Genomic DNA, 57,671 nt, shown 5'->3' with positions numbered 1-57,671 from the left:
CCCCGTCTGTAAGTGGGAGAGTCTGAAGCGAACGTGGGGGATGGGCGACGGCGAGGTCGTCGCGAACGGCACCTTCGCCGACCAGCCCTACACCGTGTTCACCCGACCGGAAACCGCGATCGAGTCGCCGGCCGATCTGGCCGGGGTCGAGGTCGCCGTCAACCGCCGGACCGGACAGGAATACACGGCGATGCGGGCCCTCGAGGAGCACGTCGCCCCCGAGGACGTCTCGCTCGTCCACTACGGGATGCCGACCGATCGACTACGAGCGCTACGGGACGGCGAGGTCGACGCCGTCACGCTGCTGGATCCCCAGTCCACGCTGGCCGAGCAGCTGGGGTTCGAGCCCGTCCTCGAGTTCGAGAACCACATGGGGATCGTCGGCGGCGACGGCGTCGACTCCGACCTGCTCGAGGCGTACGTCACCGCCTATGGCCGGGCCGTCCGCGACATCAACGAGAATCCGGAAGCGTTCCGCGAGGAGTACCTCGAGATGCTCGAAAAGGACGCCCGCGTCGCGCCCGACCTCTTCGAGGACGTCGACATGGACGCCCTTCGAAAGCGGGTGACGGTGCCGCGCTACGAGGTGCCGGAGCTTGCCGACCGGGACGATCTCGGCGCCCAGCTCGAGTGGATGAAAGAGCGCGAGCTGATCGACGACGAGGCCGAGATCGACGCCATCGTCGCCTCGCTAGGGTGATCGGGATGGCGGAATCAACTACCGTCGACATCGAGAGCCAGCAGGCCGAGCTCGACGCTTACCACGACGAGCCGGGCGATCGACCCGTCCTGCGGGCTCGCTTCGAGCACAACGGGAGCCCGCGGTACATGCTGTACACGATCAAGCGGCTCGGGCTCGATCACGAGCACGGCTTTCACCTCGACGTACAGCTCGTTTCGGATTCCCTCGAGGGCGGCGTCGAGACCGTCGAGGCGAAACTGCAAGAGGGCGACGCCGATCTCATCGACATCGACTACATCTCGACGGCCCGCGAGCGCGCCGGCGGGGCGCCGATCGTGGCGATCCACCCGTACGGACGGACCGTCGGCGGGCTCGTCACCCCCGAGGACTCCACGATCGAAGATCTGACCGACCTCCGGGGCCGTCGAATCGGCGTCGTTCGCCGCCTCGACAAGAACTGGATCCTCGTGCGGGCCGCCTGTCGGGAGCGCCACGGGTTCGACCCCGACGAGGAAGCGACCCCCGTCGAGGCAGGCTCGAAGGTCGAGCTCACGCGGATGCTCCGCGACGGCGAGGTCGAGGGTATCCTCCAGTTCTGGCCGATCGTCCCCGAGATCACCGAGACCGGGCCGTATCGTGAGGTGCTCCCCATGTCCGAGCTTGTTCAGGACCTCTCCGAGACTGATCGGAAGCTGCCGATCTCGACGTTCCTGACCAGCGAACAGTACCTCTCGGAGAACCCCGACGCGGTGCGGGGGTTCAAAGGTGCCTACCGGGACGCCGTCGACCGACTGACGACCGACGACGAACTCTGGGCGGACATCGGCCAGCGCCTGATGTACGAGGACGACCCCGAAATCGTCCGGGCCGTCCGGGACGGCTGGCGGGACATGGTCGTCGCCGACTGGGACGAGGAGACGATCGACGGGATGGATCGGCTGTTCGACCACTTACTCGAGGTCGCGGGCGACGACGCGCTCGGCGTCGATCACGTACCCGACGATATGTTCCGCCTGGAGGAGTGAGAATGGAGTCACTCACCTTCCAGCTCAACTGGGAACCGAACGGGTTCCAGGCGCCGTACTTCCTCGCCCGCGAGCGCGGGTTCTACGAGGAGGAGGGCGTCGACGTCGCCTTCCTCGAGGGCCACGGCTCGCCGTTCGCCGCCGAGCAGGCGGCCGAGGGACAGGCAGATATCGCCCTCGCCGGTGCCAGCGCCGTCCTCTCGATTCAGAGCCAGGGCTACGACCCTCTGGCCGTCGCGGCGGTGACCGCGAAAACGCCGGCGGCGATCTACACGCTCCGGGACGTCTTCGGCGAACCGCTCGAGGAGCCCGAACAGCTGGCCGGACGCACCGTCGCTCCGTCCGCGACGAAAACAAGGATTCTGACCGCTCAGCTCCTCGAGGACGTCGGTATCCGCGAGGAGGTCGACCTGCTCGAGGTCGATCCCCACACCCACCACCGCGTCCAGCACCAGGTGCTCGACGGCAGCGTCGACGCGGCCGTCGGCGTCGTCACTAACGGGTACGAACTCGAGGACGAACACGACCGGGTCGCCGACGAACTGCCGATCGGGAACCACCTGCCCGTCTACGGGATGATGCTGGTTACGAACCCCGCATTCGCCGCCGAGGAGTCCGAGACCGTGAGCGCGTTCCTCCGGGCGACCGCCCGCGGCTGGGCCGAGGCGACGGCCGATCCCGAGGCCGCGATCGACGCCCTGGTCGCCCGGAACGCGACCCTCGAGCGACGCCGGCGGATCGAACGCGAGAAGTTCGAGACGGCCGCGCGGGACCTCCAGTTCAGTCCGCACGTCGAGGAGGCCGGGTGGGGGGACCACGACGGGGAGCGCTGGCGACGCCTCGCGAGCGCGCTCGCCGAGACCGATCTGCTCGAGGGCGATATCGATCCCGACGCCGCGTGGACGAACGACTACCTCGATACCGAGACTCCGGTCGTCCGGGAGTACGCCGAACGGGTGGGGCGGTAACGATGCGGGCCATCGATCACATCAACGTCGACGTCGACGACCTCGAGACGACGTACCCCTTCTACCGGGACGAACTTGGGCTGTCGGTTCGACGGCCACCCGAAGACTTCGACGGCGAGCACGCCATGTTCGAAGTCGGCGATACCGTCGTCACGCTCGCCGAGACCGGACGAGCCGACGGCTGGAACCGGTCGGATCTCGAACACCCGCTGGACAAGGCCCACCTCGCGTTCGAGACCGATCGGGCGAGCTACGACGAGTACGTCGACGATCTGGACGGTCAGTTCCCCAATCAGGGTCCCTACGACTGGGGCGAGTTCGAGGGGTTCTACTTCCTGGATCCGGACGGGAACCTGCTCGAGGTGATCACGTACGACTCCCCGGCGGACGGACGCGGTCGGGAGCTGCTCACACACGACGACGTGACGTGAGTACTCGCTTCGGGACGGGATCACCAAGGTGGCGCGGGCACCGACCGCGACTGGGCCTCCAAGGTGACGCGAATACCGACTGCGACCGGGACCTCCAAGAAGGTCCGTTTCGACTGGATCCGTATGACCGACGACCGCAGTCGCTGGAACGAGAAGTACGGCGATCCCGAGTTCGAACTGCCCGAGGATCCGATCCCCGAACTCGAGCGCTGGATCGAGACGCTGCCGAACGGTCGCGCCCTCGACGTCGCGACCGGCACCGGTCGAAACGCGCTCTATCTCGCCGAGCAGGGGTACGAGGTCGACGCGGTCGACGTCTCCGACGAAGCCCTCGAGCTGGCACGGAAGCGAGCCGTGGAGCGGGGCATCGACGTCGACTGGATCCGGGCTGATCTCGAGGAGTTCGATCCCGAACGCGACACCTACGACGTGATCACTGTGAGTTTCTTCGCCGCCCTGGAGTACCTCCCCGATCTGAAGGAGGCGCTCGCGCCGGGCGGAGTCCTGGTCTACGAACATCACCTGCGCTCGACCGACGACGTCGAGATCGGCCCCTCGAGCAAGCGCCACCGGTACCGTTCGAACGACCTGCTCCGCGCGTGTCTCGATCTGACGATCCTTCACTACGAGGAGCGCGTGCGGACCGTCACCGACGGAACCGCGGCGGTCGTAACGCTGATTGCGCGAAACTCGAGCGGCGGAACCCAGTCGTATCCGAATCTCGCCGAAGCGAACGAGACGTCGTAGCGGACCATCACCCCGGACCGCCGATAGCGCCGCAGGAGATCCCGCCGGGAAACTACCTACGAAGACGTGCTTTCCGTAGTTCGCTATCGAAGATGTATCTTAGATCCATAGAAGATGTTCATAGACGAGTGTCTTAGAAAACTATCTTAGGCTCTTGTCTTAGAGTTCCATCACAGGTGAGCTACGGAGGCAAGATCGAAATCGAAGCGACGTTCGACAACGTTGATCCGTGGATATCGTCGCAATCAAAGACGTATAGCGATATCTAACCCGTTTCCCTACTTCCGGGGTGGTTTCTAAATATCTTAGATTATAGTCTTAGATTAGTCCCATAGATAGGCTCGAAAGGTATGTGACTTACCTGTCAGTCGTAGATTAGTTGTCTGACGTACTTTCATATCTGAGTAGTGAGTTTCAGAAAGTATGCTCTCGTATACGGTTTACTCCGAGGCGGGGGGTGTCGGGAAATCGTCGCTGGCGGCGAACCTCGCCGTCGCGCACGCTCGAGCGGGACTCGACGTGCTCGTCGTCCCGCTCGACCCACAGGACGGCGACCTCAGTCGACTGCTCGGCGTCGACGAGGAGCGCGCGGATCAGGACGTCGACAACCTCGTTCGTCACCTCGTCGACAGCGGAAAAGGGTCGTTCGACGGACTGATCCGATCGGCGGAGGGCGTCGACATCGTCCCCGAGCATAACATGCTCTCGGATCTATCGAACCACCTCGCGCGCGAGAAACGGAAAGCCGAGGAGCTCGGCGACGCGTACAACATCTACGCACAGCTCCAGCGAGTGCTTCGAGAGGGCGGCGTCGCCGAGGAGTACGACGTATTGATCTGTGATCCACCGGCAACCGAGTCCGACCACCTCTACAACGCGATCTACGCGACCCGAAACCTCGTGCTCCCGGTCGAGCCGAGCGCGAAGGGACGAGCCTCCGTCGACGGCCTCGAGGAACTCGCGAGCAATTTCGCCGACCAGATGGGAATCGAGGTCGGCGTCCTGGCGGCTGTTCCGAACGGATTCAAGCGGACGAACGACCAGACAGCGCTGATCGAGGAGATCGAGTTCCCTACTCCGGAGGTGCTCCCCGACCGAACCTCCCTGATGGAGGGCTGTTGGAAGGAGCAGTGCTCCGCGTTCGAGTTCGTTCGCGAACACCGCGACCGTCGTCGCGACTACGAACTCGAGACGCTGGCGCAGTTCGATCGCCTCGCCCGCTACCTCGAGGACCAGGCCGGGATCGACGCACCGAACCCGCCGGAGCCGGGCGTGCTCGAGGAGGTGCCGACGGCATGAGCGGATTCAAAAGCGGCGCGAGCAGCGACGATCCGTTCGGCAGCGAGGACGAGAGCGACGACGAAGAGAGCGAGTCAGGCAGTACCGGATCCGGCGCCGAACGATCATCCGCCCAGTCGGTAGGTGGGTCGGACACCGATCTTCAGAACCCAGACTCAACAGAAGGCGACTCGAGCGTCGGTGAGTCGGCTGGTGGCTCGTCGGTCGGGGGATTGCCGTGGATCTACAGACGCGATAGCATTTCCGACGACCGACCGAAGACGGTCCAGCTCCACCTTCAGGAGTCGACGCTCGACCGCCAGCGCGAGACCCGCCGAACTCTCGAGGGCGAACTCGGCGAGTCCGTCAAGAAGGCCGACCTCCGAGAGGCCGCCCTTCTCGTCGGAATGACTCGCGTCGACGAGGTCGCCGACGTACTACGCGACTGGGGCTACGACTTCGAGTAACCGCTCTCGGACAGAGACCGGCTCGGAGTTCGATGGAGTAGCAGTCAGAGCAGTGATCCGAGCCGAGAACCAGTATATCGTATATCGCATATCGCGATATGCATATTGAACCCGTTCGGGGAATCGTCTCGCTCTCGCTACGGACCGTCACCGAAAGGGTTGCACTACTGAGAAGCAGTCAATCCAAGAACACTAGTCAGACACACCTCGTTTCCGGTGAAATGGACCTGCGCGAAGGCCAGTTATCGAAGGTACCAGAAACCCCCGGTTGGGCGGGCTTTCACCGGAACCCCGGTGTGCCGACGGGCGGATGCTGTCGTCGGCGGAGACACCATCTTTCCGGTGGAAAGCTGAACAGGGTGGTTAAATTGGAAACAAGTGCGCTGTAGCCGGGGATTTCAGAACCGAGAATCAACAGAAGTGCGGTCGGTCGAATCGGACTTGTACGGCGGGCGAAGTCACACCGAATTTCCGGTGGAAGAGCACACCATGTTTCCGGTGAATCAGGCCGTTTTCTTTCCACAAACGGATGGTTCCATCACGATCGATCGAAACGGTCGTTCGGGAACTACTCAACGGTGTCCTCGAGGACGTTTTTGACCACTTTGGGATCCTCGAGGAGCGTGTGTTCGGTGTAACTGCCTTCCGCACTCCCCCCGCTGTGGCGGGTCTGCTCGAGGATGTCGAGGAAGGCGTGTTCCTTCAGGAGGTCGCGGACGCGGCGAAGCGAGAGCGCCTCGGTTCCCTCCTGTCGGCAGATCTGTTCGTAGACGTCGTAGATGCGCGTGGTTCTGAACCCGCTGTTCTCGACGCCTTCGTCCTCCCGCTGTTGGTCGAGCGAGAGCACCGTCAACGCCTGCAGGACGTACCGGGAGTGAGGGGTCGAGCCGCGGATGAGTTCGCGGAATCGGTCGACCTCCGCGCGTTCCCGTGCCTGAACGACGAACTCCTCGCGAACGGTCTCCGTACCCCGAGTCTGGGCGATCTCGCCAGCATACCGGAGGATGTCAATCGCCTTGCGCGCGTCGCCGTGCTCGCGGGCCGCCAGCGCGGCGGCCCGTGGAATTACCGCGTCCTCCAGCACCCCCTTTCGGAACGCATCGCTTCTGGCGGTCATGATCTTGTTGAGCTGACTCGCGTTGTACGGTGGGAAGACGAACTCCCGTTCGCAGAGGCTCGATTTGACCCGCTCGTCCATCCGATCCTTGTACTTGATCTTGTTACTGATCCCCATGACACCGATCTTGCAGTCTCTGACCTTTCCCGCCTCGCCCGCTCGGGAGAGCTGCATCAGGATCGCATCGTCCTCGAGTTTGTCGATCTCGTCGAGGATGATGAGCGCAACGTCGTACTCCTCGTTGAGCAGACGCCAGAGTCGCTTGTAGTACGTCGCCGTGCTGATCCCCTTATCCGGAATGTAGATATCCGTCTCCTCGGTGTTGACCGAGCTCGCGATCGTCTGGACGGCCTGGGTCTCGGTGGTATCCTGCGCACAGTCGACGTACGCGAAGACTGCGTTGATGTCTTCTTCCTTCGCGGTTTCGACGAGTCGCCTGGAGATATACTTCGCACAGAGGGATTTTCCGGTTCCCGTCTTTCCATAGATGAGGACGTTACTCGGACTCTGGCCGAAGATCGCCGGATTGACCGCGTTAGCGAGATGGCTGATCTCCTCGTCCCGACCGACGATACGACCCTCGTCCGGGAGGTGACTGATCTCGAGGAGTTCCTTGTTGACGAAGATCGGATCCTCCCGGACGAACAGGTCATCGGACTCGGGCATTGATTCAGACACCGTGTTTCCGGTGAATCAACTTGAGGGTTTCGACGAGTGGGATCCGCCGGCCGCACACACACACCACGTTTCCGGTGAAATCGGCTCCGAGGGTGGGTGGGGTGGAGGGGAAACGGGGGTTTTCCAGGAATCGATACCCAGTTATCCCGGCAGATAACTCGAGACGCGGTTAGTTCCGAGCTGTTGATTCGAACGCAAGAGATAGTGGACTCGGCTCGAGAGGGCGATCTGTTTGGTGACTATAGTCACCTCTATTAAAATGTGATCTAGTCAATGGGCTCTACGCACTAATAGTTAATAAAACCACTAGAAGTACAGTCTAGGAACTGTAGGGAAGCGAACTAGAAATGTCTGACAACCGTCGTCAAATTCGTCCGTACCCTCTACCCTCTCGAGCCGTTTCACCGGAAACGTGGTGTGTGTGTGCGATCGACTTCTCGGCATTCAGCCGTCTCCGTCTGGGCCTCTCTACCCGATCCGTGGTTTGCAACAGCTCTTCCGACTCTTTCTCCTACTAATCATCCACTCTCTCAGCACTCTTCTGTCGAAAACACTCTCTCGGCACCCCTTTGTTGGAAAACCGTCTTCGTACTCGCTATAATGCTAAACCCGCCCTCGAAAAGGCCGTCCCTGCCAGGACGGCTCCTGCTAAGACCGTCCAAACCAGAGCTGGAATCTTTCCGATATCTCGCCTTTCGATGCTGCAAGTTTATCGCAAGTTACGACAGACCGAACCCGATCAGCGGTAGACCGATCAGTTCAGTCACGGGTTCGCTTCGACGAGTTCCGCCTCGCCGTAGGTCTCGTCAACGCTCGTGACCCGGACCGTCGCCTCGATCGCCGCGATATCCGCCTCGAGAAAGAGCACGAACCCGTCCTCGGTCTTACAGACGAGAGTCCCGTCGGCTTTCTCGTCGACAATGTCGACGGTCACCTCGTCGCCAGGTTCGGGCTTTCCGCCGAGGGGCTCCCCGCATCGCCAACATTCGGCGTCGTACTCCGCGGATCCTTCCGGGGCGTTGCTCGCTCCGCATCGAGGTGCGTCACACTTGATGAACGAATCGTGTCGTCCCGGCTGATATCGTCCCACATCGCCATCGTCGCTGCCGTCTCTCAAAAGCGTGCCGCTCGTCCGTTTTCGAATCCCGACCGAAGTCGGACTCGAAGCGACGAAGTCGGCCGCGTTCGGATCTCCTGTCGCCGACCTGGTTGCCTATTACTCGTTATCGTAGACGCGTCACAGCTTGGCCTGTCGTTCCCAGATCGGCTGCATGTCGTGGCGCGTTCGACGGTAGTGTTCGTACAGTTCGTCGTACGTTTCCGCGATGTCCTCGTCGGGCTCGTAACGCCGTTCCGTTTCTCCGAGTCGGGAACCGGCCTGCTCGAGAGACGGTTCGACCCCGAGTCCGACCGCCAGCAGCGTCGCCGCACCCTTCGCCGCGGGGTACTCCGCCTCCGGAACGAGTAACTCGATCCCGAGACAGTCCGCGAGAAGGTCACACCAGAACGCCGATCGGGTCCCCCCACCCGTGACATATACTCGAGTCGGCGTTGCGGGTAGGTGTTCGATACAATCCCGGACCGCGAGGCTGAGCCCCTCGTAGACGCTGCGAACGACGTGCGCCTGAGTGTGCTCCGGCGTCAGTCCGAGGAATCCGGCTCGAGCGTTCGGATCGGTGAACGGTCCTCGCTCCCCGGTCGTGCTGAGGTAGGGGAGAAACAGTACTCCTTCCGACCCTGCCGCCGCCGCCGCGGCGATCGGTTCGAGGGCCTCGATCCCCTCCTTCTCGAGCAGTTCCTCGCACACCCACTCGAGGCTCGGCGTCCCCGCGTTCGATCCGATCGCCGTCGTCCAGCGATCGTCGATTCCGAACGCCATCCCGATCCCACGATCGTCGGCTCCCGGACCCTCGGTAATCGTCTGGGCAAACAGTGACGTTCCGAGCGAAACCGCCCCGTCGCCCGGCGCGACCGCACCGGCGCCGACTGCCGAAGCGACGACGTCGATCGTTCCGGCCACCACCGGCGTTCCTTCGGGGAGTCCTGTCTCCGAGGCGGCGTCGCTCGTTACCGTCCCGATTACGTCAGTCCCAGTACGAACGTCTGGGATGAGGTCACTTTGCTCCGGAATACCAGCGCGCTCGAACACCGCCGGCTCGAACTCACCCGTTTCGCGATCGAGAAACGGCACCGTCGCCTCAGTATAATCGGTCACTCGAGTTCCGGTCAGGTTGTAGCTGAGCCAGTCCTTACACGAGAACGCGGTCGCCGCTCGGTCGAGCGTTTTCGGCTCGTGCTCGGCGAGCCACGTCAAAATCGGCAGGCACATTCCCGGATACACGGGTGAGCCACACGTTTCGACCAGCGCGTCCATCGTTCCGTCCGCCGTCCAGTTCTCGAGGATCGGTGCCGCCCGACTGTCCGACCACAGGACGGCGTTCCGAACGGGCTTTCCGCTCGTATCGATCAGCCAGCAGCCGTCACCCTGGCCCGCAATGCCGACGCCAGCGATCTCGACGTGTTCGTCTAGCCTCGCGACCACTCGCGCGATTGCTTCCCTGGTGCGGTCCCAGACTGTCCCCATACCCAGTTCGGCCTGACCGGTGTCCGGACGGTCGACGGACTGCGTTTCCGTCGCGGTCGCGAGAGCTGATCCGCTTGTATCGTACGCGACAGCCGTGATAGCGGTCGTCCCGGCGTCTATCCCGACGAGTGCTTTCATGCAAACGGCGACGGACGCATGTCTTATCAAGAGGTACGATGAGCAAAACCGGTTAATTTTTCGGACTTCTTTTCAGATCGTTTCGCTCCGATCACTCCCAGCGTTTAACCTTCTCGGGTCACTCTCTCTACTCGACTGATGAAACGCCCGACCCGTCAGAAACAACGTGACGAGCAGACGAAGAACAACACGACTGAGCAGGAGGGCGTTCGGGCGTGTCCGGAGTGCGATTCGACGGCACTCGTCCGAAGTTCGGACGGAAGCGAGGTCAGCTGTGAGGACTGCGGGCTCATTCTCGAGGAGGGCGGCATCGATCACGGACCCGAGTGGCGGGCGTTCAACCAGTCGGAACGGGACAGCAAGTCCCGGGTCGGGGCGCCGACGACCCAGACGATGCACGACAAGGGGTTGACCACGACGATCGACTGGAAGAACAAGGACGCCTACGGTCGGTCGCTGTCCTCGGAGAAGCGAAACCAGATGAGCCGGCTCCGGAAGTGGCAGGAGCGCATCCGAACGAAGGACGCCGGCGAACGGAACCTGCAGTTCGCCCTCTCCGAAACCGACCGAATGGCATCCGCGCTGGGCGTCCCCCGTTCGGTTCGGGAGGTAGCCAGCGTCCTCTACCGGCGCGCGCTCGACGAGGACCTCATCCGGGGCCGATCGATCGAGGGCGTCGCCACGAGTACCCTGTACGCTGCCTGTCGAATGGAGGGCATTCCGCGCTCGCTGGACGAGGTCGCAGCCGTCTCACGGGTCGATCGTATGGAGATCGGCCGGACGTACCGCTACATCTCCCAGGAGCTCGGCCTCGAGATGGAGCCCGTCGATCCGAAAAAGTACGTCCCACGGTTTTGCTCGGAGCTCGACCTTCCCGAGGAGGTCCAGCTCAAGGCCAACGAGATCATCAACACGACGGCCGAACAGGGGATGCTGTCGGGTAAATCGCCGACCGGGTACGCTGCAGCCGCGATCTACGCGAGCGCGCTCCTCTGTAACGAGAAGAAGACCCAACGGGAGGTCGCCGACGTCGCCCAGGTGACCGAGGTCACGATCCGGAACCGGTATCAGGAACAGATCAGCGCGATGGGCATTCACGACTAGGGACGACGACCATCACGTCGCCGAATGACTCGGCGCCCTCAGCTCTCTCTGTCAATATTTGAGCAAACTCGAGAGCCCAGCATCTCGTTATTCGTCGAGTCCCTCGAACCCCTCGAGTCTCGAATCTTCCTCAATCCCCCCTCGAGACCGCTTCGATACTTCGTTTGTCGACCGACTTGTCTTTCCCGCGCACGCGGGAGACTTTGGCCTCGCCCTGCAGAACGATCTCTCTGCAGAGCGATCGACGACGGCGGGAATTCCCGGAACATCGGGGTAGCAGGGGACTCAAACCGCGATGAGCGTGACGCCGATAACTGCCAGTACGGCCGCGACGAGTCGAATCCGGAAGTAGCGCTCTCCGAGGAGGATCCCGCCGAGAACGACGGCGATAATCGCCTGCGTGTTGATCACGGGAGAAGCGATGCTCGCCGGCAATAGGGCGAACGCCAGCGTCGTGAGGTGCTCTCCAAGCGCGACCATTGCTCCTCCGATAGCTAATTTGGGGAGATCCGCTCGGATCTCGGTCGGTGGGTTTCGGATCGCACTCGGAAGGAGAACGACAGCAACTCCGGATAGCAACAGCGGGACCCAGAGCGTCTCCGGGATAGCGAGTTCCTGCAACGAAACGCGCTTCCCGAGATCACTGACCGCGTAACACATCGCGCTCACCAGCGCGAGCTGTGCGGGCCGCGATCGCGCAGCCTTGACGAACGGCCGGAAGAACCCGCCGGGATCGTAGTTCGCCACGTACACTGCGAGCGTCGCGACGACGACTCCGGTGACCTGCAACGGTGTCAGCAGCTGCCCGAGAAACAGGATCTCGAGCGGAAGGACGAACATCGGGACGATCTTGTTGATCGGTGTCACGTACGAGACGTCCCCCTGTGCGATCGCTCGCAGAAAGAGGACGAACGCGGCGGCGGTCGACACGATCGTCAGGACGACCACGCTGACCTCGAGAAGGCCGAACCCGCCGAACGCCACTGCGGAGCGATCAGTTCGCGTGAGCGAGACCGGAAGATACCACGCGATAGCGAAGGTGTTGATGAGGACCGTCAGCGCGGCGGGCGGATATCCCGAGAACGAACGTTTCAACACGCAAATGTAAAATCCCCAGACGAAAGCGGCGACGATCGCAAACCCGAGTCCGGCGTCCATCGTCCAGACGGAGGAATGCCCGTGGTATCAGTCGTTCGATTGGTCATCGACAGTTTCGATTCTGTCCCTCTATCAGTGCCTGGTCCCTCTGTCGGTGCGTGGTTTACTAGCCACCGTCTGATGATATCCTCACTAACAAGTTCTATTTTATGACTGTAATATTTTTATTACTATATCTCCTATAGACTACCGATGACGGAAGACAACAACACGCGTCGACGGTTTCTCGCACTGTCGGGGTCGGCGACGCTCGTGGGGCTTGCCGGGTGTACGGACCGATTCAGTTCGGAAACGTCCGAGGAAAACGGTAGCGGATCGTCGAACGAATCGACGTCCGATACGACCGGTCAGGGAGAGACGAACAGCTACGAACCGCCGGCACTGACGGTCGAGACGGAGTATAATAGCCGCGAGGAGTTCGGCCAACCCGGGGAGGCGTTTGACGACTTCGAAGAGCTCGACGTTTGAGAGACGGTTCAGGGATCCGCGGAGGCCGACGAGGACGTCGCCTTCGAGGGCTCCCAGAGCCTCAAACTCACCGCCGAGGACGGCGAGAACGTCATCGTCGAACGGAGCATCGAGACGACCGACCTGACCGACCGGGAGTTCTCACTCGCCGTGCGAACGTCCACCCCCGGAAACGTAGCGGTCGACATTCGTCTCATCGACATCTATGGAGGGTACGCCCACCACCAGCTTCGGAGCGTCACCTACCGAACGCCGGATATCGGCTGGTTTCGGACGAATCCCGGTGTCTTCGAGGAGAGTACGACCCCACTCGAGCGCGACGTCGTCGACGAGATCCAGATTATCGTCTACAACACCGACGAGGCGGAGGTGTGGGTCGACGATCTTCGCATCCACGACAAGCCCGAGAAGGGGTACGTCGTGCTCTGCTGGGACGACGGCTTCGACGACTACTACGACGTGGCGAGTCCGCTCCATGACGAGTACGGTGTCAACGCGGTGCAGGCCGCGGTTCGCCAGTGGACGAGGGGGCAGCGCGACGGGATCATGACGGCCGAACAGCTCCGCGAGTGCCAGGAGGCCGGCGACCAGATCGTCGCTTACGGGACTCACACCCACCTCGCGCAGATGGACGAGGAGTCGCTTCGGGACAGCCTTCGACGAGACAAGAACTGGGCGGTCCAGAACGAGTTCCAGGGCGGACACTATCTCGTCTACCCGCACAACAGCTTCGATCAGACGGTTCTGGACGTCGTCTCGGAGTACTACTACGCCGGCGGGTTCAACCAGGCCGGCGACGCTAACCTCACCGGCGTTCACGGCTTCGATCCGCTCGTTCTCCCGCGAACGATCGGTCACGACCTCGGCGTCGCAACGCGGTGTATCGACCTCGCCGCACGGAACCGTCAGTGTACGATCTTGAACTTCCACGCGTTCGACCTGGACAACACGATCGACGTTGACGAGTACGAAACGCTGCTCGAACACATCGATAGCAAAGGCGACGCGCTCGAGGTTATCGACTTCGACGACCTCTGGACGATGCGACGCAACGGTCACTGATCGAAGACCCTTCGGACGAATTTCACTAGTGGTACGTTTTAACATGACTCGAGACGTACCGACGTTTGGAATGAGCCCCGACCAAGATTCCCCACTCGCCGACAGCGAACTTCGGAACAAAGAGGAGACGGAGATTCCGATCGGCGAACCGCGAGAGCCCGAGAACCGAGGTCACAACATGTGGCGGTGTCGGGAGTGTGGCGAGATGGGACGATTTAGCGAGAGTCTTCCGGAGGCGTGTCCCGAGTGCGAAAGCCCGAAAGAAGAACTGTACTACTGGGAGGAGGATTAGAACGCAACCGCCGGATCTCGTCCCTTGTCGGGCGAGTCTCATGACACCGAGGATTGACCCTACGTTGTAGCCCGTCGTGGGAGAACCGAACCCGTTGCTCCTTCCGACGGTAACCTCCCGTCGTATCCGTGTCAGATTCATGACCAGGGGCCTGTACGGGACCCTCGTTTCCTCGACACTCACACCGGTCCGAAGCGTACGAATTCACACCACATGGAGCGCCGTTAAATCGGGAGATTTTGGGATGCATGGCTACCGGGGTGATCAACTACTGCCGCAGTAACCGACTACTGCGCTCTCGTGTAGTGAGTTACAGGGATATCTTTCTCGTTACACCCTGTCTCCAGCACCGAGACGGGTGTACTTCTACACCGAAACGGGGAGCCTTTGCCAGCAGAACGTCCGAAAATCTGTCTTAGTACGAGGGATGTGTCGTAATTCGGACGACGGCAACACACTTACGCGGTGAACAGCGAGGTTTCGCACCTTTTGTACACGCAACCGTCACGGCTCGCGCCGTGCTCAAGCACGTTTCCCGTGCGTATGTGGAACGATCCGAAATATCAGTTTGATTTCCTCACATGTTCGATTACAGTACTCAAGGATGACAAAAACGACATCATCTATGAAATCACACATTAGATACTGGTTACTTTCTCGTGGTATCCGTGCCCGATATCGGAGCTTTGCTGCGGGGGGAGGGGACGTGGTTTGGTACCTTCCAATCACCGTCAAGAAGCACTGTGGTGTCGACCTCGGTTTTCTTTCGTCGGTCTATAGAGCGGATTGCTACTCGTTCGATTCTACTCGAGCTATGTACTCCGCGACCAGATTCTCGCGGGTTGGCTGTAGCACCAGTTAACGTGTCCGGTTTCAAGTCGCAATTCGGTTTCGACGGCTGTGACATAGCTCGGACCCGGCCGAAACCGGACTATATATAGATTACGTTAGGCTGTAGATGTTCGCGATCGTTCGACTACAAGTATATAAAATATGAGTAGTACTCAAAAGAGACACTTCCTGAAGTAGAACTGAATGCTGAACCGAACCACCGCTCTTAGCGTGCTTCTCGCTCGGTAACGAATTGTTCGAGTACAGTTACGGTGGCAGGCCTGCCCGCCTGGTGATCGACGTAGGCCTGTGTACTTGTTCAGGGTGTATGGGCTTGCTACAAGTACGTCTGGTCGCGAAGCTCGCTTGCTGTCTATTGTTCCTCTATCCGGCAGCTAGAACATACCAGCCGCTCGTTCCAGCAAACTCGAATCCTCGAGAGTTGCTTTCAAAATGATATGGCACTATGCAGTTTATATCTGTACAGAGCCAATCGTTATCCGTATTGTGTATCTTGGTTGTCTGACCGACGACAACCAAATACACGATAGTTTTTAGTGAGTGTCACGAGTAGCGAACCGTACGAAAATGACACTCTCAAAAACACCTCAATCCGGAGGTAACGGGTTACTCGGGGGGATCTCGCGTGAGTAGCGAGCAGATCCAGTGGTCGCACAAGTCCCTCGAGGAACTCCGCGAGTTCTGGAATACCGAAATCGAACTCGAGCTGCGACGTGCTGGCCACGATCTCGAGGACAAGCCTTCCTACCAGGACCTACTCGACGTCAGTTACGGTGGACTCACCTACACGCTCCGAGAACACCACGGAATGACTCTCTCGGAGTTTCTCGAGTCTGTAGGCTATGTCGAGGAGTCTGTGGAGGGGTATCCGTGGGGTATCGACGACGAAACTACTATCGAGGAACTTGAGTCGTTCATACGGACGCTCGAGCGCCGGCAAGGCCTCGCGGACACCACGGTCGCTACGAAGCGGTCTCGGCTTGCGACTTATGCGCAACTGTACGATGAACTCCACGGCCAGGCCAATCTCGTGGACCGTGTCGTTGATACTTCCGAACGGGCTACTGAGATTCGACGCGTCCTGGCGGTGTTTGACGAACTCGACGCCGATCTCAGGACTGACGCCTCGAAGCAACGGTATCTGAGCGACGTCAACCAGTTCTATAGTCATCTCGAGCGGCGGGCGATCGCCGCGTTCAACCCGGCCTCGAGAATCAGTGAGGAGTACAACTGGAACCGTGGGGAGAAAGATAACCAACCCCTATCGACCGAAGATGTCCAGCGGCTGTATAAGGCTGCCAAGAGTCCCGAGGAAGAACTTCTCGTGCTCGCTCTGTGTGCATGGGGGCTGCGACGGAACGAGGTCGCGTCATTGCACGTCTCCCAAGTAGTACTTGGAAGCGAAGATCCCCACGTCTACTTTGAGGAACGAAAGAACGGTCCAGGAACGGTTGCGCTGGTTTATGGCCGCGAGCAACTATCGGATCGTATCGGGGCACTCGGTGCTCGAGATGACGAGTGGAACGGGTATCTGTTTCCTTCGACGGCATCCTCGAGTGGCCATATCGTTGGTGAAACTGTCCAATCGCGTTTTCAGCGACTCTCGAACCGTGCCGGTGTCACCGTTCGTGGCAAAACGCCGACCTCGAAGATGGGGCGACGGTTCTGGTATACGACGTACATGGATGCCCAGAAACAACTGCTCGAGAATCTTGATATGATCGCAGATGATCAGGGTAGTTCCGATGCGGGCGTTGTACTGGAAAACTACCTCTCGGAAGCGGAGCGCCGGGAGTACCGACGTGAATTCATGCGTGAGCGATTAGCAGACATATTTGATGTGCTCTGTTGAATAGGGGCACAGCGTCGGGGTGGGTGTGCTACAGCTACGAACGAGTGGTCGAAAGACAACATCTCAGAAATTAATCTTCGTTCTTGCCACCAAGCCGGATAAGTATGCGGTCCATGACTGCTAAACGAACTGGCCTACGCTACAGTTTTCTTCCCTTGAGATGTTGTAGAAAAGCTATTCGACAGGGTACTTTAATCTCGTCTCGTCTACGGGTGATTGGTCGCGTTCCCCTTCCGATGCCCGTGTAATCCGTGCTTGCTCGAGAGCACTCTCGAAGAGAACTCGAGCCCTGATTCCGGCGGCACGTCCGCCGAGCGCCCGCCGATCGAATACCGCGGTTTGAACGATCGTCAGCGGCCGACGACGCTCGCGAGATCCTGTTCGAGGTCGTCAAGATCGATCGTTCGACTGTCGACCTCGGCATCGTATCGCTCTTTGTACCCCGATCCGGTCAGGATCGCAGCCACGTCGTCGTCCGCTCCGACGTCGCCCGAACGCGACAGACGGCGTACGCCGGCCACTGCCACGGCGCTCGAGGGTTCGACGTCAGTTCCCACACTCGTCGCGACGCGTGCCATCGCGTCGCGGATCTCGTTGTCGGGCACAGAGATGACCGTGCCACCGGTGTCGCGCGCTGCTACGAGCGCTCGGGTACCACTCGGCGGATCGCTGTTGGCGATCGAGATCGCGATGGTTTCGTCCGCGACCACCGGCGTTACCACTGACTCACCGTTCCGATAGGCCGTTGCGATCGGATCACACGCTGCTGCTTGGACGAAGTAGAGTCGAGGGACGTCGTCGATCAGACCGGCAGACTCGAGTTCACGAACCGCTTTCCAGACAGCGCTCGCCTGCCCACCGCTGCTGATCGGGAGGACGAGGGCGTCGGGTTCGGCGGGGTGTAGCTGCTCAAAGATCTCGTAGGCAACCGTTTTCTGCCCAGCGACTCGAAGTGGCGTATCCGAGTTGATGAACCAGACACCGGTCTCGAGCGCGAGTGTCTCTGCGTACAGCCGGCCGTAGTCTCCCTCAACGCGAAAAATGTGCGGATCGTGGCGGTCGATGAGTTCGAGTCGCTCTACGGGTGTATCTGCCGGTACGAAGACCGCACACTCGAGTCCGGCGCTCGCAGCATATGCACTCGTGCTGAGCGCCATATTGCCGTGGGAGACCGTCCCGATCCAATCGCGATCGGTCTGTACAGCGTAGCCGACGCCGACCGCTGTCCCACGATCCTTGAAACTGCCCGTCGGGTTCTGGGCTTCATTCTTCACATGAAGCCGACAGCCGGCGTACTCGTCAATCCTAGCCGCGCGGACGAGCGGCGTCGTTCCGGGGGGAACACCGACAGGGTCAGTTACCGGAAGGACGTCGGCGTATCGCCACATTCCGGTGGTCCACTCTTCGTCGGGCCACTCGAAACTGCTCGAATCGGTCTCGAACCAGAGCGGTTCCCCACACGTACAGCGTTTACGGTCGTCGATCCCGTACGTTTCTGCGCAGTCGTAACATCGAACCTGCCGGGTCATTCGTCACAGTCGTCTCGCCGAGCCGATAAAACGCTTTGTTCGGCTCGGTCGTGCTACCGGCACGACGCTTAAGTGACTCTTCCGAGATGCGCAGATATGTACTACGTATTGCTTCCCGTCAATTCTGAGAACCGGTGGATCGAACGAGCGACGGCAGCGATCAATTCCTTTCTCGCCAGCCCCGACGAACATCGAGGTCGTTGCGCTGAACGTGTTGCGGGAATACGACGTTATCGACGAGAGGGGCAAGTCAGGTTTGCAGGTCTCTACGACGAAATAAATTTTCCAGAGAGTGCGTTGTCGGCCCTTGAGACGCTCGAAGAGAGCGGCGTTACGGTCGTCGCCCGAAGAGAACACAGCGACCGGCGGACACTTTCTTCGAAGTGGCCGCACGTCGATGCCGATAACATCGTTATATGCGGCCACGAGCGCATACTCGTTGGGAAGACGCTGTTTGGGAGCGTGACCCAGTTGGTGTTGCTCTCGGCGGATCGGCCCGTCACCATCACGGTTGAGTAGGTCCGTCACCGCCGATCGAAGGGCCGTTAACAGCGTGTTACCGAAGGTACAGAACGTAATGGGTTATCATGAGGCCGAACGCGACGCTACCAACGACAGCGAATAGCAGTGCGATCGATTGGTCTCGCTGCAGGAGGAATACCACTGTGAGGGCGAACATTGCGTAAAGAAACTCGAGGAGAGGCTGAACCGAAACCACTCGACCCGTACCGGAACGCTGTCAACGAACGACGGGAGCGTTGACGGCACCGATCATCTCGACCCTCGCACAAACATAGTCGCCCGGCTCGATCGGCTCCGCGCCGGGCGTCCCTGTGCTGAAGAGGTCGCCGGGCTGTAGCGTCATCACGTCGGAGTGGAACGAGACGATCTCTTCCGGCGGGAACAGCATGTTTCTAATCTCGTTTTCCGCCGTGACTTCGTCGTCGACGATCGTCTGGACTGTTAGCTCCTCGAGCGCCAGCGGTTCTTCGGGAACCGAGACCGTCGGGCCAACTACGAGGAACGAATCGAAACTCTTCGCGCGCGTCAGAAATCGCGGATTCCGCTGGAGGATGTCTTCCGCGGTCATATCAATGACTGGGAGGTAGCCAGCCACCACATCGTTGACCGCTTCCTCGGCGACGCCGCGACACTCGCGACCGATCAGGACCGCGAGTTCGGCTTCGGCTGTCACGCCGTCGCTCTGCTCGGCCGGCGGGAGCGTGATTGGCCCGCCGGGACCAGTAACAGCGCTCGCCGGCTTCATGAAACTCGCCGGCTCGTCGGGTCGCTGTTCGTCTAGGTCGCCGGCGTGCTCTTCGTAGTTCAGGCCGATACCCCACAGCTTGCCGAATTCCGGGAGCGGCGGCCCGAACTGGACGTGCTCCGGATCGATGCGTTCGGCGGGTGCCGCCGCCACGTCGGGCAGCGTGCCGGCTGCGGCGCGAGGAAGTGCGTCGTCAATACGCTCTAGGTCGGGTGCAGCCGACGCGAGCGGGACGAATCCGTCGTCGTCACCGAGGAGCGGGCGCCCGTCAGTTGTACGTGCGAGGTACTTCATTCCTCTCGATCCGTCCAAAAGTCGAATGATCGACCGGGCGCGAACACGTCTAGCCCGACCGCCCGCTCGTCGCCGGTGTTCTCGACTTTGTGGCTCTCCCAGGCGTCGAGCCACACGGAGTCGTATTGCTCGAGCATGACCTCATTGTCCTCAGTCGCAACCGTGAGTTCGCCCTCAAGGCAGAGACAGACCTGCTCGTTCTCGTGGTCGTGCATCGGTGAGCTGTGGCCCGGCGGCTTCTCGAACCACTCAAACGAAAACTCGTCGCTGCCGGCCATCGAGACGCGTCGCCACCCCTCGTCCGGTTCGTAGGTCTCGGCCTCGTCGAACTCGACCGGCTTCATAGGTTTGCCCCGGTCGAGCCGCCGTCGATCAGAACGCTTTCGCCGTTGATATACCCCGAGCGCGGCGAGGAGAGGAATGCGACGGTATCGCCCAGTTCCATCGGATCGCCGACGCGCTCGAGGGGGTTGCTCGCCCAGTCGTCGAGACCCTCCTCGTAGGAGTCGTAGTCGCCGCGGTCAACGGCCTGATTGACGAGGTCTTCAATGCGTTCGGTTTCGTGCGGGCCAGGCAACACCGCGTTCGCTCGCACCTCGGGAGCGAACTCTTGGGAGAGCGTCTTCTCGAGCCCGATGACGCTCATCCGGACGGAATTCGAGAGGACAAGGCTGTCAATTGCTTCTTTGACGCTTCGAGAGGTGATATTGACGATCGTCCCCTCGTCGCTCTCGCGTAGGTGCGGTTCGGCCGCGCGCGCGAGACGAACGACGCTCATCACGAGGAGGTCGTAGGCCTGGTACCAGTCATCGTCGTCGGTCTCGAGAAACGGCCCCGATGGCGGGCCGCCGGCGCTCGTGACGAGATGGTCGACGCTGCCGAACTCGTCAACGGTCGTCTCGACAAGCGTCTCGATGTCGTCCTGATTCGTGAGGTCGCCCTGCTGGGCGACGACTTCGCCCGTCGCGACCGATTCGAGTTCCGCCGTTGCTTCGGCGAGACGATCCTCGTCCCGGCCGTTGACAACGACATTCGCTCCTTCTCGTGCGAGAGCCTTCGCAGACGCCTTGCCCAGCCCGCTTGAGGAGGCGGTTACGAGCGCGGCGTTGCCATCAATCTGTAGATCCATGTCATTCGTATTCGCAGACGAGAAGATAAAAAAGATTAGCTTTCCGGTAAGTGATGGCGAGCACGACGATAGTTTGTCTAACCACGGGGCAGACAGACGATGAACGCGAACAGCGGGGACGACGGGACGCAGGGTACGAGAGCACGACCCACCGACATCGCCGGACGCTCCAGGATCTTATGTACATCTCCCGTCACGGCGAACGTTCCCAGATTAGACTTCGATTCTCTCGACTGAGACGGGCCGCCCAGACGAGAGATTTGGCGTGCGAAATAACCAAGCCGCATGTCCAGACCCTCGCCGAAGAGACGGGCGAGCGCACACAGTCCGTCGTTGAGGATCTCGTCCACAGCATTTATTTTCACGCCGAAACCAGCGAGCGGGGCGTTCTCCTCGGGTTCGGTGCCGGCCGGCAGATCCGCCTGCACGGCTCCTCCGTCGGAAAGGCGATTCTCGAGAACTATCCGCGGAAGTACGTCGACGACATCATCGATCGGTGGGGTTTGATAACTCTCACCAAAAACACGATCATCGATCTGGATAAACTCGAGACTGCCCGTGAGCGCGGCATCGTGTTCAACCGTAAGGAGCACGTCAGCGGCGTCAACGGGACTGCGGTGCCGGTCAAACGTGATGGGGACATTCTCGGTACGCTCGTCGTTGCGGGCCCGTCCACTCGGCCGATCAGCGAGTTGTTCGAGGAAGAACTACCGGACATGATGCTTGCAACCGTGAACGGACTTGAGTCAAATCTCACCTACTCGCCGTCGGGCAGTGCCGACGATCACATCGTCGAGTGACCTATCTCGGCTCGAACGACGCCGTTCCGTCCTCGAAGACGAGACGTTCCCGCTCGATTACGGAGACAACGTTAGAGATGTCCTCGAGAAGTGCCTCCGAGACACGGAACTCGGCGAGGTGGGTCGTGTCTTCGATCCAGGCGATCCGGACGGTTTTAGGATCGTACCCGCCGAGCGCATTAAGCGCGACCCGCAGCGCGAGTTCGTCGGTCGGCGCGACGGGCGGGATCTTCGCCTTGGCGAGCGAGCCGCTCGTCAGCGCGTTCGCGTACGTCTTCCGGAGATCAAGTTGTTCGACCGCCGCTCGACGAGTTACGTCGGCCAGCCCGATCCCATTCCCGTTCCCCTTCGTCTCGTCGGTGAGTCCGCGCGCGTAGATGAGGTCGACTGAGGGATTCTTCGGGTCGGGAGCGTTGAGTACCCGATACCGTCCGATCACATTCGTGTCCATCCCAGCGCCGGAGATCTCCTTGCCGAGTTCGTCGACGACGAGCAGATCGAGGTCGTCCGTCGGGAGCGTCGGCATCTCCGCTCGTGCTCGCTCGAGGAGTGCCGGTTCGCGTTCCTCGAACGAGCCCGCCGGGATTGCCTCGACGCGGCCGATCTCTTCGTGAAAGTTCTCGACGAGTGCGAGGCCGCCAAGCAGTGGGACGGCCTCTCTGACAACCTCGACGATCGATTCGATCGTCGGAACGTATCCTCGTTTCAGCGCCGTCGAGTGAAACGCCTGTGCGCCCCGTTGTTTCCCGAGGCCGACCGTGAGCATCTTGCAGAGCCCGCTCTCGATCCGGCCCGTAAAGTTCGTGTGCGGTTTGATCCGGTTGATCACCAAGATGGCGTCCGCCTCGAGCGCCGCGGCGGAGAAGTACACCGGCGTCGCGGTGCCGTCAACGTCAGTTTCGCTGAGCTTCTCAACGTCCATGCGTGCGTCGATTGGCGCCCCGATGCCTTCCTCCGTAATTCCGAGGGCCTCGAGAGTCTGGCGTTGGCCGGTAGGGGTCGCGCCGCCGTGGCTGCCCATCGCCGGCACGACGATCGGCTCGAACCCTCGCTCGTCGACGTACGAAACCGCCTCGGCGGTGATCTCGTCAATTCTGTGAATGCCCCTGCTGCCAACACCGATTACGACGGTCGCACCGTCCTCGAGGTCAGTGAAGGGGAGGCGCTCTAACTCTGTCCGCGTCGCTGCGAGTAGATCGGTCAGCGTCTTCGCCCCCGGTTCATAGCGGACGCGTGCGAACGACGGGGACGGCTGCGGTTCGATGAGCGGATCGATGTCGCTCCGCGCGGGGAACTCCATATGCGGTTGTATCCGCGGCTGACGTATATACTGTTGGACGTGTTCGTCCCGTCGCTCGTACGGGCCCTCGGGAGCTACTTGCCAGAGCTTGAAAGCTTTTTGGTGGCGTTTCACATAAGCTCGCTGTGGAAGTCACATACGTTAAGAGCGTCTCGGTAGCGGTTCCGCTGGCGGAGCCAGTTTCGTTCTCGAACAGGACGCTCATGTATCGCGACTATGCGATCATGTACGTCCAAACCGAGAGCAGACACGAGGGTGTCGACTACTCGCTCGGCTATGAAGGTGCGGAGCTGATCGCCGAGGCGGTGAAGTCGCTGCTCGCAGTTACCACGACCCAAGAGAATATAAGGTAGACGCTACCTGCATATAATATGACGCCGACTACATGGGAACTTCTTCTCCCAGCAGAGATCAACCCTTCAGGTCCAGAACGCATTTCAAATTTTACGACTATCACAAGTATCGACAAATACAAAGACCGAGACGCACTTCTTGAAGATATTGATCGATTTAATGCAATTATCACGCGAACCGATCGCATTGATCGGGAATTGATCAAGCGTGCCTCAAACCTCGAGATTATCTCGAAACATGGCGTCGGTGTCGACAACATCGACATCAATGCAGCGACCGAGCACAATGTAGTCGTCAGCAACACGCCAGGAGTTAATTCCCGCGCTGTCGCAGAACATGCAATCACGCTGTTGCTCACGGTCAGGCGACGGATCCGCGAGGCCGACGCCGCCGTCCGTTCAGAACGCTGGGACGACCACGACGTAGCCACTGACCAGGTCCTGAACGACACCCTCGGCCTGTTCGGTTGTGGTGACATCGGCATCAAGGTCGCGAACCTCGTGACGGGGCTGGGGATGGACTGTATAACGTACGATCCGTACATCAATGAAGGTGACCTTCCTGCAGGCGTCTCGACGGTCGAAACACCCGAAGACCTGTTCGACCAGGCCGACGCTGTCTCCATCCATACGCCGTTGACACCCGAAACCCGCGGCGCGGTCGGCGCGGATGAACTGGCACGACTCGCTCCCGAAGGTATCCTGATCAACACAGCCCGTGCCGAGGTCGTCAATCAGGACGCGCTCGCTGTAGCCCTTGAGGATAACACGCTTATGGGCGCCGGTATTGACGTTTTTTCGCCCGAACCTCCCGCGACAGATCACCCGCTGATGGAGTTCGATAACGTCGTCATGACTCCGCATGTCGGTGCTCAGACGACCGAGGCTCTGCGGGATGCCAGCCTCGAAGCGGCTGAGAACGTTCGTACTGTCTATGAGGGTGGCATCCCGGAGACGGCAATCAATGGGGATACGTTCTGACTAACTTAAATATTGATATATTGACACGAGTACCGAACCAGCTACGTATTATTTTAACCGCTATTCGATCCTGTTTCGAGTAATACGAGTGGGTGGGTCGTCTCACGGCCGAGGTCCGAGAGCTGTTGACTGCACGACGATCCCGTCGTCACCACGGCATCCGGATCAAGCGCGTCGATCTTCGCGTCAAGGTCCTCGCCAAGTGACCGCGAGAGGTTGTAATGTTCGGTCTCATAACCGAACGCACCCGCCATCCCGCAGCAGGTTGCATCGACGACATCGACCTGGTAGCCTGCAGATTCAAGCAATTCTACCGACGCGTGGTCGAATCCCTTTGCCGTAGCGTGACAGTGTGTATGCGCTGCGACGCGTCCGGTTCCGTTCACAGGTCCAAAATCTTCGAGTTGTTCTCGGACCTCGTTCAGCAGGAACGTCGATACGCTTTCGGCGGCGTCCGGCACACTTGCTGTCTCCTCAATCAGGTCATCGTATTCTTGCAATGCGCTGACGCAAGAGGGCTCGCCGGCAAGAATAGGGACGTCCGAATTGGTATACTCGGCAAGTGCTTCGGCGTTGTGAGCGGCGTCCGTACGGGCGTGTTCGACCATTCCCTGTGAGAGCGCGGGGCGACCACAGCAAGAGACGTTGGGTACCTCGACGGCGTAACCGCATCGCTCGAGCAGTTTCACCGCGGCCTGCCCGACTTCCGGATGATTGTACGCCATGTAACAATCCGGAAAGAGCACGACATGGCCGTGGTTGCCGGCAGACGGATGAGCATCATGTCTCTCGAACCAGTCCTGGAAGGACTCCGATGCGAACACAGGTAACTCGCGCCGCCGATCGATACCGACGACTCGTTCGAGAACTGCCCGCCCTGGCAGGAAAGAGCTGAGGCGGTTCGCAATCGGAGCGAACGTGCTTCCGAGTCGGTTGAGTGTCCGGACGTTCGCGAATAGGCGGGAGCGAAGCGGAACTCCGTTCTTCTGGTGTTTCTGATGTTTTAGCTCGGTCTTTAGCTTCGCCATATCGACACCGGTTGGGCACTCGGTTTCGCAAGCTTTGCAGGCGAGACAGAGATCGAGAACTTCCGATTCGAACCAGTCGCTCGTGAGCGCATCCTCGTCGAGTTTTCCGTCAATGGCGGCCCGAAGCGCGTTCGCTCGGCCGCGGGTGCTCATCACTTCCTCTTCTTCAGCACGATAGGACGGACACATAACACCACCGTCGGTGGTTCGGCATTTCGAACACCCGTTGCACTGCTCAATTAGCGAGTCGAACCCGCCCTCGGCATCAAAGTTGAGCGCCGTCTCGACTGTTCCGGGATCATAGCCGTCAAACCGGAGGTTCTCGTCCATCTCGACCAGTTGTCCCTCTGAGTCAGGGACAACTTTCGCCGGGTTGAACACATCGTTCGGATCCGCAGCGCGTTTCACCTTCTGAAATGCCTCGTAGAGCGTTTCACCGTACATCTTCTCGAGGTACTCCGAGCGGAGACGACCATCACCGTGTTCGCCACTGACGCAGCCGCCGACCTCGAGGACGACCTCATGAATTTCTTCGCTAACTGCATCTAGCCGCTCTCGATCCTGTTCTGTTTTCAGATCAAGAAACGGTTTGACGTGTAACACGCCCTGTCCTGCATGTCCGAAAACGCTCGCATTCAGTTCGTACTCGAGAAGTATCTCTCGGATACGCTCGAGATAGTCGGGCAACTGTTCCGGCGGAATGGCTGCATCCTCGATAAACGAAAGTGCCTGTTTGTCTCCGGGCCGGCGGTTGAGGAGAGGATTCGACGCTTTTCGAATCGTCCAGAGCGTTTCGTGTTCTTCTGCGGTCGATGCCCGCTCAACATCGACGGTAGCATCGGTCTTGGCGGCGTGAATGGCTTCATCAATTCGATCGTTGATATCTGCCGCATCACCTTCGACCTCCACGAGTAACGCGGCTCCTGCATCGGACGGAACGCGATCGAATCCCCATGCGTCGCGAGCATAGCCCAGAACGTCGGCATCGACGAGTTCAACCGCGCTTGGATCCGCGTGAAGCGTCGATTCGACGGCAGCAGCCGCCGCAATTACGTCCTCGTAGAAAACCAGTGCCCCGGCCTGTGTTTCAGGAAGTTCACTCAAATTGAGTGTGACCTCGGTGATGATTCCGAGAGTCCCCTCACTTCCAACGATAAGTTTGGAGAGATCAAGCCATGAGCCGTCTGCTGCGACGCTTTCTTCGAGATCGTATCCGCTCGAATTGCGCTCAACATCCGGATACTGCTTATCGATCTCGATGGCATGCTCCTGTCCAATTGAGCGAACGGTACGAGCAAGTTTGCCAAAACGGTCCTCTCGCGAACAGACCTGTTCTAGTTGATTTCCTTCCAGCCGATCGAAAGTAGCGACGGTTCCATCGGCAAGAACACATTTAACTGATCGAACGTTGTCACGGGTCGTACCATGGCGAACGGAGTGGGCACCGGCTGCATCGTTGGCGACCATTCCCCCGATCGTACAACTACTCGATGTGCTCGGATCCGGCGGAAAGTACAATCCCTTTTCAGCGAGACGGTCGTTCAACTGGTCGAGGACTACTCCCGGTTCCACTGTTACGGTTTCCTCTTCAGGATCGACTGAAAGAACACTGTCCATGTACCGTTCACAGTCGAGGATAATTCCCTCGCCAATAGCGTTTCCTGTAAGACTACTGCCTGCTCCTCGTGGCGTAATACTAACAGAGTGTTCACGGGCATACTCAACGACTGTACGAGCATCCTTCAGACCCGATGGAAAGATGATTCCAGCGGGCTTCACCTCGTAGATACTGGCATCGGTTGAATACAATGTTCGCGTCGGCTCACCGAAATCGACATCGCCTTCGAGTATTTGCTCGAAATATTCTGAATGCTGTAAGTGATCCGCTGTTGCTGCCATTGGTCCTTGTTTGAATTGCACGAACATTAATCCCCGCGATATAGACACCAGTTCCAAATATATCAACTAGAACTAGATATACTTAGTAGAAACGCACCCCGATATATAATTCCGCCAGGCGAAACTATGAACCTTACAAACCTCACATATGAGCTTTTATTTTATTAGATACTATCAGATAGAATTAATTAACTGATACACTACCATTTTCGAATGTAGTGGACTCCTAAGAGATATACTCGTTATAAGCCGTATAGGTTTTACATTTGTACTATTGTATACTAGGGCCTGGAAATGGGGCCAACTATAGCTACAATCATAACCAGTGGCAATCTCTAAGACATTATCTACAAATTGTATTTTATATTTAGCTCGAGTTCATTCGCTACTCCAAGAAGAAAATTTTCCAATTCGGTCTCTAGTCGTTCGTCATTTAACCGATGAGCAGGTCCAGAAATACTTAGTCCGCCGATTACTTGCTCGCTTGGACTGGTAATCGCTGTCCCAATTGCGTTTAACCCTTCTGTGGATTCTTCGAAATTGTAGGCGATTTCTGTTTCTCGAATCGTTTCGAGTTCTTCCATAAGCTCTTCCCAGTCTGTAATGGTATTCGGAGTAATTGCAGATAGTTCCTTATCAGGAAAGATCTCTTCAACGTACGCTTCTGGAAGCTGTGAAAGAATAGACTTTCCTGCAGCACTACAATGAAGAGGTCCTCGCTTTCCGATCTGACTGTCTGTTTCTACCGCTTGTTTGCCTGTTTCTGTGTGGACGTAAATTCGATAGCCATGCTCTTCGACGAGGAACTGTGCGCGCTCGCCTGTTTGTTCGGCTAATTCCTTAACTTTTGTTCTCGCCATCCGAAAGGCGGGATCGCGATTCTGGACGGTACCGCCAACTGTCAGAAAGCGCATCCCTAAGTGGTAGATGTCGCCCTTCTTTGTGACGTAGTCGTTTCGTAGGAGTGTGCTTAGATGCCGATGAACAGTACTAGGTGATTTGTCCAGATATTCGGCTACTTCGTTTACTCTACCCCCGTCAAGTGCCTGAAGTGCTTCAACGACGGCGAATGTCGTTTCGGATGCTTGCACCGTTGATGTGGATTGTTTGTTCCCCATGGTGGAGGAGTAGTTGATCCTGGTATATAAAATCCCGTAAGATGAAATGATCTCTGTTATCTATAGAAAAATTAAGAATGCATAGTATCGGTTCTACACCGAGTGTATATAAAATTCCGCAGCATGATAGGTAAGCAGTGAAAGTTACCAAATTTATAAATTATCCTATCATTACCAGTACAAATATGTATCACCTCTACTAATCAAGATTATGGATTTGGACTTAACCGGGAAGTCAGCATTAGTACTGGCCGGAAGTAAAGGTCTTGGACGAGCAGTTGCTACGCAACTTGTTTCCGAAGGAGCAGACGTGATTATCACCTCTAGTTCTCAGGCTAACCTAGAAGATGCAGTCAGGTCTATCCAGACCGAGGTTAACTGTGATGCTGACCGAATTGGATATCGTGTTTGCGATCTTTCTAAATCAGAATCCATTGAAATGGGGATAGAAGATGCGATAGACGAACTTGGTGGTTTAGATATACTTATTACAAACCACGGCGGTCCACTCACTAAAACGTTTAGCGAAACCACGCTTGATGACTTCGATAATACGTATAACGAAGTACTCAGAAGCACAATTCAGGTGTGCCAACTTGCGCTTCCCTACTTACAAGATAGTGGTGGGTCAATTACTAACTTGGTTGCGGCTTCAACGCTCGAACCAAACGTCTCGGGGTCGATTGCGAACGTTATCCGACCCGGAATATACGGACTTTCGAAGACACTCGCGAATGAATACGGTTCAGAGGGTGTACGAGTTAATTGTGTTTCGCCTCGAGGAATCTTCACTGACCGAATTGAGTACAAAATTGATGTACTTGCAGACAAAGAAGATATTACAATCAAAGAGGCAAAAGAACGCCGAGAAGCAGAGGTTCCACTCACCCGGCTTGGGTCACCAGAAGAGTTTGCGCAAGCAGTAACCTTCATTGCTTCACCTGCAGCCGGATTTGTCACCGGTTCAATTCTTCATGTTGACGGTGGTTGGTCCCAGGGTGCGTTCTAGTCAAACCATATGGTGATACGATAATTATCACCACTTCTTTATATAATAGCTAACTTAAAATCCCATCTCCCTACTTGTTCTCACTATTACTATATGTATTGAACATTAGTAGCGACTTCATCCGGATCACCGCAAAAGTAGGTTTGCGGGTCAAAACCCTCGTAGACCGCGTTACGGCGTTCGAGCGGATCTACTACGGTTAACGGTTCTACGACAGTTTCTCGATATTGTTAACGACCTCATCAGCGTACTCGCTGGTAGCAAGCTTTTCGGCGTCCTCGAGCTGACGCTCAAGGTCGTAGGTGACCTTGCCCGAGGAGATGGTCTCCTCGATGGCGTTGCGGACGAGGTCGGCGGCATCATCCCAACCGAGGTACTCGAGCATCATGCGACCCGAGAGGATCATTGCGGTCGGGTTGACCTTGTCTTGGCCCTCGTACTTGGGGGCGGAGCCGTGGACGGGCTCGGCCAGCAGGCGGCCGTCGCCGAAGTTGGCGCCGGGTGCGATGCCGAGGCCGCCGATCTGGGCTCCACAGGCGTCGGAGATATAGTCACCGTTCAGATTCATCGTCGCGAGGACGTCATATTCGTCGGTGCGGGTGAGGATCTGCTGGAGCATGTTGTCCGCGATGCGATCATTGACGACCACGGCGCCATCGGGTGCTTCGCCGTCGCGCTCTTCCCAGAGGGTGTCTTCGGTGATTACCTCGTCACCATATTCCTCTTTCGCGACTTCGTAGCCCCAGTCGCGGAACTGGCCCTCGGTGTACTTCATAATGTTGCCTTTGTGAATGAGCGTGACCGAGTCGCGACCGTGCTCTAGAGCGTAGTCGATTGCACGGCGGACAAGTCGCTTAGTGCCGAACTCCGTGATCGGCTTGATGCCGATACCGACGGGGCCGTTATGGATAATGTTCGTCTGGTCCATCTCGTCTTCGACGAATTCCCTTACTTTTTCGACTTCGTCAGTCCCGGCTTCCCACTCGATCCCAGAATAGACGTCCTCTGTGTTCTCACGGAAGGTAACCATGTCCATCTGCTCGGGCGATTTGACCGGCGACGGGACGCCGTCGAGGTGGTAGGTCGGACGGACGTTCGCGTACAGATCGAGTAGTTTACGAAGACCGACGTTCAGCGAGCGGAAGCCGGCGCCGACGGGCGTCGTCAGCGGGCCCTTGATCGCGACACGGTGTTCCTTGATGGCTTCAACGGTCTCGTCCGGCAGGTTTTCGTCGTACTTCTCGCGAGCGGATTCGCCGGCGTAGACGCGCATCCAGTTGATCTCGCGGCCGGTCGCTTCCGCGGCGGCCTCGAGTACCTGCTGCGCGGCAGGACCGACGTCGCTCCCGACACCGTCACCGTAGATGATCGGGATGATCGGACTATCAGGAACTTCGAGGGAGCCGTCGTCTGCAAGAGAAATCTTCTCACCATCTTCTGGAACCGTTACCTGATCATATGTCATGAACATTCGAAGTGATACTCTCAACGATTATAAATCCGTCTTCTTGCCGGTCTCACGGCTTGGGCTGACTGGGGTGAAAATTCTTACAGCTAGTGGATCGACGCTGAAGCGATATCAGGTCAGTTGAGAGCCATGCGTGGCTTTATTTATTCTGCTAATGTCGTAAAGTCTGTACTACGATGGACGAACTGCAACAAATCGTTCTGGCAACCTATCATCATTAATATACATATTAGCGAGATCTGACAGAGTATCGATAGCAGCCTCCCGTGCATCAATTGTGGACGCCCCAATGTGGGGTGTGACAACTATATTATCGTATTCATGAAGGGATGAGTCGGATGGCAATGGCTCTGTTTCGAATACATCGAGACCAGCACCTGCGATCGTTCCGTCGCGAATGGCCTCGATGAGAGCTTCCTGATCGACAACTGGTCCGCGTGCAGTATTTACAAGTGTTGCCCTCTCTGACATCAATTCAAGAGCTTCTCTGTCGATCATTCTGCAGGTTTCCTCAGTGAGTTCAGCGGTGACGATGACAGCATCGGATGATGTAAGTAACTTTTCGAGTGAGGCACGCTCAGCGCCAGTAATCTGCGTATCTATCTCGTGAATGTACGGATCATAGGTGAGAATATCGACGTCGAACCCGGAGAGCAGACCTGCTACTCGACTGCCTACATTTCCGAACCCGATGATACCAACTGTCTTCCCTGCGACTGGCTGACTGGTCGGCATTGAATCACGCCAACCACCTGCCTCGAGTGTGCGCTGCCCGAGAATCACGTTTCTATTAACGGCTAACAACAGCGAGAGCGCGTGTTCGGCGACGGAGCGGGCATTAAGCCCGGGCGTGTAGACGACAGTAACATCGTTAGCTGCTGCAGCCCCCAGATCAATTGAATCGAGACCGGTACCGATCTTGGCTACAAGCCGGAGGCCGGTTACCTCTGTTAGCACCTGTCTGGTGACCGGTAGTCGAGACGTTGTAAAGAGTACTTCCTTGTTCTCGAGGGAACTAATGAGTGCCTCTTCAGTGTTATCGACCCCGAACTCAAGGTCAATACTGTCATCAACGCCTGCACAGAGTCGCTCAGATGGCTTAATATCCTGATCGACGAGTCCCTGAATCATCTTTACTCTCCGTCCTGAATAACTGCTACAACTGGGCACGGTGCGCTGAGGAGGACAGACTGAGCAACGCTCCCAAACAGAGCCTTCCCGACTGGAGATCGCTTTCGACTACCAACGACAATATAGCGTGCATCATTATCATCTACATAGTCTACGAGTTCATCAGCCGCATCGCCAACAAGCCCAACGGGGTGATATGTATCAACAACTCCCTTAGCTGCCTCATCAGCTACTTCTTTTGCGAAGGAGCGAATTTCATCCATTGAAACAGTCGTTCCTGTTTCTTCGACGCTGGTTTGTTCGATTTCCCGAAACTCCTTCTGGTTCAAAACGTGTACAACATGTACTTCGTCATTGAATCCACTGGCAAGATTTTGTGCCTCCTCGAGTACCTGATCATTTGGTCCGTCCCGATCGACGGCAGCAACTATGGGCATACGTGCCATGGTAGATAGCAGAGGTATATATAGGCACATGGTTTAGTGATTCCGATTATCCTTATATATGTGTGCATGAAGATGAACATTAATGGGTTATGCACCATATGATTGCTTGCCTGATCAGCAGGCTTTTCAACGGTGTATAGATATACCTTACAAATAAGATTTCAAATGGGAACTGATGGATCTGATACATCTTCTCGACAAACGCAACTAATTCAGTGGGGAGGTATGATCATTGCAACCCTTGTATTGATATCCGGCGTACTTCTCCCGACTGCACCCGGTCTCGAGCCAGATATGCAACTTGTTCTCTCTATATTTGTATTTACAATCGTACTCTGGATTGCTAAACCAGTTCCGTTTACTGTTTCGAGTATATTAGCGATGGGACTCTTATTTGCCCTAGGGACTACCGATTCGTTTGATCAGGCAGTAAGTGGTTTCGCTTCAGAGCTTGTCTTCTTCCTTTTCCTCTTAATATTGCTAGGGAACACGATATCAAAAACAGGGTTGGATGAACGAGCAGCTAGACGGATGCTCTCTACGCAAAGTACACCCTTCCAATCGATTCGTTCTCTTTCGACGAATTTATTTGCGCTTTCATTTTTCATGCCATCTGCTGTCGCACGTGCAGTGACGTTTATTCCGCTTGTACACCGTATTTCCGATGTCTACGATTTAGGCCGAAAGAGCAATTTCGAAAAATCCTCGTTTTTCATTCTCGGTCACGTGAATCCAATTGCCTCAATGGCCCTTATGACAGGTGGTGGAATGGCGATTATCACCTCTGAAATCATTCGTTCTTCAGTCCGACCAATTACATGGGTTGAGTGGGCAATCTACATGATACCTCCTGTGATGCTATTGTACGCGTTCTCGGCATTTTCTGCCGCCCGATTATATCCTGTCAATAACTCAAAGACAATATCGGACTCAAAGGCCACAAGTGATCTTTCCCAGTCAGTAACCGATAACGAAAACGAGTCACAACCTTGGACGAAGGATGAACAGATTGTAGCGTGGGTGATGGGAGGCACAGTTCTTGCATGGGTTGTTGGGTCGTTTATAGGAATTCCAGCGATCATTCCGGCAATCTTCGCTGTTGTAATCCTTTCGCTGCCCAGGATTCAGGTGATCACTGCTGAAGACGTTCAGTCAATGAGTTGGGGTATTCTATTTGTAATTGGGGCAATGTTCTCAATTTTGGAAGTGATGGAGACAACGGGCACACTTGATTTCATTGTTCAAAGTGCCACTGATTTAATCCCATTTGGTATGATGACGCTTTGGCAGAGCGTCGCAGTGTTGTTTGCTATTGCAATAGTCATGCGATCCCTATTTTCGACGGCATCTGCTGCCATTACGGTTGTTCTTCCTATCGTTATTGAATTTGGTTCCGTGTTGGGAATCAATCAATTTTATCTCTCTCTTTCGATCTTAACAATAATTGGATCGACAACTTTTCTTCCCTTCAACACGACCTCAGTTCTACTATCTTTCGACCGTGGGCCGCTCAGTATTCGAGATGTATTCATTTTTGGTTGCGTGACTATGATCTATGCATTTGTCGTTGTTCCTCTTGCTTGGCTCTTCTATTGGCCCTTCATTGATAGCGTATTATGATCTCCCTATAATCATGCAATAAAATATATACATTTGTAAATATTCACGTGAAACCTAACCAATATCCAGTAGAGAAGAGTGGAGGAGTTCTTAGCAACCAATAATTATATATAGTAGCCTTCCCGACTATGGTATGCAATGGGGAAAGATAACAGAGACCGCGGTATCGGTAGAAGGTCGTTTGTGAAATGTGCAGGGGCAGCATCCGCTGTGTCGTTAGCAGGGCTTGCCGGATGTCTTACCGACGATGAGGGGGATGGTGGTGATGATTATCCAAGTGATGACATTCAATTCATTATTCCCTTCAGTGAGGGTGGTGGAACCGACGTCTACGCCCGCGAGATGGGCCCAATGCTGGGCGAAGAACTTGGTGTGAACCTCCCAATCGAGAATATTTCGGGTGCAGCATCTCTCCGTGGTACTGGCGAGATGATGCATTCCGAACCAGATGGATACACCGTAGCAGCGTACAATCCGCCATCGACACCGGTTTCTGAGATGGTAAACGAACAGGACTTTGATCTTACAGAGGCTACAGGGTTGGGGCTTTTTGCTACAACACCGTTTGTCATTGTTGCACACCCCGACTACGAGATCGAAGACTATGATGATCTCATTGACCGGTATGATGATGGTGAACTCGAAATATTCAGTGGGAAAGAACGCGGCGGTATCGATCACGTTATGGCGAAAGTCATGCGCGAAGAACATGGGATCAACTGGGAAGAATACGTTGGATACGATGGTTCTGGCCCAGCTGTAGAAGCAACGATGTCCGACGAAGTACCTGCCGCAATCAGTACCGACACCGCTGCTGAGGCGGCGGTTGCGGATGACAGCGTCGACTTGGTTTGTGTGCTTGCCTCCGGTGGATCTGGCGTCTTCCCTGATGAAGAACCGGTTACAGAACAAGGATACGAAGAGATGGACTATCTTGTTGAACTTTCCCGTGGTATATATGCTCCCCCAGAAACGCCGGATGAAGTTGTTGAAGCATGGGAAGATGCTTTAGAGACGGTAATGACCTCTGAGGAAATGGAAGAATGGTCTGAAGAAACTGGCAACGAAATCATTTATGATGATGGTGCAGCAGCCGAAGCAGTAGTTGAAGAAGCGTATGAGCAGATTCCCGACGTAGTCGACCTCGACGACGTTCGGGATGCAGCCGATTAATTCTTTCCTATCCACTCCTGACCCTAGAAAACTATTAAATATCCTAACGTAGATTTGATCAAGTAGCATTCCAGTATATCATACAATACAGCACCATCGAAACCTCTTTGTCAATTCTTCAAGCGACTTAATAGCCAATCTTTATAGATGATGAATACACAAGCGATGAGTATGGGTACCAACCCACTATTTCAAAAAATGGCGGAGAGAATTGACATGGAGAAAGCTCTCCTCGGTTTAATGCTTGCCTCGGCGCTCTACATGATTTGGGAGTCTTACAACTTCGAAATCGCTGAAGCTGCTACGTTTCCGAGGCTTACAGCTGGTTTTGTCGTTATTGGAACCGTTCTGCTATTTTTCCGTCCGTACCTTCCAGAGCCCTTGTACACTTTCGTGGCGGAAGATTCACAAATAGTCGGGGCTGAAGAAGAGTTTGAACCCGGGCAAGAGGGAGTTGAAGTCGAAGAAGAGAAGATTAAAACTGCGGAAGAAAATGAGGTAGAGTCTGAGGAAGAGAACGAAGCGAATAACGAACTAGAGTCCTCCGTTGGCCGTCCACTTCCAGATCCTATGTTTACGGCTTTTTCAGCGGTTGGTTATGGAATCGTCGGGTACGCTGCCGGTATCTTATGGATCACTCCTATATTTGTAGCGATTTATGGAATCTGGTACAAACTATCATCGCGTGTTATTATCTTTCTAGTCCTTCTCTCATTTGCGATCGCGTTTGGATTCATGGAAGCACTCAACGCCCCACTCGATAGTGGTGAAATTATAAATCAGGGGGGTATATAAAATGAGTATCGTTCAAGCCCTAATGGAGGCAACGTCCATAGTATTCAGCTGGCCTACTATTGGTTGGGTCGTCGTCGGACTCTTCCTCGGAATAATCGCTGGTGCACTTCCGGGGGTCGGTGCAGCACTGGGGATGGCGATCGTTTTACCGCTGACATTACCATTACAACCTGTCGATGCCCTCATCGTTCTCGTCGGAATGTACAGCGGAGCGATGTATGGTGGATCAATCTCGGCGATTCTTGTAAACGTTCCCGGGACAGGGGGGTCCGCAGCAACGACATTAGATGGGTATCCAATGTCAAAGAAGGGACAGGCCGTCGAAGCACTTGCGATTTCCGCCACTGCCTCAGCAATCGCGGGTTTCTTCTCAGTGGCAGCCCTCATATTACTTTCACCAGTTATCATCGAACTCGTTCTGGCGTTCGGTTCACCGGAGTACTTCGTAATGGCCATCCTCGGTCTCGCACTGATTACTGTTGTCGTTCGCGGATCAATCGTTAAAGGGTTGACTGCTGGTGCTTTTGGGTTGATGATCACTTCAATCGGCATCGCTCCCAATAGTCCTGAACTTCGATATACGTTCGATAGTCTCGCCCTATATGACGGTATCGATTTCATTGCGGCCCTCATCGGTGTGTTCGCTATTGCCGAAATGATCAAACTCTCTGCTCAAAAAGGCGGAATCGCTGGAGAGGCGATTAATATGAGTGGCAGTGCCCTGTCTGGTGTGCGCACAACCCTCAGCCATCCGATTAAACTACTCAAATCGGGGTTCATGGGCATGTTTATTGGTGCGATCCCTGGTGCCGGAGCGACAGTCGCGAATTTCTTCGCATATGGTGAGGAAGTACGGTCCTCAAAGGATTCCGAATCTTTCGGCACTGGTAATCCACTCGGTGTCCTTGCCACTGAAGCATCCAACAACGGGACAATTGGTGGTTCGCTTGTCCCTACAATTTCATTCGGTATCCCTGGTAGCGGCGCTACCGCAGTCCTGCTTGGTGGACTGTTATTACACGGTCTGCGTCCTGGTCCGGACATGTTCGAGGGCGAACTTGCGACTACCTACGCGTTCCTGATCGCGTTATTGATTGGAAATATCTTCATTCTCTTGGTTGGAGTGTTCCTTGTCACACGACTGGGAATCTTGACTAAGGTCGAAACGAACGTTATCATTCCAATGGTTATCGTCCTCGCGATTCTTGGTGGTTATACTCTCGATACTAATTGGATTGATGTCTGGACTGTACTGGGTCTCGGTGTTATCGGATACTTCATGGTGAAGTACGATTACTCGATCATCGCGTTTCTGCTTGGCATCATATTGGGTGAAATTGCTGAAGAGAACCTTATGCGATCACTGCAACTCTCCGGGGGATCGTATGATATATTTGTCATGAGGCCACTTTCCCTTCTACTTGTAATCATGATACTTGTCATCTTGTTCGGACCGTTTATCAAATCTAAACTCAAGGCTTCGTTCAATAATTAGCCAAGCATCTCTTGGCTTAATTTCCTGCCTCCTGCAGTTTAGGAATAATTTCCTTCTATCATGAGACAAGCGTTTCAGACGCACTGTCAGCCCTCTATCCCTGTCAACGCCATAATGTTCAAGCGGTGCGCTCAGGCTTACCAGCACACCTTATTTTAATCACTTAATTGATATCAAAACAGGCTCAATGTAGGGACTACTGTAATTTAGTCTCGGGGAGATGGCCCGCCCACGAGCCACTTAGGGTAAGACTCCAATATCCTTCTGTAATGGATTCACCGTTTATACAAAATCTGCGCTTGAGGACACCAGGAATTGAAGTCTATGATCTCTCCTGTCAACGATTACGGTTACAGTGCTTCCCAATAAGCCAATGTCTCGGCGGAAGAAACAGCATAAATAACTTCGTCGAACATTGTGGCGCAATTCGTCTGCGAGTTCCCCACATAGGCCGAACCCTTTAGAGGAAATTCACAGCCAAGGTCACAGATGTTAGTACAATAGTCTATCCTAATAGTGCAAATCTAAGTTGAGACTTAAGATGACCAAAAATGCGCTGATTAATCCTTAGAAGAAAGTGAATTCACCGTCTTCAACGACGACTTCACCGTCAAGCTCGAGCGTCGGTTCCGCCATCATGGCATCGAAGTGCACGGGTGCTCGGGTCGTTCCGCCGAGGTTACTGCTTGTACCGATTCCAAAGTGGACGTTGCCATATCGACCGTGGTCGTTCGAGAACCAACCGTTGAATTCGGGGCATTCTGGATTCATTCCTACTGCGAGCTGTGCAATGTTGTAGACAGCAGGATCATCATGTTCCTCCCAAACACGCTGGATAGTCTCGGCCTCTTTGCCCCCCTCGACGGAGGTAACAGCACCGTCCTCGATTTCCATTGTTACTGGTTCCTCGAGAACGCCAATGTCAAGGTTCGGAATCGCACCGTCGAAGACAACGGTACCTTCGGTCGTCCCTTCTACGGGTGCAATATTCGATTCGATGTGGACTAGAGCAGTGAACTCGCCGGATTCGTCGGCGATACCGGGGTGGGCGTTCCCTTCTCGCCCATCTAGGCCGACGGTAACGTCCGTCCCTTGTGGAGAGGTAACACGTGCCTCACTGGCCTCGCTGAATTTCTTGCCCATCTCCTCGCAGTGGGGTCGCATTCCCTCGTAGTCAGCGTAGAGGCCGCCACGGATGAGTTGCTCGTCGGTGAATTTCACCATGCTGATCAGCCGCGCTCCGTTTTCTTTGGCCTTCGCTGCCGCTTCCGAGTGGGTGATCGATCGGTGGACTGGCGTAATGATGACATCCGCCTCGAGCATTGCAGCGGCGACCGTCTCGTCAGGTTCGTTTCCGTCGTACTCTCGGGGGTCCATGAGCGTCATCGAGACGTTGGCGTCGCGTTCCTTCGCGGCCGCAGCGACCCGCTCGGCAACGTCTGCTACCTTCCAGTCGCTAACAACGAGAACGTCCTCGTCGGGTTCAATGGCTGCACATGTTTCAACAACGATACTTGCGCCTTTCATCTCCTGAACGGAGTCCATAACCCATGTTCTATGAGCGAACTACTAATATATTCCTGTCGCTCGGCTGAATCCCACATCTGATCGCTGCCACCTATAATAATCCAATTTCGCCTTGGTCAAATTAGCCTTGGTCATAGCGTAACTCCTGTATCTATTAATACCTGCAACTATACATGGGAACCGTATGCCTACAAGTAGCCACTACGATGTGGTAGTAATAGGATGTGGTATGGCTGGGCTAGCAGCGGCCAATCGCGCGGCTGAACTCGGTCTCAGTGTTGCGATGCTCGAGAAGGCTCCTGAGGAACACCGGGGAGGGCACACTCGTTACAGTGAATCCTTCCGCGTTCCCTCGACGGATGCAGATATCGAGCAGTACGGATACGAGTTTGTAACCAAGGCGGATTACTCGGCTGACGATTTCTACGACGATATCATGTCCCAGACAAACGATCGGGCGGATCCCGAAATCGCTAGGACACTCGTCGATAATGCCGGGGAGACCGTCGAATGGCTCACTGAACTCGGTGTCGACTGGGATATGGACCCGCTGAATGTTGGGTATACTGTCGCACGGACGTTCTTCGAAGGTGAGGAACTCGTCTCAACTCTCGTCGAAACTGCCGAAAAAAATGGTACGGACGTCTACTACAAGACGGAGGCTCGAGAACTCATCCGCAACGACGATGGTCGCGTTGTCGGTGTCAAAGCAATCACTGACGATGGATTCGTCGAACTTGAGTCCGATGCAGTCATCCTTGGTGCAGGCGGCTATGAGTCCAGTCCCGAGAAGCGGACACGGTACTACGGTTCAGACTACGATGCGATGACTGTCCGTGGAAGTCGATACAATACGGGTGAGGCAATTGATGCCGCGCTTGAAACTGGCGCCAACGCGACTGGACAGTGGGGTGGCGCACACATGGCCCTGATTGATGCTGAATCGCCGCCAGTCGAGGGTGGCGCGAATCGCGTTGACGGGTATCAGTATGGTGTCCTTCTGAATCGCGAGGGCGATCGATTCTTCGATGAGGGAGAGGATGCACGAGCACACACGTACGCAAAACTCGGACGGATCATCTTCGAACAGCCCGGTCATGAAGCGTATATTGTAATCGATGAGCCGCTCAAGGAACACCAGCGGGCGACTGGACCAGGTGGCTGGGTGAAAGGAGATTCCCTCGAGGAGGTTCTTGCTGAGGTCGGTTGCGACAACCCGGAAACGGGGGCAGAGACGATCCGCGAGTTCAATGAGTCGACTGATCCTGGAGAGTTCGATCCCGACTCACTCGATGGAAACGACACGGATGGAATCACCCCCGAGAAGTCCAATTGGGCGCTGCCGATCGACGAACCACCGTTCTACGGGTACCGTGTTACCGGCGGTATCACGTTCGCGTTCGGTGGTGTTGAAACGAACAACTGCGCAGAAGTGATCGATACTCGCGGTCAGCATATTCCGGGATTATACGCAGCCGGCAACAGTGTTGGTGGACTGTTCTTCGATAACTATCCTGGCGGCACTGGCCTTTCAAACGCCGCGGTTTTCGGAAAAATAGCTGCCGAAGAAGCTGCTGACGAGATCGCTCCAACTAAGACATCGCCCACCAATCAATAGAATAATGGATCAGCAACAACTCGAGTGTGCAATTGTACGTGGTGGAACGAGCAAGGGAATCTTCATCCGCGAGGAAGAACTACCGGAAACGAAACGCGATGAAGCGATCCTCTCGTTGTTCGGTAGCCCGGATGACCGCCAGATCGACGGTCTCGGTGGTGCAACGTCAACCACATCGAAGCTGATGATCGTAAGCGAGAGCGACCGCGAAGATGTTGATGTTGATTATACGTTCGGCCAGGTCGCAGTCGATGAAGCCGTGATCGACTACGGAGGAAACTGTGGGAACCTCACGTGTGCAATCGGTTCGTTCGCCGTTGACGAACGACTAATCCCCCTCGACGAGGGTGCAGACGAGGTCACACTCACGCTCCATAATACGAACACAAGCACGGTCATTGATCAGACGATTCCACTCGCCGACGGCCACTCCGCTACTCGCGGGGGCTTCAAAGTTTACGGCGTTCCTGGAACCGGCGCACGTATCGATACGACGTTTCGCGATCCTGCCGGCGCGGTCACTGACGCGCTATTGCCGTTCGGAGAACCAACATCCGAGATCGAGATTGATGGTGAAACGATCGAAACCAGCGTTGTTGACGTGACAACACCAGTGGCGTTTGTTCGGGCCGCTGATATTGGCCTCAATGCAACAGAACTGCCCAGTGAAATCGACAAGGATCCTGAACTCCTTGAGCGGATCGAAGCGATCCGCGCAGCTGTGTGCAAGCGACTGGGTCTCGTCGATGATGCAGACCAAGCGGCGGTTGAGTCTCCAGGATATCCAAAGCTCGTGTTCGTTGCCGAACCGACGACTTACGAGGGAACAACTGGGAGCACGATTAAAGCCGAGGACCAGACGATCACTGCCCGAGTCATGAGTATGCAGAAGCTCCACCCTGTGTATGCAGTAACGAGTGCGTCCTGTACCGCAGCTGCGTCATTGCTCCCGGGTACTATCCCCGCGGCAGTCGCCGATGATGCTGACGATGAGGTCACCGTAGGTCATCCTAAGGGGACGATGACCGTCCACGCAAACGTCGATCAAGTGGAACCCACGGTTGATGGAGTTACGATCTACCGAACACAGCGTCGTCTAATGGATGGAACCGGCTACTATCATACTGATTAACCGGTTGAGATAGCATCTATCGATATTTTTATTCCGCTTGGGCCACGTTATCGTAGGAGACGCAAGCATGCTTGACGTAGAGATGGCTGCAGCAGCAAGTGGTATCGTAGAAGACTGTCTCGATGTTCAACCCGGCGAAGAAGTGCTGGTGATCGCTGATGCAAAAAAGGAAGAAGTCGCACGTAGCGTTGCGAGAGCTGCGACGGCGGCCGATGCAGAAGCAATCATTGCGACTATGCCGTTGCTCGAGAGCCACGGTAATGAGCCACCCGCAACGATTGCAGAGGCTATGATCGCGGCAGATGTCGCGTTCACGTGTACAACGCACGCAATTACGCACACCCGATCGCGACTCGAGGCCGCTGAGTCAGGGACCCGGTTCGGAATCCTCCGAAGTGTCACTGAGGATATGATGGTCGAAGGTGCAATGAGTGTTGATTTCGAGGAGCTTCGCGAGCGGACAGAAGCTGTTCGTGACGTTCACGACGCCGCGTCGGAAGTTCATGTGACAAGTGACAAGGGAACCGACATTACGTTCAGTGTCGATGGCTGTTCTGCCTTTTCACTCGATGGATACTTCCACGAAAACTATGGTTTCGCAACCCTCCCACCGGGCGAATCGCCGACTCACCCCGCGGAAGGAACGGCAAACGGGACGATTGTTATTGACGTTTCAATGGACAACCTCGGACAGCTCTCAGAGCCGATCACACTCGAGATTGAGGACGGATTTGTTACCGATGTCAACGGCGGTGAGCAGGCAGACGAACTCCGGACACTGATCAAGGAGAGCGACGAAAACGCCGGAAATCTCGCCGAGTTTGCTATCGGAACGAATCCGAAAGCAAAACTGATCGGAAACCTCGCTGAGGACAAAAAACGTGCTGGGACTGTTCACTTCGCGATCGGAGACAACGAATCTCTTGGTGGCAGCCTGAAGAGCGAGATCCATCTCGACGGCGTCGTCCGAACGCCGACAGTGTATCTCGATGATCAAGTCGTCGTTGACGACGGTGAACTGGTAGACGACATCATCGGCTGAACCGAACGCAAATTTCGGCTGACTGCGACTGAGCAACGACACCGGACAGTGCTCACCGAAGACGGTCCCCTCATTCGCGTTACCGTCTCGAGATCGTCATTGAATCCCAAGTCCAGTACTCCCTCGCCGTACTGAACCTCTCGGGTTTCTGAGCGCGATCAAGCATGTCAGATCACTGCTTGGACTTCCGTTTACTGACACGGTCGTATGATCGTTCTGCGTGCTTTCCTTCTGTTTCCGCCCATATGAATTGCTTCGAACGATCCGAACATTATTTTACGCTGTCTGATGCGCTAGACGCATGGAGTTCGACAATCGAACGGCTCTGGTCACCGGTGCGAGTCGTAACATTGGTGAGGAGATCGCGGTAGCGATCGCTCAAAGAGGCGGCGACGTCGGTATCACCTCGAAATCCGACGAAGCGGCGTGTCGCGAGACGGCGGATCGGGTTGAAGCGGCCGGCGGTGATACGTCGGTTGTTCTCGGCGATCTCGGCAATCCGGACGACATTGAGCGCATTGTCGATACCGTCCGCGACGACCTCGGCCCGATCGACGTTCTCATCAATAACGCAACGTACCGTCCCAAGAAACCGTTCTTGAAGGTCGACGAAGACGATCTCGATACCGTCCTCAACGTTAACGTCAAAGGTTTGTTCCTGACGACGCAGCACGTCGTCCCAGACATGATTGACGCCGGCGGTGGCTCAATCGTGAACCTGATCGGTGCAATGGTGTACCTTGGCCGAACAGGAAAGTCACACTCATACGCGAGCAAGATGGGTATTGAAGGGCAGATTCGACAGCTCGCATCCGAACTCGGTCCGGAGGGAATCCGCGTCAACGGTCTCTCGCCGGGATTGATCGATACCGATCGAGACGAACCCTTCGACGGCGGAGACGAACTCGTCGAAGCGATACCTCTCCAGCGAATGGGAACGCCGGAAGAGGTCGCCGAAGCGTGTTGCTTCCTTGCATCCGATCGTGCGTCGTTCATCACCGGTCAGATTCTGCACGCCAATGGCGGCATCTACCCGACACCGAACGTGATCTCGCCGGAAGAGTGAACACTCACGGCTTATCCGTTAGCACTTTTCGATTCTTCGAGAGGAGGACTTTATCCGGACCCTCGAGATGCTGCGTTACGATCAGTTTTCCTCCGTCCCGAACCGGTGAACAATCGAGACCACGCCAGTTTCAGAAACCAAATCAGACGGTTGGCTTCACCGTGCCAGTCCACAGATGCGACACCGCCCGATCTGTTCCGTTTCAGCCGTAAGCTTATGTACAAAGCCGCAACTCGTGCACCGTTCGAATCGATCCGCCGTAGTGTCGTCCATGGTGGATGGACTATTATTATCCACATTACTGATTGCGTCGGTGCAATTATTGCGATTTCTTCCGGCGATAGTCGGTCATCTGTGGAGTACGCGATCCGGCGTAGCACTCCAGACATGAGCAGTTATCAATATGTAACACCGTGTCACGGTATGGTTCGTGACTACGACGAATCGGCGATACCAGCGGTTTACAATTTCTGAGACGTACCCTCGAACCGCGATGAGAAGGGTATGATGCAGAAGGGGGTTTCGCGGAATCGGCCAGATGGTCAAGTTCACGACCATCGAATCGACAGGCCTGACACAGCGCCGCACACGCATCCATATGAACAGATCAATCTCCTTGTCGAGGGCGACCTCGACTTCATCGTCGGGAATGAGCGGATTTTGCTTGAGCAGTACGATATTGTAGAGATTCCGATCGAAATTGAGCACGCGTCTCGGACCGTTTCCGACGACCCAGCGATCCTTCTTACCTATTGGCCGTTGCGGGAAAACCGACTCGCTGAAACACAATATCAGGCCGAGTTCAACATAGAGTAGTGCGTTCGAGACGGTTCTGTCGGTAACTCTCGTCGTACGATAGTAGCCGACGCGAGTAGCAACGAGCCTTCCGTACAGCGACCGAGCCATGAGAGTCATATTCAGACACAGTAGTCTGCATGGCTGGTCAGGTCCACAGCGGAATACGAAATCGTTTCGATCCGTATTCACGCTCCAACTACGTGTCTCCAGCCGGCGTCTAGATCGTTCCGGAGCGGGTGACACCATAGGATATATACCATAATTGGAATTCATATACAGCATGGACGCAGTAGTGTTCGACGACTTCGGTTCGTCACGCGTAGCCGACGTTCAAACGCCGTCGCCGGCCTCAGACGAGGTGCTCGTCGAGGTCGCTCGTGTACAGCTCAGCGTCACGGAGTGTTTCCTCTACCAAGGAGCCGAGATCATCCATTACGACTCAGTCGCATGTCGGCTCCAAAACCAGGACACACAGCTATTCGGACACGAGTTCTGCGGTCGAATCATCGAAACTGGTGACGAAGTGACAGAGTTCAAAACGGGAGAACGAGTGTACGCACCCGGGAAAATACACTGTGGGACATGTTCGTACTGCTGTTCGGGGTATGAAAATCTGTGTCCCGATACGGTCGGTATCGGCTACGACCGTCCCGGTGCGCTAGCCGAGTACGTTAGCTTACCGACCGACCCACTATGTGCTTTTCCAGATGCCGTTTCCGATGCAGAAGGTGCGGCTCTTCAACCGATGGCCAGTTCGCTTCTCTGCACGCTCGACGCGGATATTAGTCCCGGTGACACCGTCGTTGTGCTAGGGGCCGGTGTGATGGGTTTTCAGTGCGCGATGTCCGCAAAGCGATTCGGGGCCGGTACCGTGTTCGTCGCTGATGTTCGAACTCAACCGCTCGAGATTGCCGCTGACTACGGGTTGAACCCAATCGATGCCACGAAAGAGAATCCGGTCGAAGTCATCCTCGAGATGACGGACAATCTTGGTGCCGACGTCGTTTTCGAAGCCGTCGGCGGAGAACAGAACCATGCGACGAAAGGAGACGATCCGCTTTCCCAGGCGTTCGAAGCGGTCAGACGCGGCGGGACGATCCTTCAGGTCGGTCATATCGTCGACGAAATCGAACTCACCCCGAGCGTTGCTCGCTCGAAGGCCGTTCGGTGGGTGAATCCACAGAAGGGTTACACGTCGGTAGCGCCTGGAACGGATACTGGTGAACTTGCAGCAGAGCTGGTCGCTGATGGCGACGTCCCGATTGCAGAGTTTGTTACGCACGAACTGAGCGGACTCGAATCGTTCGAAGCGGCCGTCGATATCACGCTCAACAAAGAGACACATGGAGCACTCGGTCCGGCACAGATCGTCCTCAACTGAGACGGCGTGTTACGTATATCAGGTACGAACTCGATTACATCGATGGATCAACCTCTGATAGCGGTGGTAAGATGATACAGAGGAGCATCATGAGGAAGCTGGCACCAGCCAGCATCCAGAAGGCGTGGTCGAAATATCCTGCATCGCCGAGTACTCCAATAACAAGGGGACTTGTTGAACCGAGCAGGATGTAACCGGTTCGGAGAATTCCCAGACCTGTCCCTCTAATGTCTGCGGGAAGCGACTCGGTAAGATACGTCAGAGCGAGTACCGCCCGTCCGAGCAAGCTACTCAATGCGATCGTCATCGCGAGCAGTGGCCAAAATCCTTCTATAACTGGAAGCGCCGCGAGGGAAGCAGTAATGAACACGAGCACACCTAGTAGCGTGTACCGTTCGCCGAACTTGTCACCAGCCATGCCAGTTATCGGCTGGATGACAATTCCTCCCGCAAAAAACACCCCGAACAGAAGCGAGGCGCTTCCAGTTGACAAACTCTTTATCTCGATCAGATAGGTCGGGAAGAAGCCAGTGAAGCCCTGGTATGTGAACGAACCGAGCATCTGAATCAGCGCGATAGTGAGTACCGACCGAACGGTCAACCCCGAAATGACGTATCGGATCGAATCAAGCGAGAGCGATTGTGCCGGGGAGTCGGTCTTGTTCTGTCCACCCCCACCGTCGCTCCCAACACGCCGCGGTACAGACCACCAGATCGCCGTTGCAATGATGACGAACAACGGGACGAAGAGTAAGACTCCGAACTGCCACGCAACCGTCCCGGCAACGACACCGACGATGAATGGAAGCAGGGTATTGCCGAGATTACCTGTTGCCTGCGTCACGCCGATCGCGGTGCCAGACCGCTCCGGAAACACGCCCGACAGCAACGGGAACCGTGCGGGACCGTACAGCGCGGTACTCAATCCGAGCAGAGCAGTCGTCGCGAACAATAATCCAGCGGTCGGTGACAACGATACCAGCAGAACCGTGACCGCCGAGAGGCTCGTACTGGCGAAAAGAATAGTACCGGGACCCCAGCGGTCGGCGAGGAACCCGCCGGGAAACTGTCCCAGCGCGTATGCAGTCCACAGGACGGTGAGTAGCAGTCCAGCTGTCGAAAGACCTAGCTCAAGACTTGTCCGGATGTGGGGAAGTACTACTGGATAGGTAAGTCGAACACCCATAGAGAGGAACCAACCGAATGCGATAGCCCCGAGAATCCAACCGCGGCCGTTGCCACGAAGATAGCTGACGGTTTCATGGAGTTCCTCAAAATATCGGTCGGCAAACCAATGCATCAGTTTCGTCCACTGATCGCCGTCATAGAAAAGATACCACCTCCGGCAAGACCGACCGGCAGCTATTGCCGGCATGCGACTCGGTTTGTCTGCACCTCCGTAGTTTCGAACTCTCCATGGTCATCACTCAATTAACTCGCTCAAGATCACGGTAGAATGCAGTTCCGCTCATAAGAAGTCTGGCTGTTCGTCCGATCGAGACATACCGTATCGAATCCGCGTTTTGGGCCGTATCGACACCGATCGTGATCGCTCCTTTCGGATGTCCGATTCGCACTTTGTCGTTGAATTCGCTTATAACTTCGTGCGGAACAGTCCTAGGTATCCGAGTCGCAGCCGCCAGACACATCGCTCCCGTCGTAGCATATGCGTGATGGGGACGTTGGGTCGAGATCATCCGAGCGGTAACGTCGAGATCCGAAGCGGTAACAGTCGTTTCAGTAGTCGTCTCGTAGCTCTGTGGAGCAGAAACGACTGCAATAAACGGCATTGTTGGCCGATGGTCCACAGCGTTCGCAGGGTCGTCGATGAGTCCGAGTTCCATACAGGCCTGCCCGCGGATGTGTTCGAGTTGCTCGAGGAGTCCGTCCACAGCTTCGAGTTCGGCGGGTGATTCTGTTCCCGTAAGACCGAGATCTGCCGCTCGAAGAAAGACGGTGACGTTCGTCGCGTCAACGATAGAAACGTCGTAGGACTCCCCGTCAACGACGAGTTCATCAACTGGACTTCCCGTCGGTAACGTTGCTCCAAGTATTCCACCACCGGGTTCGAGATATCGCGATTGGATCCGCGCTCCGGTTCCTGGAACGCCATCAATACGGTACGAACCGTACGGGTTCGGCTCGCCTTCCGCTACAGGAACTTCCTGCTCAATAATCGAGTCAGTGTTTTCACTGTAGATTCTAACGGTCGTCATTGGTTCGACTGGCGTTACGTATCCTTCAAGGATGGCATAAAGCCCGACAGCACTCACCAGGTTCCCACAGTTACCAGTCCAGTCGACTGTCGGATTGGAAATGCCAACTTGCGCGTACTCATAAGCCACATCAATATTAGACCGGTCGGCCTCATCAATGAGCATCAATTTGCTTGTGTGCGTATGAGTGCCACCGAGTCCGTCCGCCTGCAACGGGTCGGGCGAACCGAACAATTCGAGGATCACTTCGTCGCGCTCGTCCGGGTCGCTCGGTAGCGTATCGGGACTAGTAAAAAATCCCTTGCTCGTCCCCCCTCGGATAAGATATCCTTCGACTCCATGCTGTAGCGTCGCCGTGTCGAATACCATAATCTGTGTATAGATCACCTCGTTAAAAAACACAGAGGATTCCGGAACCACTATTGCTGTCAGACTGGAATATTATTTTCAACATTGAATCGGAGTGGTTGCGGAACCAGGTTTATTTGAGATTGGAGGGTAACCAAAACTGTATGGCTGGATTAAACGCTACCAACTGTACGATCGCACTGACGGGTGATTCGATTATCACTCGGCGTATCGGTCATCTGAACGAATGCGACGACCAGTTCGCCAAACTTCGATCGGTACTCAGTGATGCTGACGCAACGATGACAAACCTCGAGGTCGTAACTCCCAATGATGACGACGCTGCGACGCCACTGCCGCCTGTTCCCAGTCAGTATCAATATCTCAGCCCATTAGCCGGGATTCTCATGCGGGCGCGCCCGTTCGTACTCGATGAACTCGACGACTTCGGGATTGATCTTTTCGCAACCGCTTCGAACCACTCGTTTGATTATGGACGTTCCGGGATGCTGTCGACTGCCAGTGCCCTTGGTGATCGGGGGTTGCCGTTCGCGGGAATGGGACGAACACTCGCAGAAGCGCGGCACCCAGTGTATGTCGAAACGACGGGTGGCCGCGTCGGTCTTGTGGCGGCGAACGCAAGTATTGCACCGGGAAGCGAAGCGGGTTCCGCCTCGCCAATCCACCCCGGTCGCCCGGGAATCAACCCGCTACATCTGCGGTGGGTTTACGGAGCTACCGAAGAGCAAGTCGATCGGTTACGCAAACTGAGCGACGAACTGGGTATTGATGAGATGAAATCGACATGGCTGGATCGATCGGATCCAGGTTGGGAAACACAGTCATATTATCGGTTTATGCATATGGCGTTCGAAACGGTCGAAGATGAATCTAAAATCGGGGTCCGGTTTGAACCGCTCGAGAACGACCGCCGTGCGTACCTCGAATCGGTTGCAGAGTCCGCAGCCAACGCAAATCGGACTATCGCGAGCCTTCATGCCCACCAAGCACCAGATGGGGACCGGAACACGGCGAAAACGCCCACCTTTTTGCAAGCACTTGCCTACGATTGTATTGATGCCGGAGCGGACGTCTTCGTCGTGACGGGACCACACGTGCTCCGCGGAATGGAGATTTACAAAGATCGACCGATATTTTACTCGCTCGGAAACCTCTTCTATCAGACAGAAACGATCGACCAGCTACCGAAGGAAAGCTTCGATTACTACGGGATCGACGATCCGACCGACACCACTGAACTATTTCGATCGCGGTATTTCGACAGCAGCGGCTCCCCAGCTGGAAGCCTCGCTCGTGACGAGTACTGGGAGACTATCGTTCCCGTCTGCAGGTTCGAAAATGGTGGTCTCCACTCGATTCAACTCTATCCTTGCGTGCTTGGACAGAATCGCGAACTGCCCCAGCGAGGGACTCCGAGGGTTGCCACTGGTGAAACAGCTACAGCAATTCTTGATCACTTTGAGAAACTCTCTAAATCACATGATATCGAATTTACCAGTGATGGTGAGGTCGGATCTGTTGTAAGTTGATTCCGTACCTTCTCCTTTGTTGGTGATCTTATCAGCGCTGACGGCTATATCACGACTTCTGTCTTCGTGTCCGATTTCGCTCCAAGTATCTGTGCACCATGTCTGGAGAATAACACTACCCTCGCAATCACTCAGTAGAATGAGTTGTGCAGAACGGTCTAGAAGCATATATCAACCGTACTTTTTCCAATCGCGTTTTGTGAACCATTGACTGGTGCGTCCCTGTTAACGGTTCCTGCCCAGTTCGTATTTATACGGGGTACTAAGTGACTTATTCCGCTATGTGGAACTTTATGTACCCTGTCTGGCTTGGAGGTGTATAGCGTGCTTGCCTTCCCACAACGGGTACTCGATATTTCCTTCTAATATTAGTAAGGAACCCTCCTTTCTGTACTCTGGAATGATTTTGTTGTAGCAATTCCGATGCCAGCACCTACCTATACAATAGTACTACTGTAATAAACCTATAATTCCAAACCCCAACAAATTAAATCATAGTAAAAACCGATCATTGATACTAGTAACTGTGACTCTGTCCCGCGATGCGGAATCAGTACCATCGAGAATCAAAACAATTACAACTACACTACCACAATTTAATAACTTGCAAATACTAAGTCGGGGTTCTAGAAGAGATTCGAAAAGCAGAGTATATTTAATTTCGGATAGTATAATTACAGTAATATTGTATTCAGTAGCGTCATAGTTGATTCTTGGCGTGTATTCTGCAATCACTCCGTATTCCCTTGTGATCAGAGAGGTGATTTGAAACAATCACGACGGAGACAACAATGTCTTCAGCAAGACTGCGAAGACTACAGTAGACGTTAAAAATAGCTACCCACACTTGGGACAGAAAATCGACCAAAAGCGGTACCGATCGCTGTTGTAAGTTCAGCAAATTACTTAAAAACCGGTGGCTAAGAGCCGTTTGTAGTTGCTCCGGCATTACCTAACGGGATTTGCTTCGGGAGAGTACGTCAATAACGTGGCAAAGGTGAGGCTGTCACGTACCCAGCGGCCCGTGATGGCTGTCGCCTGAAAGTACGGAGCTTCATTTAACACGATAGTCTGGTCCTTTCAAGTTCTTGCCATGATACAATAATAGAATGATTTACGTATTTGGTAGTCATGCGTCCTTTGAATCAAGAGAAAAGTGATAACCGACCTCAGTGATCGCGCCTAGCAAACACGTCCAGTCGCGTTGTCTAGACAGTTCGACGGACGGCCGCGCGCCGTGTGGAAACCACGCGGCACGCGGCTTAACTTGCATGGACCACTTGGTTTAATCAATACAGACTACTGTGGCGTCCATCTCCTGCCATTTTGAGTTCCTCGTGGACGTTTCTTCTCCTTAGCATCAGATACAGCGGCTGATGATGTAGTCTTTGATAGCTCAATCCTGCGTCTTTGGGCAGTCGCCGAGAATTCAGATTGAGTATTTGACACCGTAGATTCGTCGAGATACTGCTGGACGAGCGTCGGCGTCTACGCCGGCGAGTCTAATCCCACTTCTTTGGGAAATTCGTGAACAGTCTTTTTGAACTTTTGTTGCTTTTTCTGCGAGCTTTCGCCTTCTCCCAGACCGGTGAGCATCAGCAACTGCCTGTTCGAGCGATATCTGTATTAGGTTATTTCGCCAACTGTAGATTGTTCGTCGGTCAGTGTTATACCACTCGGTAAGTTCGGTCTGCGTGACACCATTTTGTACGCAACCACCGCCAACAGCCGTTGTGTCGACTTCTTTCCCTCGACGTTATCGAGTGCGTCGTGAAGTCCTTTGACGGAGATTTCGTCGAGATGATCCATTACAAACAGCAACAACCTATGGGCGGAAAATTATAAGGGCTACTATGGCTTCCATTCGCATCTGTCTATACGACTACGATAGGATTTCAGGACGTCGAACTCTGCGACAAAAGAGAGGTTCTAGTTCTAAGCCGAGTCGTCATAGTAGAGCACTCGGTACAAAACTGGTTCGACGTCATTAAATAACGAGGCGAGATCAGAGACTCTTGCTCAGCGTACCAGTCCGAATTACATCAAACGGGGCTATCAAGACAGTTCACTACCAACCCTCGTAGTACGATAAATGAAAGCGTTACTCACGGAGTACTCCGAAATCGAACGCCCCCGGAACGTAGGGCTCATCAGCTTCTCTCACGGGATCAACGAGTTCTATGGGCTCGTTATCCCGCCGATCATCCCACTACTGGTAACGGATCTCGACATCACGTACGCAGCGGCCGGATTGTTGCTAACGGTCTTCTATGCGATGTACTCGATCTTTCAGCTACCGGCGGGAATGATTGCGGACCGGATCGGAAAGAAACGCCTTCTCGTATGGGGGCTTGTTGGGATGGCGATCGGACTGCTCGTTGCCAGTACTGCCCAGAGTTACGAGACCCTCCTGATGGCAAAGGTACTAATGGGAATTGCTGGCAGCACGTATCATCCGGCCGGAATGGCGATGGTCAGTGACGGCGAGACAGAAGAGACTGAGGGGAAAGCAATGGGCGTATTCGGACTCGGCGGCCAAATCGGTGTTGCGAGCGCGCCGGTAATCATCGGTGGGATTGCGGCACTCATCGACTGGCGAACGGCACTGCTGGTCGCGGCCGCGGTTGGAATCATCTTTACCGTCGTGTTCCAGTTCCTGTACCGCACCCCACCGTCGGCAACACCGAATGGCTGCTCTGCTAATGAGGCGACTGACGGGGGAACCGACACTGCAGAGCCGGATGATAAATCGATACAAACGAACGGAGATGGAAGCGTCGCGTCGCGGGTCCAAACGCGGATCCAGAGGATGCTGCGATTTGAACTCACCGTCGGGATCGTGCTCATTTCTCTCGTGACGTTGCTCGTCTCGCTACAGATTCGGTCGATCCAAACGTTCGCGACTGGTTTCGTTGCTGATGGGATTGGCCAAACGACCTCAATAGCCAACGGTGTTTTCTTCGTGATGCTGGCCGCTAGTGCAGTGTCGTCGATTTGGGTCGGCAGCCTGGCTGACCGATTCGACCGGGGCCGTCTGGGCGTCCTTGCGGCAATTTTGACGTCATTGCTGTTGCTATCGACGATTCTAATTATCGCACTTGAGGCTGCCTTGGTCGACTGGATGGTGACTGGACTCCTCGTTGCCATGTTCGGGCTTCTCGGCTTAGCTGTCTACGGCTGTACGCCGATCAAAAACGCGCTCATCTCAGAGTACGCCACGACCGAGGCCAGTGGCAGTATTTTCGGCGTCACACAGACGGCATCGTCAGCGGGCAGCGCGGCCGGTCCTGCTATCTTTGGCTATATTGCAACCGAGTTCAGTATCGCGGTCGCGTTCCCCCTTATTGCGGTCGTCGGAGGAGTCATTGCCGTCGGCTTCTATACACTTTCTCGACAGCCCTGACACTTAAGAGCAAAAACACGAAAGGACTTTCAGCGGTTTAGCACGGTTACTTGTGCTATAGTAACCGTTAGAATTTTCCACCCATGATTTGTTACTGCTTGTAATGGACCACCTCGACGAGATCGCCGTCGAAGACCTTCACGATGCACTCGACAACGTCGAGGGAAAGAAGCCGTCACAACGGCTATTAGCGGCAGTTGCGTACAAAAACGGCGTCACGCAGACTGAACTTGCCGAGTGGCACAACACTGGCCGGCGAACAATCCACAGTTGGCTCAAGCGACTTGATACTGACGAGCCGCTTGAGGAGGCCGTTACTGATGCTCATCGATCTGGGAGAAAACGAAAGCTCTCAGAAAAAGAGCAGCAAGAGTTCGAAGAGGCTGTCCACGAATCTCCGGAAGAAGTTGGAGTCGACGCGCCGGCATGGACGCCGGCGCTCGTCCAGCAGTATCTTGACGAGACCTACAATGTCAAGTACTCAATCCCGAGCTGCCGGCGGTTGCTCAAAGAAGCGGGATTGAGCTATCAAAAGCCACGCCGCACAGCCGCCGAGTCCGATGGTGACGAACAAGAAACGTTCTACGAGGAATTCAAAAAAAGCGGCGGGAGATGGACGCCACAGTAGTCTGTATCGATCAAACCAAGAAATCCGTGCAAGTTGAGCCGCGTGCCGCGTGGTTTCCGCGCGGCACGCGGCCATTTGTCGAATTGTCTGGGCAATGTGACTGGACGTATCTCTTGGGCGCGATCACCGAGGACGGTGATCGCTTTTTCGCTCAGTTCGAAGAGTACGTCATTGCCGAGCACGCGAGACATTTCATTTTTGCATTATGCAAAGAGTTTGAAGATGATCTGCTCATCGTGCTGGATGGAGCGCCGTATTTTCAGGCGCCGGCCGTCACGGACCTGGCGGCCCGTGACGACCTCGCCTTCGTTACGTTACCAGCACTCGCTAGAGCTAAATTCTGTCGAGGAGTGCTGGAGACAATTTCAAGCCGCTCTCAGCAACCGCTTCTTTGAGTCACTCAACGATCTTACAACGGCGATTGATACAGCTCTCGATCATCTCTCTATTCCTAAAGTGAGCAATTATTTCCAGCGTCTACTATAGTACTCGTTGCTGTCGGTATCGAACCCTCACAAAGACTGGTCGTATTCGATAGCCAGCCGGACGCCCACCCTGTTGTTCGCTTCTCAACACCGTATCAGAAACCATCGCAGTTAGTAACGGTTGTAGCGGTGGTCGGTTCGTGGACCGGGAAGGACCTATTCACGACCGGCAGTCGGTCACATCACAGTAGCCGAGAAAGCAATCAGTATGTAGTTAACTCTCTGGCCGGTTGCACTTGAGGGCTTGATTGGGGGCATAAACGTACTAAATATCTATCCGAACCAGATGATGTGACTAGTAATACTGGCCAGTATTTTCCCCAGTATTACTGGCTGGTGTAAATAAGTGACTTATGTCCGCTTGTCTCAAGCCAATCTAATAGCTGCAAAGCCACGCTATAGAATAGTTAAAATCCGAACTGATCAAGCCTCGAATAGTCAGACCAATGCCTACTACTTCGACACTAACCATACCAACTCCCTTGTGGTTGGAATAAGAAAGAATGGCTCAAAGGACGCTAACAACTAATATCGACCAAGATAGCTATTTGGAATCCTCATAACCAACTTTCTCTGTTGCTGGTCTTAGACTGATTTTCCTGAGGACAGACGTGGACATTCGTAAAGTTTTACTACAAGGAACGTGCTGTGATATATAATGACCTACGAAAATTTGGATACAGAATTGATCAATGAGCTACTCGGAGATGGACGCGCTAGCCTACGAAGTCTGGCTGAAGACCTTGATGTGTCTGTGACAACGGTCTCAAATCATCTCTCCGACCTCGAGGATATGGGCGTTATCCAAGGGTATACACCGATCGTCGATTACGATGCTGCCGGGTACGACGTGACTGCTGTAATGCACCTCAAAGTCGAAGGTAATGCACTCGGTGAAATTACGGAGACGCTACGAGACCACAGCCAGATGATGTCCGTCTATGAGGTTACTGGTGACTACGACATCATCGCGATTGGGAAGTTCAAAGACACCGATGACATGAACGATCGGATCAAGGTTCTCGTGACTGATCCTGACATCAAGCAATCGAACACGAGTATCGTTCTGAATAGTGTTGCTGAGAACGAGCAGTTCGAACTCGAGACCGAAAGCGACGATTGAGGCGGAGGATCAGGCGACTGTTCAGTCTCACCGAGTCGTGAGTCGCCTATTGCTCATAGTGTAGATGTCTGGCTCCCTATTTTCCAGACACCGCGGGTCAACTCCGGCCAGCTTCTCAGACCCTCTTATTGTACTGTGCACCCCGAAACCGACGTTTGATTGATAACATTCGACTGATTTAAATCAGCAACAGACATGGTTCCGACATGTACGATTTGACCACTTTCCAGCGCGATCTGCTCTATGTTGTCGCTGGTCTAGATGAACCGCATGGACTTGCGATCAAAGAGGAACTCGAGACCTATTACGAGAAAGAGATCCACCACGGTCGTCTGTACCCGAATCTGGATACGATCGTCGAGAAGGGGTTGATCGATAAGGGACAACTCGATCGGCGAACAAACGTCTATTCTCTCACGCAACGTGGACGTCGTGAAATCGAAGCTCACCGAGAGTGGGAGGATCAATACGTCACTGATCTGTTTGACTAAGAGTGGATTTTTTGGTAAAGCGTTCGGGAATTTGGGTTAGATGAGCAGTACTGGGCCGCGGGTTTTCTACCGAGAGAACGAGAGTTTAGCACTCTTTGGATGCTGATCTACTCATATGGTGCGTGCTAGCGTCAGCGCGAATCAAGACCTGGCAATCTTAGGCGGTTGAGGAAACGGTGATGTCGCCGTTACCAGTGACGGTAACGGTATAGCCGTCGTACTGGAAGGTGATCGACTTGAGTGTGGATTCGCAGCTGTCGGCGACGAGCGCGTTCAGGGCGTCGATATCGATCGCGTTGTAGAGTGGTGGGAGATCGATTGGGTCCGTATTCGAAACCTTGGCAACTTCGTAGACAACATCGGTTGTGAGTTCGTTTGCTGGGGCTTTTCCCACTCGTCTGCTCTTGTCAGTAGATGGTCCTTCAGTCATTGATTGCTGCTCCACTAGCCTCAGTCATATTTCTTGGCCATGATGTCGCTTCGTTGTCTAATTCCTCTGTCTGGCCATAGCGGATTCAATATGGACTTCCGACGATTCTAGGTACCATCGAGCGGGTAGCACTTATGACGCCGACAGGTCTGGAGCCAGTTTTTCTCAGATGGTGGTGACCCAACGGCCAGTCCGTCGCCGCATTCGTGGGTAGTTGTCCTGAAGGTGTATTGACGATCTGATTCATCCGGATTTTTGCTCTTATGCGGTGGATTCGGTGATGACGTTAGCCAATGTAGAATACCCATACTAGTGGCGTCCGCTTACCACTTGTCTGTATGTCTCTAGTCATTAACACTGCTAAACAAATTTATTACGGACTGTGTCTAGATGTGTGACAGGGGTGGAGAGAATGACAACTTGCCAGGTAGACCCAACCAATAGGCTCGTTCTCGAGCGAAACTACGATTACGCCCAGAAGAACGTTCGAATTCTTTCGATGTGGTATGAGTGTGAGACCAAACGGATGATCGAGTTGCTCGCCGAGAACGACATCGACCTTTCAGCGAACGATGAGCTACTATTTGGATCGTACTACCAGTCAGTTCGGTAGCGGCTGGATAGCAGGCATAGATACTGGCACTCGATCCGTCTTCGATGATCTGGCCGTCGCGATTGGCGGTGAATATGGGTTT

The 57,671-nt window shown here is 55.4% G+C and carries 47 protein-coding genes and 4 pseudogenes (1 of these 51 only partly in view); 32 read left to right on the top strand and 19 right to left on the bottom strand.

Annotation, left to right across the window (positions count from 1 at the left end; all coding sequences use genetic code 11):
• The 7 genes from C491_RS13665 to C491_RS13635 form a co-directional block, all read left to right on the top strand.
• On the top strand, nucleotides 1-700 hold the 3' portion of the coding sequence (locus tag C491_RS13665; RefSeq protein WP_049891946.1) for an ABC transporter substrate-binding protein. It extends 197 nt beyond the left edge of the window; 700 of the gene's 897 nt are visible here — the last part of the coding sequence; its start codon lies off the left edge, out of view; its stop codon occupies nucleotides 698-700.
• Between the two features lie 5 nt (nucleotides 701-705).
• Nucleotides 706-1,707 carry an ABC transporter substrate-binding protein gene (locus tag C491_RS13660; RefSeq protein WP_049892064.1) on the top strand — a complete coding sequence of 334 codons (1,002 nt, stop codon included), beginning with the start codon at nucleotides 706-708 and terminating at the stop codon, nucleotides 1,705-1,707.
• Between the two features lie 2 nt (nucleotides 1,708-1,709).
• Nucleotides 1,710-2,675 carry an ABC transporter substrate-binding protein gene (locus C491_RS13655; RefSeq protein ID WP_005557270.1) on the top strand — a complete coding sequence of 322 codons (966 nt, stop codon included), beginning with the start codon at nucleotides 1,710-1,712 and terminating at the stop codon, nucleotides 2,673-2,675.
• Nucleotides 2,676-2,677: 2 nt separating this feature from the next.
• Nucleotides 2,678-3,106: a VOC family protein gene (locus C491_RS13650; protein WP_005557268.1), complete on the top strand. Its 429-nt coding sequence runs from the start codon at nucleotides 2,678-2,680 to the stop codon at nucleotides 3,104-3,106.
• A 123-nt stretch (nucleotides 3,107-3,229) separates the two neighbouring features.
• Nucleotides 3,230-3,853, top strand: a complete 624-nt coding sequence (locus tag C491_RS13645; protein WP_005557265.1) for a class I SAM-dependent methyltransferase — start codon at nucleotides 3,230-3,232, stop codon at nucleotides 3,851-3,853.
• Nucleotides 3,854-4,276: 423 nt separating this feature from the next.
• Nucleotides 4,277-5,152, top strand: coding sequence for a ParA family protein (locus C491_RS13640; protein WP_005557263.1), 876 nt, complete (start codon nucleotides 4,277-4,279; stop codon nucleotides 5,150-5,152).
• Nucleotides 5,149-5,598, top strand: coding sequence for a hypothetical protein (locus C491_RS13635; protein WP_005557261.1), 450 nt, complete (start codon nucleotides 5,149-5,151; stop codon nucleotides 5,596-5,598). The genes C491_RS13640 and C491_RS13635 overlap by 4 nt, the downstream gene beginning before the upstream one ends.
• 568 nt (nucleotides 5,599-6,166) lie before the next feature.
• On the opposite strand, the gene C491_RS13630 is transcribed toward C491_RS13635, so the two are convergent.
• From C491_RS13630 to C491_RS13620, 3 genes are all read right to left on the bottom strand, one after another.
• The gene (locus tag C491_RS13630) at nucleotides 6,167-7,381 is read right to left on the bottom strand and encodes a Cdc6/Cdc18 family protein (protein WP_005557259.1); all 1,215 of its coding nucleotides are present in this window, start codon (nucleotides 7,379-7,381) and stop codon (nucleotides 6,167-6,169) included.
• A 775-nt stretch (nucleotides 7,382-8,156) separates the two neighbouring features.
• Complete coding sequence (locus C491_RS13625) at nucleotides 8,157-8,483, bottom strand: TRAM domain-containing protein (protein WP_049891944.1); 327 nt, start codon at nucleotides 8,481-8,483, stop codon at nucleotides 8,157-8,159.
• A 147-nt stretch (nucleotides 8,484-8,630) separates the two neighbouring features.
• Nucleotides 8,631-10,115: an FGGY-family carbohydrate kinase gene (locus C491_RS13620; protein ID WP_005557255.1), complete on the bottom strand. Its 1,485-nt coding sequence runs from the start codon at nucleotides 10,113-10,115 to the stop codon at nucleotides 8,631-8,633.
• A gap of 138 nt (nucleotides 10,116-10,253) precedes the next feature.
• On the opposite strand from C491_RS13620, the gene C491_RS13615 reads away from it, so the two are divergent.
• A complete protein-coding gene (locus C491_RS13615; RefSeq protein WP_005557253.1) occupies nucleotides 10,254-11,219 on the top strand; it encodes a transcription initiation factor IIB in 966 nt (321 codons plus the stop codon).
• A 285-nt stretch (nucleotides 11,220-11,504) separates the two neighbouring features.
• Here the strand turns inward: C491_RS13615 and C491_RS13610 are convergent, their stop codons facing one another.
• The gene (locus C491_RS13610; protein ID WP_005557252.1) at nucleotides 11,505-12,377 is read right to left on the bottom strand and encodes a DMT family transporter; all 873 of its coding nucleotides are present in this window, start codon (nucleotides 12,375-12,377) and stop codon (nucleotides 11,505-11,507) included.
• Between the two features lie 192 nt (nucleotides 12,378-12,569).
• On the opposite strand from C491_RS13610, the pseudogene C491_RS13605 reads away from it, so the two are divergent.
• From C491_RS13605 to C491_RS13595, 3 genes and pseudogenes are all read left to right on the top strand, one after another.
• Nucleotides 12,570-13,907, top strand: a pseudogene (locus C491_RS13605) (polysaccharide deacetylase family protein).
• A gap of 70 nt (nucleotides 13,908-13,977) precedes the next feature.
• Nucleotides 13,978-14,199: a DUF7130 family rubredoxin-like protein gene (locus C491_RS13600; protein ID WP_005557250.1), complete on the top strand. Its 222-nt coding sequence runs from the start codon at nucleotides 13,978-13,980 to the stop codon at nucleotides 14,197-14,199.
• Between the two features lie 1,477 nt (nucleotides 14,200-15,676).
• Entirely contained in the window at nucleotides 15,677-16,903 is a 1,227-nt protein-coding gene (locus tag C491_RS13595; protein ID WP_005557248.1) for a tyrosine-type recombinase/integrase, read from the top strand.
• A gap of 350 nt (nucleotides 16,904-17,253) precedes the next feature.
• Here the strand turns inward: C491_RS13595 and thrC are convergent, their stop codons facing one another.
• A complete protein-coding gene (gene thrC / locus C491_RS13590; RefSeq protein ID WP_005557246.1) occupies nucleotides 17,254-18,432 on the bottom strand; it encodes a threonine synthase in 1,179 nt (392 codons plus the stop codon).
• Nucleotides 18,433-18,528: 96 nt separating this feature from the next.
• Here thrC and C491_RS13585 point away from each other — a divergent pair, with 96 nt between their 5' ends.
• Nucleotides 18,529-18,951: a universal stress protein gene (locus tag C491_RS13585; RefSeq protein WP_241431320.1), complete on the top strand. Its 423-nt coding sequence runs from the start codon at nucleotides 18,529-18,531 to the stop codon at nucleotides 18,949-18,951.
• A gap of 220 nt (nucleotides 18,952-19,171) precedes the next feature.
• Here C491_RS13585 and C491_RS13575 read toward each other — a convergent pair whose 3' ends face one another.
• The 3 genes from C491_RS13575 to C491_RS13565 are packed head-to-tail and all read right to left on the bottom strand — an operon-like array spanning nucleotide 19,172 to nucleotide 21,122.
• On the bottom strand, nucleotides 19,172-19,993 hold the full coding sequence (locus C491_RS13575) for a fumarylacetoacetate hydrolase family protein (RefSeq protein ID WP_005557242.1): 822 nt from the start codon (nucleotides 19,991-19,993) through the stop codon (nucleotides 19,172-19,174).
• The gene (locus tag C491_RS13570) at nucleotides 19,990-20,337 is read right to left on the bottom strand and encodes a cupin domain-containing protein (RefSeq protein WP_005557239.1); all 348 of its coding nucleotides are present in this window, start codon (nucleotides 20,335-20,337) and stop codon (nucleotides 19,990-19,992) included. The genes C491_RS13575 and C491_RS13570 overlap by 4 nt, the downstream gene beginning before the upstream one ends.
• A complete protein-coding gene (locus tag C491_RS13565) occupies nucleotides 20,334-21,122 on the bottom strand; it encodes an SDR family oxidoreductase (RefSeq protein ID WP_005557236.1) in 789 nt (262 codons plus the stop codon). Before C491_RS13565 ends, C491_RS13570 begins: the two co-directional genes overlap by 4 nt.
• 53 nt (nucleotides 21,123-21,175) lie before the next feature.
• Between C491_RS13565 and C491_RS13560 the strand changes: the two genes are divergently transcribed.
• The gene (locus C491_RS13560; protein WP_005557234.1) at nucleotides 21,176-21,922 is read left to right on the top strand and encodes an IclR family transcriptional regulator; all 747 of its coding nucleotides are present in this window, start codon (nucleotides 21,176-21,178) and stop codon (nucleotides 21,920-21,922) included.
• 1 nt (nucleotide 21,923) lies between these two features.
• Here the strand turns inward: C491_RS13560 and C491_RS13555 are convergent, their stop codons facing one another.
• Nucleotides 21,924-23,222, bottom strand: a complete 1,299-nt coding sequence (locus C491_RS13555; RefSeq protein ID WP_005557232.1) for a DUF362 domain-containing protein — start codon at nucleotides 23,220-23,222, stop codon at nucleotides 21,924-21,926.
• Nucleotides 23,223-23,347: 125 nt separating this feature from the next.
• Here C491_RS13555 and C491_RS21745 point away from each other — a divergent pair.
• A pseudogene (locus C491_RS21745) lies at nucleotides 23,348-23,572 on the top strand (mandelate racemase/muconate lactonizing enzyme family protein); the annotation flags it as partial.
• 21 nt (nucleotides 23,573-23,593) lie between these two features.
• A complete protein-coding gene (locus C491_RS13550; protein ID WP_049891942.1) occupies nucleotides 23,594-24,556 on the top strand; it encodes a hydroxyacid dehydrogenase in 963 nt (320 codons plus the stop codon).
• Between the two features lie 53 nt (nucleotides 24,557-24,609).
• Here C491_RS13550 and C491_RS13545 read toward each other — a convergent pair whose 3' ends face one another.
• Both C491_RS13545 and C491_RS21740 read right to left on the bottom strand, forming a co-directional pair.
• A complete protein-coding gene (locus C491_RS13545) occupies nucleotides 24,610-27,483 on the bottom strand; it encodes an FAD-binding and (Fe-S)-binding domain-containing protein (RefSeq protein WP_083909328.1) in 2,874 nt (957 codons plus the stop codon).
• Between the two features lie 347 nt (nucleotides 27,484-27,830).
• A complete protein-coding gene (locus tag C491_RS21740; protein ID WP_005557224.1) occupies nucleotides 27,831-28,601 on the bottom strand; it encodes an IclR family transcriptional regulator in 771 nt (256 codons plus the stop codon).
• A 211-nt stretch (nucleotides 28,602-28,812) separates the two neighbouring features.
• Here C491_RS21740 and C491_RS21735 point away from each other — a divergent pair, with 211 nt between their 5' ends.
• Nucleotides 28,813-29,610: an SDR family oxidoreductase gene (locus C491_RS21735; RefSeq protein ID WP_005557223.1), complete on the top strand. Its 798-nt coding sequence runs from the start codon at nucleotides 28,813-28,815 to the stop codon at nucleotides 29,608-29,610.
• 208 nt (nucleotides 29,611-29,818) lie between these two features.
• Here C491_RS21735 and icd read toward each other — a convergent pair whose 3' ends face one another.
• From icd to C491_RS21730, 3 genes are all read right to left on the bottom strand, one after another.
• The gene (icd, locus tag C491_RS13535) at nucleotides 29,819-31,075 is read right to left on the bottom strand and encodes an isocitrate dehydrogenase (NADP(+)) (protein ID WP_005557221.1); all 1,257 of its coding nucleotides are present in this window, start codon (nucleotides 31,073-31,075) and stop codon (nucleotides 29,819-29,821) included.
• Between the two features lie 174 nt (nucleotides 31,076-31,249).
• On the bottom strand, nucleotides 31,250-32,209 hold the full coding sequence (locus tag C491_RS13530) for an NAD(P)-dependent oxidoreductase (RefSeq protein ID WP_005557219.1): 960 nt from the start codon (nucleotides 32,207-32,209) through the stop codon (nucleotides 31,250-31,252).
• Nucleotides 32,210-32,211: 2 nt separating this feature from the next.
• Nucleotides 32,212-32,646, bottom strand: coding sequence for a universal stress protein (locus C491_RS21730; RefSeq protein WP_005557217.1), 435 nt, complete (start codon nucleotides 32,644-32,646; stop codon nucleotides 32,212-32,214).
• A 234-nt stretch (nucleotides 32,647-32,880) separates the two neighbouring features.
• Between C491_RS21730 and C491_RS21725 the strand changes: the two genes are divergently transcribed.
• The 4 genes from C491_RS21725 to C491_RS13505 all read left to right on the top strand — a co-directional run bounded on the left by C491_RS21725 (nucleotide 32,881) and on the right by C491_RS13505 (nucleotide 37,738).
• Nucleotides 32,881-34,275 carry an SLC13 family permease gene (locus tag C491_RS21725; RefSeq protein WP_241431318.1) on the top strand — a complete coding sequence of 465 codons (1,395 nt, stop codon included), beginning with the start codon at nucleotides 32,881-32,883 and terminating at the stop codon, nucleotides 34,273-34,275.
• 138 nt (nucleotides 34,276-34,413) lie between these two features.
• Entirely contained in the window at nucleotides 34,414-35,448 is a 1,035-nt protein-coding gene (locus C491_RS21720; protein ID WP_152421332.1) for a Bug family tripartite tricarboxylate transporter substrate binding protein, read from the top strand.
• Between the two features lie 171 nt (nucleotides 35,449-35,619).
• Complete coding sequence (locus tag C491_RS13510) at nucleotides 35,620-36,243, top strand: tripartite tricarboxylate transporter TctB family protein (protein WP_160167158.1); 624 nt, start codon at nucleotides 35,620-35,622, stop codon at nucleotides 36,241-36,243.
• A gap of 22 nt (nucleotides 36,244-36,265) precedes the next feature.
• A complete protein-coding gene (locus C491_RS13505; protein WP_241431317.1) occupies nucleotides 36,266-37,738 on the top strand; it encodes a tripartite tricarboxylate transporter permease in 1,473 nt (490 codons plus the stop codon).
• A gap of 567 nt (nucleotides 37,739-38,305) precedes the next feature.
• Here the strand turns inward: C491_RS13505 and C491_RS13500 are convergent.
• Nucleotides 38,306-39,283, bottom strand: a complete 978-nt coding sequence (locus C491_RS13500; protein ID WP_005557207.1) for an aminopeptidase — start codon at nucleotides 39,281-39,283, stop codon at nucleotides 38,306-38,308.
• A gap of 166 nt (nucleotides 39,284-39,449) precedes the next feature.
• Between C491_RS13500 and tcuA the strand changes: the two genes are divergently transcribed.
• The 6 genes from tcuA (at nucleotide 39,450) to C491_RS13465 (ending at nucleotide 46,302) form a co-directional block, all read left to right on the top strand.
• A complete protein-coding gene (tcuA, locus tag C491_RS13495; protein ID WP_049891930.1) occupies nucleotides 39,450-40,883 on the top strand; it encodes an FAD-dependent tricarballylate dehydrogenase TcuA in 1,434 nt (477 codons plus the stop codon).
• Between the two features lie 4 nt (nucleotides 40,884-40,887).
• Entirely contained in the window at nucleotides 40,888-42,015 is a 1,128-nt protein-coding gene (locus tag C491_RS13490; protein WP_005557203.1) for a 2-methylaconitate cis-trans isomerase PrpF family protein, read from the top strand.
• Between the two features lie 67 nt (nucleotides 42,016-42,082).
• Nucleotides 42,083-43,057 (top strand): aminopeptidase, encoded by a 975-nt coding sequence (locus tag C491_RS21715; protein ID WP_083909327.1) that lies wholly within the window; start codon nucleotides 42,083-42,085, stop codon nucleotides 43,055-43,057.
• Nucleotides 43,058-43,358: 301 nt separating this feature from the next.
• Nucleotides 43,359-44,123, top strand: coding sequence for an SDR family NAD(P)-dependent oxidoreductase (locus tag C491_RS13475; RefSeq protein ID WP_005557198.1), 765 nt, complete (start codon nucleotides 43,359-43,361; stop codon nucleotides 44,121-44,123).
• A 504-nt stretch (nucleotides 44,124-44,627) separates the two neighbouring features.
• A complete protein-coding gene (locus C491_RS13470) occupies nucleotides 44,628-44,939 on the top strand; it encodes a cupin domain-containing protein (protein WP_005557196.1) in 312 nt (103 codons plus the stop codon).
• Nucleotides 44,940-45,201: 262 nt separating this feature from the next.
• Nucleotides 45,202-46,302: a zinc-dependent alcohol dehydrogenase gene (locus C491_RS13465; protein ID WP_049892061.1), complete on the top strand. Its 1,101-nt coding sequence runs from the start codon at nucleotides 45,202-45,204 to the stop codon at nucleotides 46,300-46,302.
• A 34-nt stretch (nucleotides 46,303-46,336) separates the two neighbouring features.
• Here C491_RS13465 and C491_RS13460 read toward each other — a convergent pair whose 3' ends face one another.
• Nucleotides 46,337-47,602, bottom strand: a complete 1,266-nt coding sequence (locus C491_RS13460) for an MFS transporter (RefSeq protein WP_005557193.1) — start codon at nucleotides 47,600-47,602, stop codon at nucleotides 46,337-46,339.
• Nucleotides 47,603-47,729: 127 nt separating this feature from the next.
• Nucleotides 47,730-48,887, bottom strand: a complete 1,158-nt coding sequence (locus C491_RS21710; RefSeq protein ID WP_005557191.1) for a 2-methylaconitate cis-trans isomerase PrpF family protein — start codon at nucleotides 48,885-48,887, stop codon at nucleotides 47,730-47,732.
• 143 nt (nucleotides 48,888-49,030) lie between these two features.
• Here C491_RS21710 and C491_RS21705 point away from each other — a divergent pair, with 143 nt between their 5' ends.
• Nucleotides 49,031-50,416 carry a CapA family protein gene (locus tag C491_RS21705; protein WP_152421331.1) on the top strand — a complete coding sequence of 462 codons (1,386 nt, stop codon included), beginning with the start codon at nucleotides 49,031-49,033 and terminating at the stop codon, nucleotides 50,414-50,416.
• Nucleotides 50,417-51,243: 827 nt separating this feature from the next.
• Here C491_RS21705 and C491_RS21700 read toward each other — a convergent pair.
• Nucleotides 51,244-52,225 (bottom strand): annotated as a pseudogene (locus C491_RS21700) (IS630 family transposase).
• 283 nt (nucleotides 52,226-52,508) lie between these two features.
• Between C491_RS21700 and C491_RS13450 the strand changes: the two are divergent.
• The 4 genes and pseudogenes from C491_RS13450 to C491_RS13430 all read left to right on the top strand — a co-directional run bounded on the left by C491_RS13450 (nucleotide 52,509) and on the right by C491_RS13430 (nucleotide 56,546).
• Nucleotides 52,509-53,819 (top strand): MFS transporter, encoded by a 1,311-nt coding sequence (locus C491_RS13450; protein ID WP_005557188.1) that lies wholly within the window; start codon nucleotides 52,509-52,511, stop codon nucleotides 53,817-53,819.
• A 103-nt stretch (nucleotides 53,820-53,922) separates the two neighbouring features.
• Nucleotides 53,923-54,933, top strand: a pseudogene (locus C491_RS21695) (IS630 family transposase).
• 657 nt (nucleotides 54,934-55,590) lie between these two features.
• Complete coding sequence (gene lrp / locus C491_RS13435) at nucleotides 55,591-56,055, top strand: HTH-type transcriptional regulator Lrp (RefSeq protein WP_049891923.1); 465 nt, start codon at nucleotides 55,591-55,593, stop codon at nucleotides 56,053-56,055.
• Nucleotides 56,056-56,261: 206 nt separating this feature from the next.
• Nucleotides 56,262-56,546 carry a PadR family transcriptional regulator gene (locus C491_RS13430; protein WP_005557181.1) on the top strand — a complete coding sequence of 95 codons (285 nt, stop codon included), beginning with the start codon at nucleotides 56,262-56,264 and terminating at the stop codon, nucleotides 56,544-56,546.
• 157 nt (nucleotides 56,547-56,703) lie between these two features.
• Here C491_RS13430 and C491_RS13425 read toward each other — a convergent pair whose 3' ends face one another.
• Nucleotides 56,704-56,976 (bottom strand): HalOD1 output domain-containing protein, encoded by a 273-nt coding sequence (locus C491_RS13425; protein WP_083909349.1) that lies wholly within the window; start codon nucleotides 56,974-56,976, stop codon nucleotides 56,704-56,706.
• A gap of 412 nt (nucleotides 56,977-57,388) precedes the next feature.
• Here C491_RS13425 and C491_RS23720 point away from each other — a divergent pair, with 412 nt between their 5' ends.
• Entirely contained in the window at nucleotides 57,389-57,589 is a 201-nt protein-coding gene (locus C491_RS23720) for a hypothetical protein (protein ID WP_005557177.1), read from the top strand.
• The last annotated feature ends 82 nt before the right edge of the window (nucleotides 57,590-57,671 follow it).

The organism is Natronococcus amylolyticus DSM 10524 (assembly GCF_000337675.1).
Lineage (GTDB): Archaea > Halobacteriota > Halobacteria > Halobacteriales > Natrialbaceae > Natronococcus > Natronococcus amylolyticus.
This window is presented reverse-complemented; position numbering and strand designations above follow the sequence as displayed.

Excerpts from the sequence above, each read along its gene's own strand:
- C491_RS13660 (WP_049892064.1), top strand. The coding sequence starts at position 706 with ATGGCGGAATCAACTACCGTCGACATCGAGAGCCAGCAGGCCGAGCTC.
- C491_RS13655 (WP_005557270.1), top strand. The coding sequence starts at position 1,710 with ATGGAGTCACTCACCTTCCAGCTCAACTGGGAACCGAACGGGTTCCAG.
- C491_RS13650 (WP_005557268.1), top strand. The coding sequence starts at position 2,678 with ATGCGGGCCATCGATCACATCAACGTCGACGTCGACGACCTCGAGACG.
- C491_RS13645 (WP_005557265.1), top strand. The coding sequence starts at position 3,230 with ATGACCGACGACCGCAGTCGCTGGAACGAGAAGTACGGCGATCCCGAG.
- C491_RS13640 (WP_005557263.1), top strand. The coding sequence starts at position 4,277 with ATGCTCTCGTATACGGTTTACTCCGAGGCGGGGGGTGTCGGGAAATCG.
- C491_RS13635 (WP_005557261.1), top strand. The coding sequence starts at position 5,149 with ATGAGCGGATTCAAAAGCGGCGCGAGCAGCGACGATCCGTTCGGCAGC.
- C491_RS13630 (WP_005557259.1), bottom strand. The coding sequence starts at position 7,381 with ATGCCCGAGTCCGATGACCTGTTCGTCCGGGAGGATCCGATCTTCGTC.
- C491_RS13620 (WP_005557255.1), bottom strand. The coding sequence starts at position 10,115 with ATGAAAGCACTCGTCGGGATAGACGCCGGGACGACCGCTATCACGGCT.
- C491_RS13615 (WP_005557253.1), top strand. The coding sequence starts at position 10,254 with ATGAAACGCCCGACCCGTCAGAAACAACGTGACGAGCAGACGAAGAAC.
- C491_RS13610 (WP_005557252.1), bottom strand. The coding sequence starts at position 12,377 with ATGGACGCCGGACTCGGGTTTGCGATCGTCGCCGCTTTCGTCTGGGGA.
- C491_RS13600 (WP_005557250.1), top strand. The coding sequence starts at position 13,978 with ATGAGCCCCGACCAAGATTCCCCACTCGCCGACAGCGAACTTCGGAAC.
- thrC (WP_005557246.1), bottom strand. The coding sequence starts at position 18,432 with ATGACCCGGCAGGTTCGATGTTACGACTGCGCAGAAACGTACGGGATC.
- C491_RS13585 (WP_241431320.1), top strand. The coding sequence starts at position 18,529 with ATGTACTACGTATTGCTTCCCGTCAATTCTGAGAACCGGTGGATCGAA.
- C491_RS13575 (WP_005557242.1), bottom strand. The coding sequence starts at position 19,993 with ATGAAGTACCTCGCACGTACAACTGACGGGCGCCCGCTCCTCGGTGAC.
- C491_RS13570 (WP_005557239.1), bottom strand. The coding sequence starts at position 20,337 with ATGAAGCCGGTCGAGTTCGACGAGGCCGAGACCTACGAACCGGACGAG.
- C491_RS13565 (WP_005557236.1), bottom strand. The coding sequence starts at position 21,122 with ATGGATCTACAGATTGATGGCAACGCCGCGCTCGTAACCGCCTCCTCA.
- C491_RS13560 (WP_005557234.1), top strand. The coding sequence starts at position 21,176 with ATGGCGAGCACGACGATAGTTTGTCTAACCACGGGGCAGACAGACGAT.
- C491_RS13555 (WP_005557232.1), bottom strand. The coding sequence starts at position 23,222 with ATGGAGTTCCCCGCGCGGAGCGACATCGATCCGCTCATCGAACCGCAG.
- C491_RS13550 (WP_049891942.1), top strand. The coding sequence starts at position 23,594 with ATGACGCCGACTACATGGGAACTTCTTCTCCCAGCAGAGATCAACCCT.
- C491_RS13545 (WP_083909328.1), bottom strand. The coding sequence starts at position 27,483 with ATGGCAGCAACAGCGGATCACTTACAGCATTCAGAATATTTCGAGCAA.
- C491_RS21740 (WP_005557224.1), bottom strand. The coding sequence starts at position 28,601 with ATGGGGAACAAACAATCCACATCAACGGTGCAAGCATCCGAAACGACA.
- C491_RS21735 (WP_005557223.1), top strand. The coding sequence starts at position 28,813 with ATGGATTTGGACTTAACCGGGAAGTCAGCATTAGTACTGGCCGGAAGT.
- icd (WP_005557221.1), bottom strand. The coding sequence starts at position 31,075 with ATGACATATGATCAGGTAACGGTTCCAGAAGATGGTGAGAAGATTTCT.
- C491_RS13530 (WP_005557219.1), bottom strand. The coding sequence starts at position 32,209 with ATGATTCAGGGACTCGTCGATCAGGATATTAAGCCATCTGAGCGACTC.
- C491_RS21730 (WP_005557217.1), bottom strand. The coding sequence starts at position 32,646 with ATGCCCATAGTTGCTGCCGTCGATCGGGACGGACCAAATGATCAGGTA.
- C491_RS21725 (WP_241431318.1), top strand. The coding sequence starts at position 32,881 with ATGATCATTGCAACCCTTGTATTGATATCCGGCGTACTTCTCCCGACT.
- C491_RS21720 (WP_152421332.1), top strand. The coding sequence starts at position 34,414 with ATGGGGAAAGATAACAGAGACCGCGGTATCGGTAGAAGGTCGTTTGTG.
- C491_RS13510 (WP_160167158.1), top strand. The coding sequence starts at position 35,620 with ATGGGTACCAACCCACTATTTCAAAAAATGGCGGAGAGAATTGACATG.
- C491_RS13505 (WP_241431317.1), top strand. The coding sequence starts at position 36,266 with ATGGAGGCAACGTCCATAGTATTCAGCTGGCCTACTATTGGTTGGGTC.
- C491_RS13500 (WP_005557207.1), bottom strand. The coding sequence starts at position 39,283 with ATGGACTCCGTTCAGGAGATGAAAGGCGCAAGTATCGTTGTTGAAACA.
- tcuA (WP_049891930.1), top strand. The coding sequence starts at position 39,450 with ATGCCTACAAGTAGCCACTACGATGTGGTAGTAATAGGATGTGGTATG.
- C491_RS13490 (WP_005557203.1), top strand. The coding sequence starts at position 40,888 with ATGGATCAGCAACAACTCGAGTGTGCAATTGTACGTGGTGGAACGAGC.
- C491_RS21715 (WP_083909327.1), top strand. The coding sequence starts at position 42,083 with ATGCTTGACGTAGAGATGGCTGCAGCAGCAAGTGGTATCGTAGAAGAC.
- C491_RS13475 (WP_005557198.1), top strand. The coding sequence starts at position 43,359 with ATGGAGTTCGACAATCGAACGGCTCTGGTCACCGGTGCGAGTCGTAAC.
- C491_RS13470 (WP_005557196.1), top strand. The coding sequence starts at position 44,628 with ATGATGCAGAAGGGGGTTTCGCGGAATCGGCCAGATGGTCAAGTTCAC.
- C491_RS13465 (WP_049892061.1), top strand. The coding sequence starts at position 45,202 with ATGGACGCAGTAGTGTTCGACGACTTCGGTTCGTCACGCGTAGCCGAC.
- C491_RS13460 (WP_005557193.1), bottom strand. The coding sequence starts at position 47,602 with ATGCATTGGTTTGCCGACCGATATTTTGAGGAACTCCATGAAACCGTC.
- C491_RS21710 (WP_005557191.1), bottom strand. The coding sequence starts at position 48,887 with ATGGTATTCGACACGGCGACGCTACAGCATGGAGTCGAAGGATATCTT.
- C491_RS21705 (WP_152421331.1), top strand. The coding sequence starts at position 49,031 with ATGGCTGGATTAAACGCTACCAACTGTACGATCGCACTGACGGGTGAT.
- C491_RS13450 (WP_005557188.1), top strand. The coding sequence starts at position 52,509 with ATGAAAGCGTTACTCACGGAGTACTCCGAAATCGAACGCCCCCGGAAC.
- lrp (WP_049891923.1), top strand. The coding sequence starts at position 55,591 with ATGACCTACGAAAATTTGGATACAGAATTGATCAATGAGCTACTCGGA.
- C491_RS13430 (WP_005557181.1), top strand. The coding sequence starts at position 56,262 with ATGTACGATTTGACCACTTTCCAGCGCGATCTGCTCTATGTTGTCGCT.
- C491_RS13425 (WP_083909349.1), bottom strand. The coding sequence starts at position 56,976 with ATGACTGAAGGACCATCTACTGACAAGAGCAGACGAGTGGGAAAAGCC.
- C491_RS23720 (WP_005557177.1), top strand. The coding sequence starts at position 57,389 with ATGACAACTTGCCAGGTAGACCCAACCAATAGGCTCGTTCTCGAGCGA.